This is a genomic window from Acinetobacter gyllenbergii, assembly GCF_001682515.1.
GTDB classification, from domain to species: Bacteria; Pseudomonadota; Gammaproteobacteria; order Pseudomonadales; family Moraxellaceae; genus Acinetobacter; species Acinetobacter gyllenbergii.
In genome coordinates this window covers 115,344-173,014 of the sequence record NZ_KV575261.1, presented here as the reverse complement: position 1 = coordinate 173,014, position 57,671 = coordinate 115,344, and the positions used below count along the sequence as shown (strand labels likewise).

General features: G+C 38.7%; 57 protein-coding genes and 2 pseudogenes (1 of these 59 only partly in view). 47 read left to right on the top strand and 12 right to left on the bottom strand.

Translation table 11 applies throughout. The annotated features are described in order from the left end of the window. The 21 genes and pseudogenes from NG55_RS00860 to NG55_RS00765 form a co-directional block, all read left to right on the top strand. Positions 1–1,156: the 3' portion of a pyocin knob domain-containing protein gene (locus NG55_RS00860; RefSeq protein ID WP_065342030.1), read on the top strand. It extends 146 nt beyond the left edge of the window; only the last 1,156 of its 1,302 coding nucleotides appear in the window; its start codon lies off the left edge, out of view; the stop codon is at positions 1,154–1,156. 64 nt (positions 1,157–1,220) lie between these two features. Then, positions 1,221–2,138: a phage tail tube protein gene (locus NG55_RS00855; protein ID WP_065342029.1), complete on the top strand. Its 918-nt coding sequence runs from the start codon at positions 1,221–1,223 to the stop codon at positions 2,136–2,138. A 72-nt stretch (positions 2,139–2,210) separates the two neighbouring features. Continuing rightward, on the top strand, positions 2,211–2,726 hold the full coding sequence (locus NG55_RS00850; RefSeq protein WP_065342028.1) for a hypothetical protein: 516 nt from the start codon (positions 2,211–2,213) through the stop codon (positions 2,724–2,726). A gap of 345 nt (positions 2,727–3,071) precedes the next feature. Continuing rightward, positions 3,072–3,185: a hypothetical protein gene (locus tag NG55_RS21165; RefSeq protein WP_228129660.1), complete on the top strand. Its 114-nt coding sequence runs from the start codon at positions 3,072–3,074 to the stop codon at positions 3,183–3,185. A gap of 384 nt (positions 3,186–3,569) precedes the next feature. Further along, the gene (locus NG55_RS00845; RefSeq protein ID WP_065342027.1) at positions 3,570–4,271 is read left to right on the top strand and encodes a cell envelope integrity protein TolA; all 702 of its coding nucleotides are present in this window, start codon (positions 3,570–3,572) and stop codon (positions 4,269–4,271) included. A gap of 385 nt (positions 4,272–4,656) precedes the next feature. Next, entirely contained in the window at positions 4,657–5,082 is a 426-nt protein-coding gene (locus NG55_RS00840; protein WP_065342026.1) for an energy transducer TonB, read from the top strand. A 98-nt stretch (positions 5,083–5,180) separates the two neighbouring features. After that, positions 5,181–5,855 (top strand): hypothetical protein, encoded by a 675-nt coding sequence (locus tag NG55_RS00835; RefSeq protein ID WP_065342025.1) that lies wholly within the window; start codon positions 5,181–5,183, stop codon positions 5,853–5,855. Between the two features lies 1 nt (position 5,856). Further along, positions 5,857–6,129: a hypothetical protein gene (locus NG55_RS00830; protein WP_065342024.1), complete on the top strand. Its 273-nt coding sequence runs from the start codon at positions 5,857–5,859 to the stop codon at positions 6,127–6,129. 76 nt (positions 6,130–6,205) lie between these two features. Beyond that, complete coding sequence (locus tag NG55_RS00825) at positions 6,206–10,513, top strand: tape measure protein (protein WP_065342023.1); 4,308 nt, start codon at positions 6,206–6,208, stop codon at positions 10,511–10,513. Between the two features lie 102 nt (positions 10,514–10,615). Then, complete coding sequence (locus NG55_RS00820; protein WP_065342022.1) at positions 10,616–11,302, top strand: hypothetical protein; 687 nt, start codon at positions 10,616–10,618, stop codon at positions 11,300–11,302. 110 nt (positions 11,303–11,412) lie between these two features. Then, positions 11,413–11,811, top strand: coding sequence for a hypothetical protein (locus tag NG55_RS00815; protein ID WP_065342021.1), 399 nt, complete (start codon positions 11,413–11,415; stop codon positions 11,809–11,811). Further along, positions 11,811–12,317, top strand: coding sequence for a DUF1833 family protein (locus NG55_RS00810; protein ID WP_065342020.1), 507 nt, complete (start codon positions 11,811–11,813; stop codon positions 12,315–12,317). Before NG55_RS00815 ends, NG55_RS00810 begins: the two co-directional genes overlap by 1 nt. Next, positions 12,314–12,676, top strand: a complete 363-nt coding sequence (locus NG55_RS00805) for a hypothetical protein (RefSeq protein WP_023269684.1) — start codon at positions 12,314–12,316, stop codon at positions 12,674–12,676. The genes NG55_RS00810 and NG55_RS00805 overlap by 4 nt, the downstream gene beginning before the upstream one ends. Next, positions 12,669–15,768 (top strand): annotated as a pseudogene (locus tag NG55_RS00800) (host specificity factor TipJ family phage tail protein); the annotation flags it as partial. The gene NG55_RS00805 and the pseudogene NG55_RS00800, both read left to right, overlap by 8 nt. A 390-nt stretch (positions 15,769–16,158) precedes the next feature. Continuing rightward, positions 16,159–16,440, top strand: a complete 282-nt coding sequence (locus tag NG55_RS00795) for a phage holin family protein (RefSeq protein ID WP_065342018.1) — start codon at positions 16,159–16,161, stop codon at positions 16,438–16,440. Beyond that, positions 16,430–16,636, top strand: coding sequence for a hypothetical protein (locus NG55_RS00790; protein ID WP_065342017.1), 207 nt, complete (start codon positions 16,430–16,432; stop codon positions 16,634–16,636). Before NG55_RS00795 ends, NG55_RS00790 begins: the two co-directional genes overlap by 11 nt. A 221-nt stretch (positions 16,637–16,857) precedes the next feature. Beyond that, on the top strand, positions 16,858–17,553 hold the full coding sequence (locus NG55_RS00785; RefSeq protein WP_065342016.1) for a hypothetical protein: 696 nt from the start codon (positions 16,858–16,860) through the stop codon (positions 17,551–17,553). Between the two features lie 163 nt (positions 17,554–17,716). Next, complete coding sequence (locus NG55_RS00780) at positions 17,717–18,469, top strand: DUF4882 family protein (protein WP_065342015.1); 753 nt, start codon at positions 17,717–17,719, stop codon at positions 18,467–18,469. A gap of 88 nt (positions 18,470–18,557) precedes the next feature. Next, positions 18,558–19,115, top strand: a complete 558-nt coding sequence (locus NG55_RS00775; protein WP_065342014.1) for a lysozyme — start codon at positions 18,558–18,560, stop codon at positions 19,113–19,115. 248 nt (positions 19,116–19,363) lie between these two features. After that, positions 19,364–19,642, top strand: a complete 279-nt coding sequence (locus NG55_RS00770) for a hypothetical protein (protein WP_065342013.1) — start codon at positions 19,364–19,366, stop codon at positions 19,640–19,642. Further along, positions 19,614–21,059, top strand: a complete 1,446-nt coding sequence (locus NG55_RS00765; protein ID WP_065342012.1) for a hypothetical protein — start codon at positions 19,614–19,616, stop codon at positions 21,057–21,059. The genes NG55_RS00770 and NG55_RS00765 overlap by 29 nt, the downstream gene beginning before the upstream one ends. Positions 21,060–21,162: 103 nt before the next feature. Here NG55_RS00765 and NG55_RS00760 read toward each other — a convergent pair whose 3' ends face one another. After that, positions 21,163–21,318 carry a CPCC family cysteine-rich protein gene (locus NG55_RS00760; RefSeq protein ID WP_081408942.1) on the bottom strand — a complete coding sequence of 52 codons (156 nt, stop codon included), beginning with the start codon at positions 21,316–21,318 and terminating at the stop codon, positions 21,163–21,165. Positions 21,319–21,468: 150 nt separating this feature from the next. On the opposite strand from NG55_RS00760, the gene NG55_RS20935 reads away from it, so the two are divergent. Next, positions 21,469–21,642, top strand: a complete 174-nt coding sequence (locus NG55_RS20935; protein ID WP_157823727.1) for a hypothetical protein — start codon at positions 21,469–21,471, stop codon at positions 21,640–21,642. Positions 21,643–21,768: 126 nt separating this feature from the next. On the opposite strand, the gene NG55_RS00755 is transcribed toward NG55_RS20935, so the two are convergent. From NG55_RS00755 to NG55_RS00745, 4 genes and pseudogenes are all read right to left on the bottom strand, one after another. After that, on the bottom strand, positions 21,769–22,560 hold the full coding sequence (locus NG55_RS00755; protein ID WP_065342011.1) for a hypothetical protein: 792 nt from the start codon (positions 22,558–22,560) through the stop codon (positions 21,769–21,771). A 160-nt stretch (positions 22,561–22,720) separates the two neighbouring features. Continuing rightward, a pseudogene (locus NG55_RS20425) lies at positions 22,721–23,010 on the bottom strand (CPCC family cysteine-rich protein). Then, complete coding sequence (locus NG55_RS00750) at positions 22,994–23,653, bottom strand: hypothetical protein (protein WP_065342010.1); 660 nt, start codon at positions 23,651–23,653, stop codon at positions 22,994–22,996. Before NG55_RS00750 ends, NG55_RS20425 begins: the two are co-directional and overlap by 17 nt. A 12-nt stretch (positions 23,654–23,665) precedes the next feature. Beyond that, on the bottom strand, positions 23,666–23,884 hold the full coding sequence (locus NG55_RS00745; protein WP_065342009.1) for an excalibur calcium-binding domain-containing protein: 219 nt from the start codon (positions 23,882–23,884) through the stop codon (positions 23,666–23,668). A gap of 216 nt (positions 23,885–24,100) precedes the next feature. On the opposite strand from NG55_RS00745, the gene NG55_RS00740 reads away from it, so the two are divergent. Together NG55_RS00740 and NG55_RS00735 are read left to right on the top strand one after the other, a co-directional pair. After that, positions 24,101–24,724 (top strand): hypothetical protein, encoded by a 624-nt coding sequence (locus NG55_RS00740; protein WP_065342008.1) that lies wholly within the window; start codon positions 24,101–24,103, stop codon positions 24,722–24,724. Between the two features lie 20 nt (positions 24,725–24,744). Further along, the gene (locus NG55_RS00735) at positions 24,745–25,830 is read left to right on the top strand and encodes an XRE family transcriptional regulator (RefSeq protein WP_065342007.1); all 1,086 of its coding nucleotides are present in this window, start codon (positions 24,745–24,747) and stop codon (positions 25,828–25,830) included. Positions 25,831–25,841: 11 nt separating this feature from the next. Here the strand turns inward: NG55_RS00735 and NG55_RS00730 are convergent, their stop codons facing one another. The 5 genes from NG55_RS00730 to NG55_RS00710 form a co-directional block, all read right to left on the bottom strand. Next, a complete protein-coding gene (locus NG55_RS00730) occupies positions 25,842–26,075 on the bottom strand; it encodes a hypothetical protein (protein WP_065342006.1) in 234 nt (77 codons plus the stop codon). Between the two features lie 62 nt (positions 26,076–26,137). Further along, complete coding sequence (locus tag NG55_RS00725) at positions 26,138–26,590, bottom strand: hypothetical protein (protein ID WP_141669870.1); 453 nt, start codon at positions 26,588–26,590, stop codon at positions 26,138–26,140. Between the two features lie 192 nt (positions 26,591–26,782). Beyond that, complete coding sequence (locus tag NG55_RS00720; RefSeq protein ID WP_065342004.1) at positions 26,783–27,475, bottom strand: hypothetical protein; 693 nt, start codon at positions 27,473–27,475, stop codon at positions 26,783–26,785. A 161-nt stretch (positions 27,476–27,636) separates the two neighbouring features. Next, the gene (locus tag NG55_RS00715) at positions 27,637–28,515 is read right to left on the bottom strand and encodes a hypothetical protein (RefSeq protein ID WP_065342003.1); all 879 of its coding nucleotides are present in this window, start codon (positions 28,513–28,515) and stop codon (positions 27,637–27,639) included. A 98-nt stretch (positions 28,516–28,613) separates the two neighbouring features. Next, positions 28,614–28,988, bottom strand: coding sequence for a hypothetical protein (locus tag NG55_RS00710; protein ID WP_065342002.1), 375 nt, complete (start codon positions 28,986–28,988; stop codon positions 28,614–28,616). A 144-nt stretch (positions 28,989–29,132) separates the two neighbouring features. Between NG55_RS00710 and NG55_RS00705 the strand changes: the two genes are divergently transcribed. The 4 genes from NG55_RS00705 to NG55_RS00690 all read left to right on the top strand — a co-directional run bounded on the left by NG55_RS00705 (position 29,133) and on the right by NG55_RS00690 (position 31,775). After that, a complete protein-coding gene (locus tag NG55_RS00705) occupies positions 29,133–29,999 on the top strand; it encodes a BRO-N domain-containing protein (RefSeq protein WP_065342001.1) in 867 nt (288 codons plus the stop codon). Between the two features lie 12 nt (positions 30,000–30,011). After that, positions 30,012–30,293, top strand: a complete 282-nt coding sequence (locus tag NG55_RS00700; RefSeq protein WP_065342000.1) for a hypothetical protein — start codon at positions 30,012–30,014, stop codon at positions 30,291–30,293. A 247-nt stretch (positions 30,294–30,540) separates the two neighbouring features. Next, positions 30,541–31,131, top strand: coding sequence for a uracil-DNA glycosylase family protein (locus NG55_RS00695; protein WP_065341999.1), 591 nt, complete (start codon positions 30,541–30,543; stop codon positions 31,129–31,131). A gap of 20 nt (positions 31,132–31,151) precedes the next feature. Next, positions 31,152–31,775, top strand: a complete 624-nt coding sequence (locus NG55_RS00690; RefSeq protein ID WP_065341998.1) for a class I SAM-dependent methyltransferase — start codon at positions 31,152–31,154, stop codon at positions 31,773–31,775. A 36-nt stretch (positions 31,776–31,811) separates the two neighbouring features. On the opposite strand, the gene NG55_RS00685 is transcribed toward NG55_RS00690, so the two are convergent. Beyond that, entirely contained in the window at positions 31,812–33,320 is a 1,509-nt protein-coding gene (locus NG55_RS00685) for a phospholipase D family protein (protein WP_065341997.1), read from the bottom strand. A 297-nt stretch (positions 33,321–33,617) separates the two neighbouring features. Here NG55_RS00685 and NG55_RS00680 point away from each other — a divergent pair, with 297 nt between their 5' ends. From NG55_RS00680 to NG55_RS00620, 13 genes are all read left to right on the top strand, one after another. Further along, on the top strand, positions 33,618–33,893 hold the full coding sequence (locus NG55_RS00680) for a metal/formaldehyde-sensitive transcriptional repressor (protein ID WP_004653592.1): 276 nt from the start codon (positions 33,618–33,620) through the stop codon (positions 33,891–33,893). Between the two features lie 20 nt (positions 33,894–33,913). Further along, positions 33,914–35,023, top strand: coding sequence for an S-(hydroxymethyl)glutathione dehydrogenase/class III alcohol dehydrogenase (locus tag NG55_RS00675; protein ID WP_065342684.1), 1,110 nt, complete (start codon positions 33,914–33,916; stop codon positions 35,021–35,023). A gap of 59 nt (positions 35,024–35,082) precedes the next feature. Then, complete coding sequence (locus NG55_RS00670; protein WP_065341996.1) at positions 35,083–35,439, top strand: winged helix-turn-helix domain-containing protein; 357 nt, start codon at positions 35,083–35,085, stop codon at positions 35,437–35,439. Between the two features lie 250 nt (positions 35,440–35,689). Then, positions 35,690–37,513, top strand: a complete 1,824-nt coding sequence (atzF, locus tag NG55_RS00665) for an allophanate hydrolase (RefSeq protein WP_065341995.1) — start codon at positions 35,690–35,692, stop codon at positions 37,511–37,513. 19 nt (positions 37,514–37,532) lie between these two features. Further along, the gene (uca, locus tag NG55_RS00660) at positions 37,533–41,138 is read left to right on the top strand and encodes an urea carboxylase (RefSeq protein ID WP_065341994.1); all 3,606 of its coding nucleotides are present in this window, start codon (positions 37,533–37,535) and stop codon (positions 41,136–41,138) included. 6 nt (positions 41,139–41,144) lie between these two features. Beyond that, positions 41,145–41,849, top strand: coding sequence for a GntR family transcriptional regulator (locus tag NG55_RS00655; protein WP_065341993.1), 705 nt, complete (start codon positions 41,145–41,147; stop codon positions 41,847–41,849). Between the two features lie 275 nt (positions 41,850–42,124). After that, complete coding sequence (locus NG55_RS00650; protein WP_016660265.1) at positions 42,125–42,394, top strand: hypothetical protein; 270 nt, start codon at positions 42,125–42,127, stop codon at positions 42,392–42,394. 254 nt (positions 42,395–42,648) lie between these two features. Beyond that, positions 42,649–43,035: a DUF7668 domain-containing protein gene (locus NG55_RS00645; protein WP_016660264.1), complete on the top strand. Its 387-nt coding sequence runs from the start codon at positions 42,649–42,651 to the stop codon at positions 43,033–43,035. Positions 43,036–43,295: 260 nt separating this feature from the next. Continuing rightward, on the top strand, positions 43,296–44,174 hold the full coding sequence (locus tag NG55_RS00640) for an AraC family transcriptional regulator (protein ID WP_023269713.1): 879 nt from the start codon (positions 43,296–43,298) through the stop codon (positions 44,172–44,174). 4 nt (positions 44,175–44,178) lie between these two features. Further along, positions 44,179–45,192 carry an NAD(P)H-quinone oxidoreductase gene (locus tag NG55_RS00635; RefSeq protein ID WP_065341992.1) on the top strand — a complete coding sequence of 338 codons (1,014 nt, stop codon included), beginning with the start codon at positions 44,179–44,181 and terminating at the stop codon, positions 45,190–45,192. A gap of 100 nt (positions 45,193–45,292) precedes the next feature. Next, entirely contained in the window at positions 45,293–46,168 is an 876-nt protein-coding gene (hchA, locus tag NG55_RS00630) for a glyoxalase III HchA (RefSeq protein WP_065341991.1), read from the top strand. 241 nt (positions 46,169–46,409) lie between these two features. Next, positions 46,410–47,114, top strand: a complete 705-nt coding sequence (locus NG55_RS00625; protein WP_016540050.1) for a winged helix-turn-helix domain-containing protein — start codon at positions 46,410–46,412, stop codon at positions 47,112–47,114. Between the two features lie 120 nt (positions 47,115–47,234). After that, the gene (locus NG55_RS00620) at positions 47,235–48,251 is read left to right on the top strand and encodes a 2-dehydropantoate 2-reductase (RefSeq protein ID WP_065341990.1); all 1,017 of its coding nucleotides are present in this window, start codon (positions 47,235–47,237) and stop codon (positions 48,249–48,251) included. A gap of 61 nt (positions 48,252–48,312) precedes the next feature. Here the strand turns inward: NG55_RS00620 and NG55_RS00615 are convergent, their stop codons facing one another. After that, positions 48,313–49,185, bottom strand: a complete 873-nt coding sequence (locus NG55_RS00615; protein ID WP_004806888.1) for a bile acid:sodium symporter family protein — start codon at positions 49,183–49,185, stop codon at positions 48,313–48,315. 742 nt (positions 49,186–49,927) lie between these two features. Between NG55_RS00615 and NG55_RS00610 the strand changes: the two genes are divergently transcribed. The 6 genes from NG55_RS00610 to NG55_RS00585 all read left to right on the top strand — a co-directional run bounded on the left by NG55_RS00610 (position 49,928) and on the right by NG55_RS00585 (position 57,620). Further along, on the top strand, positions 49,928–50,989 hold the full coding sequence (locus tag NG55_RS00610) for an HlyD family secretion protein (protein WP_065341989.1): 1,062 nt from the start codon (positions 49,928–49,930) through the stop codon (positions 50,987–50,989). Positions 50,990–51,014: 25 nt separating this feature from the next. Continuing rightward, positions 51,015–52,562, top strand: coding sequence for a DHA2 family efflux MFS transporter permease subunit (locus NG55_RS00605; RefSeq protein WP_065341988.1), 1,548 nt, complete (start codon positions 51,015–51,017; stop codon positions 52,560–52,562). 156 nt (positions 52,563–52,718) lie between these two features. Next, complete coding sequence (locus NG55_RS00600; RefSeq protein ID WP_016540055.1) at positions 52,719–53,540, top strand: hypothetical protein; 822 nt, start codon at positions 52,719–52,721, stop codon at positions 53,538–53,540. After that, positions 53,537–55,123 carry a GH3 family acyl-acid amido synthetase gene (locus NG55_RS00595; RefSeq protein ID WP_065341987.1) on the top strand — a complete coding sequence of 529 codons (1,587 nt, stop codon included), beginning with the start codon at positions 53,537–53,539 and terminating at the stop codon, positions 55,121–55,123. The genes NG55_RS00600 and NG55_RS00595 overlap by 4 nt, the downstream gene beginning before the upstream one ends. Continuing rightward, on the top strand, positions 55,120–56,454 hold the full coding sequence (locus tag NG55_RS00590) for a TolC family protein (RefSeq protein ID WP_016540057.1): 1,335 nt from the start codon (positions 55,120–55,122) through the stop codon (positions 56,452–56,454). The genes NG55_RS00595 and NG55_RS00590 overlap by 4 nt, the downstream gene beginning before the upstream one ends. Next, positions 56,454–57,620: a hypothetical protein gene (locus tag NG55_RS00585; RefSeq protein WP_065341986.1), complete on the top strand. Its 1,167-nt coding sequence runs from the start codon at positions 56,454–56,456 to the stop codon at positions 57,618–57,620. Before NG55_RS00590 ends, NG55_RS00585 begins: the two co-directional genes overlap by 1 nt. Positions 57,621–57,671: the final 51 nt, after the last annotated feature.

Below are 57,671 nucleotides of genomic sequence, written 5' to 3'. Positions count from 1 at the left end.
TGCCGCGGGTGGAACGCTAACAACATCTGTATCTGATGACACTGTTGGTCGCGTATTGCGTGTTGGAGATTTTGGATTTGGAAAGCCGTTACGCAATACGGATGTAGGTGGTGCAGATTTAAACAACATAACCGCCGTGGGTTTCTATGGTAACGATACTTTTGCAAGTGCTACGGTAGCTTTAAATTTTCCTGAAACTGGTGTTGTAGGCTCTTTACTCGTTACAAGTATTTCAGGTTCAAACAGTTATCGAAGCCAAGTGTATATTTCAGCAACGAGTGGACGAATTTGGTATCGATCTACTTCGGATTTAGCAACTTGGTCCGCGTGGCGCCGTTTAGTTGACGCAAGTTCAATAGAATATCAGCGCTTAGTGAATAACGGTTTTGCCACGAACTTCATGCTAACCTCCGCACCGTTAGCAAGTTTTGATAATAGAGGTAGTTTTTTAGGCTTGCAAAGTACATCGGCTAATGCCGGTGCAGCTGGAGATTATCCTGGTACTTTTGCTCAATATGTCATTGGTTTAAACGTTGCAAGCACAGTAGAGCATGCAGCTCACATTTGTATCGGCACATCTTCCAACTATTTTGGGTTTAGACGCCGAGGCTACAATGGCAGTTATTCGCCTTGGTATGCTTTAAGAGGTGAACATAACACGACTGTTGATGGTTCAGGTTTCCTTAAAGCAGCTTCTCCAGTTGCTAAGCTATTTAGTGATTATATTGATCTCAATATGGATGCTAAAAAGCAGCCGATTAAGTTTGAGAAACTTGGGGTTGGCGATTATCTGATTAAAGGCTCATTAGGTTTTGCTCAAGAAGGCTGGTATATCGAAGTCCCTAAAGATGCGAATGGGAATACGATTGTCGCAGTTGTATATGAAACATTAGAAAACGGCGATATCTCAGTTAAAACCTACAAGCGTAAGTTTGATTTTGATCTTGCTGCAGTTGTAGCGGATTTAGAAAATCCACTAGATATTCCCTTGGGTCGTTGGATTGATATTCGTCTACATGAGGAACCAGAGCCTGAACTAGAGGAAATTCAACTTTCAGATACGCCTTATGATTTCCAGCTTACAAACTTAACTGAGGCAGTAGCTGCAGCAATGGCAGGTGTTGAACCACCAGAAGTCACAGACGAGCCACTTTAATGAACTTTTTAATAACCCGCTTAATCAGCGGGTTTTTTAATGCCTAAATTTGGGAGAACTATAAATGAGTTCAGGCGCAAAAATCCGTTTATATGCTTGTGAAGAAGCTGTGTTGGGAACAACTCCAGCAAATCCAATTTGGTATACCGTCCGCCGTGTTTCAGATGGGTTATCTGAAAACGTTTCAACAGAACAAAGTAATGAAGTGGTGGATTCACGCTTTCGTCAGGGTGCAGCAGTAACTGAGGCAGAAGTTACTGGCCAGTTAGAGTTTGAATTGTCGATCGGTACTTTTGATTTATTCTTGAGTGTCTTGGCATTCAATAATTGGGCTGCAAATGCAATCAGTTTTGGTGGTGGTGTGCGTAAATCGCTGACCTTGGTAAAAGTCTTTGAAGATATTGGCCAAGTCTTTATCTATCGTGGTGTGCAAGTTAATACAGGTGAAATTACGATTCAAACTACAGGAAAGATCACAGGTAACTTTGGTCTGGTGGGTAGTTCATTTACCCGTCAACAAGTTAATCCTGTAGTGAATTCTGTAGCAGCGTCAAGCCGTCCCGTGGTCAGTATGCCAAATGTTGATAAGCTGCTGATTAATGGCCAATCGATTCAAGGCAAAGCTTGTCTTCAGTCACTCACATTGTCATTCAACAACAATTTAGAAGCCATTCGTTGTATTGGTTCAGGCAAATATACACCTGAGTTTTATTTAGAGAAGATGATGGATATTGAAGCGAATGCTTCATTCATGTTCTCGACTACATCTGCGGCTTGGATCGATGCGATCAAATCCCGTGATGTGTTTACGCTGACGTTTGATATTACTGATAGCAAAGGCAGCAAATACTCGTTGAATTTCCCACAGCTTGAAGTAATGGAAGCCAATCACCCAGACGGCGGTGGTGATGACATCATCACGATTGATATCAACTTTGCCCAGGTACGTACCAGTCCGACCATTGTGCGTGCATTGGTGTAATAAACATATTGATTAACAAAGCCTATGGGATGCCATGGGCTTTTTTTTGTTTCATAAATTTTAGAGGTCGTTATGGCGTTAAAAGTCGGTATTGTGAAAAGTTCTGTCGTGTCTAAATGGTGCGAGTTTAAAGATGCTTCAGGTAACGTGGTAGCCGAATTCAAGATTCGTGGGATTGCCTATAAACCGTTTCAGGTCGCGATCGAGCGAGCAGGTAATCAGATTTCATCGAAAGGCTATGATGTGATGGACATTAATCCAGATGACAAGCTTTACCATGAATTATTGATGGATGCCTGTGCAGCGCATCTGATTGAAGATTGGAAAGGTGTAGTGTTTGCAGAAGTAGTCGAAGGAAAAACAGTTGAGACTGATCAACCGTACACTGCCGAGAATGCATCTAAATTGTTTAATCTTGGTGATATTGGCATTTCGATCTGGTTGTTCATCAAAACTGAGGCTCAGAAGATCCAAGAAGATGCTGATAAGGACAAGGCTGATATCCTGGGAAAGTCATTGAACTCTACAAGTACCAAAAAACCTACGCGTCGAAAACGCCGCACGAAATTGAGCAAATCAAATTCTTAGGTGGTCATATCCCTGAGCCACCCGAATCATCCTATGCCGCTGAGTCTATCTTACTGGCATTTGGCACGATTTGCAGATCCAGACGATATGAACAGGGTACGCCGTTATCTATAGATCAGCAGGCTATAAATGTTTATGCCGAGCATAATGATTTGCCTGTTGGTTCATATATCTTTAACGATTGTATTTTTGCTTTGGATGATTTGTTTTTAGATGAGGTTCATAAAAAGTCTAAATCCAAAAGTAAAAGTGGGTGAGTTAAGTGATAATAACTTGGCCTCCTTTGTTAATTAAGTTATTGAAGTAACTGCTATAATTTTATGGTGTGTTGAAAGTGCGTGAGTTATGGAAATATATAAGTTTTTAAAGAGCTTTAATACAGTAGGGTTTTATCTAACTGTGGCCAGCATCTTGCTAGCATCGCTTATTTTTTATTTTTACTTTCTAAATCCAAAATAAGTGTTAGATAAGCAAAAGCCACCTTCGGGTGGTTTTTTAATATCCTAAGATTTATGGTATAAAAACTATAAAAAAGGGTGTAAAGGCCAATTATGGGAAAAAATGAGAAAACAGCAATTGCAATAGTACTTTTTATAGTTGTTTACCTGTTAGTTATTAGGGATATTTCTCTTCAAGATGTTACGAAAAGAGTAGCCGATCAACTTGTAAACTCATTGCCTAATAACTAACTTATAGGTGATTGGAAAAAAGCCCCGAGGGGCTTCCTGTTATCAGAGGAAAAGTATGAAATAAGAATTATATTTGGTGGTGAAAGACTTTCTAGAAAGTCTTTTTTTCATTTAAAATTAACAGATAAAAATTTATGTAAGTGGTTTACGATAAGTGAAGACAAAACTAAAAATTAATGTTATTGGGCTGGTTGGTATGCTCCTAGTTGGGAATGTTTATTGTGCTGAAATTATTAGTACAAGTATGATACCTCCTAAAAATTCAAAATTTTTAAATAGCAACATAGAGGCTGAGCGATACAAAGAAAAATATATACAAAAAATAATTGCCGCTTGGGTAGAGCCAGAAAATGATGGAAAAACTGGAGCTATAGCTAAAATTACGTTAAATGATAAGGGAGAGATTGAAAACTACGAAATCTCAAGTATTAAGAATAAAGATTTTGAGTTAAGCATAGTAAATGCAATTAAAAAAGCAGCTCCTTTTTCTTTACCAGAAGATAAAGAAGTACGAAATAAAGTTAAACATCTCATTGTGACTTTTTACGGGGTTGATGGAATCTTCCAAGATTCTAAGTTAAGAGACATTGAAGCAGCAGATATTATTTGGATAAAACAGCCTAATATTAATATTAGCTCATCCGATTTAGAGGGGCAGGAACGGTATTTACTAGTATCGATTGAGGCTAGTGAACGTGGGGTAATTAATAAGGTTTCGATCATACGAAGTACTGGTTCTATGCAGCTTGATCAAAAAGTTGTAAGGGAAATTAAATTGGCTAGATTATCACCTTATAAAGAAAATGGGGTTGGCTATCCTTTTTCAGTAACTCTGCCATTGAGGTTTTTGCCTTAAAATTTGTAAGTAACGGAAAGCCCCGAAGGGCTTTTACTTATCGTGTGTTACGATATCTAAAGAAATCGGCTGAGACAAGCTCCTCTGTTAACCCGTCCTCATCGTACAGATGATTTAGAAATTGGTTTCACCTAGCTTGATGTTGGTGTCTGTGTTATTCATTGTATAGATGATTTAGAAATCTGGCTGCACTCATAATAATGTGCCTTTAAAGTTATTCATCGTATAGATGACTTAGAAATGACACATCACTGCTAAAAGGCTATGATCGTAGTAGTTCATCGCAAAGATGACTTATTCAAACTCAAACCCGCCGTGTGCGGGTTTTTTAATGACTTAATTTCGTCCATTTGTTAAATTACCTTCTTTAAAAAACGGGGGTATTATGAAAAAGGTTTTTTTAATTAGTCTAATTATGGGGTTAATTGGGTGTACCAATAACTCTGGAAATATAATTAGTAATAGTCCAGATACTCATTTGCGAAGTCAGTCATATGTCGATGTGCCAACTTCTACTCATATGATACCTGCAAACGCAGTAATTTATTGGCTAAAAGCTCCATCAGTATCTATTCTTACTGAAGAACTTGCTGGTAAAGATAGACTTATAATTGTTGATGTAGAAGCTGATAATAGGGGATATATTACTAATGCAAGTATAAAAAGAAGTTCAGGCCTCGAAGATCTAGATCAAAAAGTTTTAGCTTCCGTTAAATTAGCTAGGCTGAAGCCACATAAAGTAAACGGACAATATCTGCGATTTAAAGCTGATCTTCCTTTTGTATTTACACTTGTGAACTCTTCTCATTAGCATAAATTCATAGAATTTTTAAAACTAATTCTCCACTTGTTTTTAATGACTTCAACTCAACCCTTTGCTAAATTACCCTTGATAATAGAGAGGGTTTTATGAAAAAGATTTTATTGATTAGTTTGGTGGTAGGGTTAACTGGGTGCGCGAGCCCACAATATAATTATCAAGCAACACCTCAAAATATTAGTAAGCCACCAATAGGGGAAGTTAGCCAGGTATTTGTTGGTGATAAAATGCTTGAGCAAGGAATTTTTATAGAAAGAGAAGCATTGCATATTCCTAGAACTGTGAAACATAGCGGCTACACTTTCAACTCAGGATATTATTTAAAGACAGGTGATGATAAAAAAGGTCAATATTTTCAGGCAATAAATATGATGCCAGATGGAGGAAATATTCAAAAAAACTTTATTGTTGACCCGTTTAAGGCTGTCATGCTGGATTCAAAGAATGAAATTTGTGTTATCTCCGTTTTTAATGCAAAAGTTTGCACTGAAAAACACGAAGCTAAATTATCAAAAATTGGCATAGCGGCTGACAATTCATTTCAACAGACCTTAATTTATAGTGGAAAGGTCGGTAATAAAATTAATGTTGGATATAGAGAATTTTCTAGCAATCTGGCACGACCAGCCTTTAACAATGATGTGGAATATGATTTAAACGAATCAAAACAGATTGGCTACAAAGGAGCGTTATTGGAAATTATTGAGGCAACAAACCAAAATATTAAATATAAAGTGATCAAAAATTTTAACAAGGTAGATTGATATGAACGCAGAAAATCAAGGTATGAAAGAAAGTGAAGTTTGCAACTTTATAGGTTGGATATTATTCGCAATAGGGTTAATTTCTGGGGTCATATTTATTTTAGTATTTGGTCGCGTTGAAGTACCAAGAACCTATTATGGCACTGAAACCGTATGGTCAGGGATCATGGTTATTACAGGAATTGGCATTATTTTCAATGGGTTTTTAATTGGATACTTATTCCAAAAGATAGCAAGTCTACTTCGATACCACGAAAATAAGACTTCAACTTAACAAATCAATCTATTAATTAATTTCCAAACTCTCTAGCCCGCGAAAGCGGGTTTTTTATTGCCTAAAGGAAAGTGATATGGCTCAAGAATCTCGCCTAGTCATTGTTATTGATTCTAGTAATGCAGAACGCAATAGCAGAGCTTTATCCCAAGAACTTGCAAACATTGAGCGAAGAGGTGACTTTGCGACTCAATCCACAGATCGACTTGGAGCAGCAACGCGTCAATTGGCGGGTTATATGGCTGGATTGCTAACTGTTGGGGCAGCAGTATCTAAAATGGATGCATATACCAACTTAAACAACAGACTTCGTTTAGTTACCGATAGCCAAGTAGCGTTAAATAAAGCAATGCAGGATACATTTGATATTGCTCAAAGATCTGGCGCGGAGTGGGGTGGAACGGCGGCAATTTATCAAAAGGTTTTGTATAACAGCGAGAAACTAGGATTAAGCCAAGAGAAAGTCGGAAAAATTACAGAATCAATTTCTAAGTCAATTAGTAACTCTGGATCAAGTGCACAAGCAGCTAGTGCGGCGCTTTACCAGTTGGGCCAAAGTTTTGATAAATCCAGTCTAAATGGGGATGAATTTGTCAGCATGAGCGAAAATGCAGGTTACTTGATGGAGGTATTCGCAAAAGGATTGGGTGTAACTCGTGCCGAATTAAAGGAAATGTCATCCCAGGGATTACTCACAACTGACAAAATGATTCAAGCCATCGAAAAAATGTCAGGTTCAATTGAGGCTGATTTTGGGAAAACCAATTTCACAATCGGCCAATCATTTATGCAGTTATCAAATGCTGTGACTAAATTTACAGGTGAGGCAGGGCAATCTAGTGGAGCTGCACTATTTTTATCAAATACATTACAAGGCTTAGCTAAGAATCTTGAACCAATTGCAAACGTTGCAATATTGGGCGGGGTCGCTTTACTAACAAAAATGATTCTGACTCAAACCGTGGCTATTAAAACAGCAGTTGGGGCAAGCATAGCCAGACGGGCAGCACAAGTGGCGGAAGCGGAAAGTGCAGTCAGATTAACATCGCTTGAGGTTCAAAGACAACGACAGGTTACTACATTGGCAGCTCAAGAAGTTGGTCTAGCTCGGGCTGAATATAACAGTGCCACAACACGTAGTGCTCGTGCTGCAGCAACAATCCGTTTAACACAGGCTGAAATTGCCCATAGAATTGCTTTGAACCAAACAACCGCGGCAATTGGAGCAAACACTGCAGCACAGAATGCACTAAATGCAAGTCGTGCAATTGGCTCAAGGTTGCTTGCATTAGTAGGTGGGCCCATTGGTGCCATTACTTTAGGTGTTACTGCTTTAGCTGCGGGATATATGTATCTTCAAGGTCGTACTGAAGCGGCTACTAAGAAATTAGAAGAGCAGGCTAAAGTAGCCGAGAAAACGAGCGAGGAACTTAAAAAACTACAAGGCACTGACCGTAAAACAGCAATTAATGATTTAACCAGCGCATTTGAAGCCCAGAACAAGGAGTTGAAGAAAACAGAGCAAAGTGTTGGCGCTGCACTGATTGAGATCCAGAATTACGGGCAAGGAAACGTTGAAATTACGCGAATTTCAAATGCTGCACGGTTAGGTACCATCAGTTATAAAGAGGCGGTCGAGCAATTAGCAGCACTGAAATTACCGCCAAGTCTAAGAGATGCGCTTAAGGATCAAATAGACAAGTACAATGAGGCTTATGACAAAGCAGACAAAACCAAAACCGCAATTAAGCTGTTTGGAATTGAGCTCGTCATAACTGGCAATAAAGCTCAAAATGCAGCGATTGAACAACAGAAACACACCAATGCAATCAATGAAACCAAGAAGGCTGCAGATGATGCATCTAAATCATTGGAGCAAATGTATGCTGATCGACGTAATTATGCAGAGTTCAAGCGCATTCTGATTGAAACTTATGGTCTTAGTAAGGATGCTGCTGAAGAGCTAGCTAAGGCTCAAGAGAAAATGGGTGGTTTTAGCACACGCTTAAGCCCGAAAGTAGTCCAAGGTGTACTAAAAACAATTGAAGCAGAGCAGAGATACAAGAATATTGTAGATGAGGCCAATAACAAGCAAAAAGAACGCACTAAGGAACTTGAAAAGCAAGAGAAACTAACTAAACGTTTAGTTGGTATTTCTGGTAATTCAGGTATTGGCACTGGTGCACATCTTGATGTCCGTTACAGCGGTTCGATGTCAGGGCAAAGAGTCAGCAATGAACACTTAGCTCGATTAAAAGCTGCAGATAAGCCCTTATCAGCATATAGAGTCAGTTCAGATTATGGACCACGAAAAGCCCCTACCAAAGGGGCTTCTTCTTTTCATAAGGGAATTGATTTTGCAATGCCAGTGGGAACCCCAATCACAACCAATGTGGCCGTGAAAGATGTTCAAACTGCGTATGATCCTAAAGGTGGTGGGTATTACAGTACTGTGACATTTGAGGATGGTGTGGTTCTAAAACTTCTACATCAATCACCAAGCATGCAAGGCAAAGTGAAAGGAGGTGCAAGTAAGGGAAGCGATAAAGCTGGTGTGGATATTCAATCGCAGATTGAGCGCCAACTTGATGCACAGCGGGCTCTTGAAAATGAAGTTGCTGGCGAAGTACAGCGAATCAAGAATAACCTAACTGTTCGATTAGAAGATGTTGATAAGGCTGGTTTCACTCCAGAACGCTCTGCGGAAATTAAAGCTGAACTCCAACGCCGTGCTGATAATGATATTGCGATTGCGCAACAGGCTTTACGCACTAAGCTTGATGATTATAAGGAGTTCCAAAAAACTGAAGTTGAGCTGTTAAAAGAAAACTTCGATCGTAGAAAGTTTAATGCTACACATGACATTGAACTCACTAAAGTTGAACAGAAACAGGCGGTGGAATTACTGGAGCAGCAATATCAGCAAGAGATTGGTCTCATGCAACTGGCACAAGAGCAACGCTTGTTTCAGGTTAAATTAGTCTTGATGTCAGAAACTGAAGCGATGCAAGAACGTTATCGACTTAAACGTGAAGAGATCCAGAAGAACACCAAGCTCAGTGTTGATGAGCGCCAAAAAATGATTACGTTCTCTAAAGCCGCACAGGAAAATGAGATGCGTAATAAGATTGTTGGTGCTGTTCAGAACTGGGGTGGCATTCAGGCGGATATGAATGGTTATGGAGATTTCTATAGACAGGATCAAGATCGTTTTAGCCGTCTTGGTACTGCCCAGGATCTCTTTGATAGCAAGTCTGCAGCGGTTGACTATAACGAGCAAGGAGGTTTGGATGCGATCAAAGCACAAATGGAACAGCAATTAATTAGTCAGCAAGAGTTTGAAGATCAGAAAACGGCGATCTTACAGGTCGCACAAGATCAGCGAAAAATTATTGCTGCAGAGTATGCTCAAAATGCTAAGGATATTGAGGACAAGTACCAGCAGGATCGTTTGAACACTCAAATCGCATTTGGTGGACAAATGATGGGTTCACTTACTTCAATGTTTGGTTCCATGTTCGGTGAGCAATCTAAAGCATACAAGATCATGTTTGCTGCAGATAAAGCTTATGCGATTGCAGCAGCGGGTATTGCGATTCAGCAGAATATTGCTGCAGCTTCAAAAGCAGGGTTTCCTTACAACCTGCCTTTAATTGCAGGTGCAATAGCGCAAGGTGCCAGCATTATTGCAAACATCAGGGCAATCAAGGACCAGGGCTTTGCTGATGGTGGTTATACAGGTAAAGGTGGTAAATACGAGCTTGCTGGATCTGTTCATAAAGGTGAAGTAGTTTGGTCGCAGGCAGATATTAAACGTTGGGGCGGTGTCAATTTAGTTGAGAGTATGCGTAAGAGTGCAAACCCTGAAGCATTTCTCAAGAACAATGCATCATCTGATGTTATGCGCCGTGCGATGATGAGTTCACAGGCATTTATGGATGCCCAAAGGAATAAAGATAATCAGATTATCTATAAGCCTAACAAGACTGCAGATACTTCAAGGATTTCTACAGGCTCGGAATTGGTCCACGATGGCAAAGTGTATTTCTCGCCTAATGGACTTGTTCAGGATCGTTCAAATCTTGAGGATGTATATGACTTTACTTTGGGAAGATCTGCACGTCCTCAGGTTGAGACGATTGCATCAGTACAACCAAGTGCACCTTCGATCAACTTTAAGATTGAGGTGGTGAACCAAGTGAAAGGCGTAGCGGTCGAAGCAGAGCAAGTGGATGAAAATACTGTCCGGCTTATTGTTAAGGATGAGCTGGAGAACACTCTTCCACGCGCGGTACCAAGGATTGTCAGTGAACAGATGGATGATCCGAGTTCAGCAATCAGCCGGTCACTTTCAAAGAACACAACTGCACGGCGTAATCGTTAATGATATTAAGCCACCTTTCGGGGTGGCATTTATCGTCTTTTGATTGACTTACTTTGTAGACGGTTGTTTATTAAAAGAACAATAATACAGAGACCACAAATAATGAAAAAAATAATTTTAGTTTTTCTAATGGGAAATTTAACAACAGCCTGTACTTTACTTAATCCAGCTAGAATGCAAGCACCTGCTGGCCCTCCAAATATTATAGTTCAAGGGACGCATGACTTTGTGACGGGCGATATTATTGAAATGCAAAAATTAGTTTATTTTAATGCTTATGCTAATGCTCTTTCAGCGGAAGGGGTAATAGTTAATCAAGGGAAAATTTCGAATAAAACTCCAACTGCGCTTTCTAGTGATCCTTATAGATACTTTTATGACACAGGCGCTAGTTATTGGTCGGCTATTTGTACTGATTATTTCAGAAGATCTGAATCTACAAGTAATCAAAGATTAAATGCTAGAAGACAGACAAATTTGGTGGGGGGATTAACTTCTGCTTTATTAGGGCTGTCTAATGTTCCTTCTGCTACTGTAGGGGGAATTGGGGCAGCTTTTAGCGCGGTAGATAGCGGTTTTGATGCTTATGACAATAGTTTTTTGATAAATATGAACTTAGGACTATTAAGCGGAGCAGTTTTTAAGCGGATGGACGAAATATACAAAGCGAATGAAACTAAGAAATTTGCTAATTCTGGTCAAGTATTCTTGGCATTAAGAGAATATTCAGAACCTTGTACGCATACTGGTATGAAAAGAATTCTAGATGAATCGTTAAAGAAGCCTTAAGAAAGCTCCGATGATATTCCTAAATAATTGTAGATATTACTGATTGTAATTGAATGTAAATTTTATTTTTTAGCGCCATTAGGCGCTTTTTTGTTGCCTAAAGGAAAGCCATGTACAAATTAAAACTCAATCCACAAACGAATGGCTACGGCGTGACACCAGGTGATGATGTGAAGCGTCAGCAGTTTGATGGTGGTAAAGGCCGTTATTACATCGATGTAAAACGCAATAGCCATATTGTCGATGTGAACTGGAGTCTCAGCAAAGTTGATTTCAATAAGATGATGGCGTTCTGGCGGGTCTATCAAAGCCAGCCAGCATCATTCTATGTGGATCTGGTGATCGATCAGGGTACACGTCAACAATACCTATGCAACTTTATCCCCAATTCACTCAAGACCAATGAGGTCAACGGCAATCTGTATCGTGTTAATGCTCAGCTGGAAGTTGTTCAAAACCAGAAAGACTTGGCAGCAGATCAAACGCTTATTAGGGATTGGGTGGTGTAATGGATCAGGAATATGCAAAGTTCTTTCTCAATCGTACGGTCGATATCTATCAGCTGGAGTGTATAGAGCTGACACATCCTTCATTCATTAATACTTATCGTGTTGTGCGTAATGATGATCAAGGTGTCTATGTGCGTCATCAATCTGATGGCAGTCAGTTATTCTATGAATATCTACCAGCCAAGATTCAGAGATCGGGCATGCTCGGCGATCTGGACCAATCTTTAACGGTTTCAATTTCAGGCCTTGGTGACGTACTTCCTGATGAGTTTGAACGGGTGATGGAGGGACAATATCCTGATATTAAGCCAACAGTAAATTATCGTCTGTATAGCTCGGATAATCTCAATTCACCAATGTATTACCTACTTGGGCTGCAACTCTCAGGCGTGGCCATGGACCATAAAGCAGTGACATTCAAAGCTGAATCACCACGACTAAATACCGCCAAGACAGGGGATATCTTCTCACTGGATCGTTTCACTGGTCTTAAGGGGGCTTTATGAAAAGTCATGATCATTTACTCGATCGGCAATATGAAATTGATGATTATAACTGTGTTCATTTCGTTCATGAGGCTGGTCTTGACCTATATGGCAAGGATCGAGGTGAAGCACTAGAGTTATTCATGAAGCCAGTCGAAGAAAAATTATTCCTTCCTTCGCGGTTGAGGCTTTTAAATCCGTTGCCCATGCCCAAAGAAGGCTGCATTGTCGCCTTCCATCCAAGACAAAGAAATAAGCCCCCGCATGTGGGGCTTTTTCGTGGGGGTAAGGTTTTGCACCTGATTGAAAGCGGTGTTTCATTTTTGCCTATTGAAGTTATTCAAGCTATGGGGTTTAGTCGAGTCAGTTACTATGATTAAGATTATTTATAAACAAGATCCTTTATCTGAAAAGAATATGATTGAGCACGCGGCCACAATTGGCCAATGGCTCACCACCAAATATGATCATATGCCCGAGCACGTCCGTATCTTTCACAATCCGAGTGATATGGAACATGCAGAAATTTCGGTGGCCAACGAAGTCACACCGAAAAATGAACATGACTTGAAGCAGCTAGATTTTCTTTCTGGCACATTCATTGTGATTGAGAATCCCAAAGGTTGGGAAATTTTGGTTGCTACAGTAGTTTCTTTGGTGATTGGCGTTGCTGTGGCTTTATTGATGCCTACGCCGTCGATTGCGCAAACTAACCAAAACAACAATCAATCCGCATCTGCAAATAACGAGCTTTCTAGCCGCGAGAACAAGATGCGGGTAAATGGCCGTATTGTGGATCTCTTTGGTGCTGCAAACGATACGCCTGATTTGGTTGCTGTACCTTATAAGGTGTACGAGAACAATGTTGAAGTTGAGCACATTGTGGGGTGTATTGGCCGTGGTCACTATCACATCAACGGTGCATATGACGGTGAAACTAACATTGTTGATATTGCTGGTGCATCAATTGAAGTATATCGCCCAGATGTCGACATCGTAGCGGGGGAACCTTATTTTTCTCTTGGAAGTGAAATCACCACACTACCTTTATCCGTGCAGCAACAAAACTCGGTTAATGGTCAGATCCTACGCTCTGCAGATACTCAAACTTTAGAAGGCAGCAATTATCTACATTTTGCATATCCAAATGAGTTATTGAGAGCGACTTCTAATTTTACAGATCTAACGTCTAAATTTGTCGGCAATGATCGTGTACAGATCAGTAATGCTTCTTTTTCTATTAATGGCCAAAGCTATGACTTGAATGGTACCTATAGCGTTTTGTCGGTTGCGGATGATCGCATGGCGTTATCGAATCCAGCTGCAGTTAATCAAAACTGGTTAAAGCTAAGAGAACTGAGCAATCAGAAAACTGATGCACTCTCACCAAAGCTCAGTTCAATCGGAGAAAAGTGGATTGGCCCGTTTATCCTGGACAATGTTGAACGTAACCGTGTGCTTTGTAACTTTGTTGCATCGAATGGCTTGTATGCAATTTATGAAGGAAACAATCAGGGTGTTGTAAACATTATCCTTGAGGTCGAAGTTACCCCAGTCAATGTAAATGGTGAGCCGTTGGGCAATCCAATGCTAGAGCGTATCACCATGAAAGGATCTGCAAAGTCTCGTCAGACAGTGGGTGTTACGCTAGATATGACCACTTTTCAGGGGCGTTGCAGTGTTCGTGCTCGCCGTGTAACTGGAGCTATTACAGCTCCGAATGTTGTAGATGAAGTGAAATGGCAAGCGCTCTATGGGGCATTCCCATTACAAAGCACAAAGTACCACAGTGAAACGATTTTTCGTGCCAGAACATATGCAACCACAGGCGCTCTATCTGTTAAGACGCGAAAGATCAATTTTGATCTGCAGCGTATGTTGCCAACATATAAAAATGGCTCGATGACCACTGAGCTGTTTCCGACATCAAGCTTTGCTGATGCTTTAGTTGCGATGGCACTGGATGACAAGATTGGTCGGCGCACAGTTGATGAGATCGACCTTGAAAATATCTATCGCACTTACTATGAGGTAGTGGATTATTTCGGTACACCGCTGGCAGCTGAGTTCTGTACAACCATTGATGATACAAACTTATCATTTGAAGAATTGGTAACCAATCTTTGTGATGCAGTATGTTGTACGGCGTATCGTCAAAACAATAAACTCAAGTTGTATTTTGAGAAGCCAACAGATAACTCGGTCCTGTTATTTAACTTTAGGAATATTTATCCCGACACGTATCAGAAAGACCTAAGCTTTGGAGTGATGGACGACTATGATGGCTTGATCTATGAATACACAGATCCAGCTGATGACAGCCGTATCAATATCTATTTACCAGACAATGGCATAAAAAAGCCGAAAGAAGTGAAATCAGTAGGTGTGCGTAACAAGTGGCAAGCTCATTTCAATGCGTACCGGCTTTGGAACAAGATGCGCTTCCAGCGTAAATCCATCACCTTTGACGCTGCTTCTGAATCTGAGTTGTTGGTTTTACGTGACCGTATTGCTGTAGCCGATTATCGCAATGGCATTCACCAGAGTGGTGATGTGGTACAGCAAGAGGGTTTAATTCTAACCTTGAGTCATGAAGTCGATTTTATTGCAGGTAAAAGCTACGTGATCTATCTGCAGATGAGTGATGGAAGCGTTGATCTAATTCCTGTGACTGCGACTAACTTAAAATACAAAGTGATTTTAGGGCGATTGCCAAGCAATCCATTAAAGCTCAGTCCTGATGATTTTGTGAATACCACCTATATCGTAGTCAACGATGATACCAAAGGATCTTTGCCTTATTTGGTGGCCAAGAAGGAACCGGTTGATCAAATGACCAATACGCTTACAGCGATTAATTATGATGAGCGCTATTACCTCAATGACAAGGACTACACTGATACACCAGTTGACGATACACCAATTTATATTCGTTATGACCAGCTAGATCTCAATTTAGCTCGTTTATATCAAATGCAAAGAGGAGATTTACCAACGACTGGAGTCATTAACTTTGTAGTCGAATCTGGCGTACTGGTGTGTAGTTCAAGTGCGTATCGGCCATTAACAGAGCTAATTTACAGGCATTGGATGGATCGACCTTCAACTAAATATGTTGTGAACGGGTTGCCTGAAATCCCAGCTATTGATACGGGGGAGTTTCCTTCTGATTTGATTGTGAATCTAACGATTAAAGGTGCGGTCGTGGGGCGTGGAGGTGAAGGAGGTATTGCCCATGCGGCTTATTTTGGTGAGAGTGATTACGAGAATGCTTTTACTAAAACGCGCCGTGATGGTGGTCAAGGTGCACCAGGATTATTGAATCGCCATGGCAAGCTAAATCTTATCATTGATAATGGAGCGCTGGCTCGTGGCGGTTCAGGTGGTGGTGCTACACCAAGCGGTGTTAGTACAAGGTATAACTATGCGATTCAAGGTGTGCCTGGAGGTGGTGGAGCACCATTTGGGATGGCACTGACTAAAGTTCCAATTTCAAGTGAAGTTCCACAGTTCAGAGGTTATTTCAATAATAACTATCAGACCGATAAAGTCTCGGATGCACAGGCTGAAATTCCTGGTCAAGGTTATCGCAAGCAAACGAAAGATGAGGGTTCCCCATTGTCAGGCAATGGCGGAGGTTGGGGACAACGTGGTACCAAATCATCCAATAGTGGTGAATGGAACTGGAGATATCACGGAACACTTGAAGGTCAATCAGGACCTGGAGGTCCTGCAATAATTGGTATAGAACCACAAACAATTCAATTGATAAATGGAGGGCGGATTTTACAAACGCTTTAACAGTCTAATTTACTCAGAGCACCCATATGGGTGCTTTTTTATTGTCTATCGGAGACATGAAATGCAAGAACAAGCAGCAAGCGCGGTTGAAGCTGCTACAAACACAATCGCAGCAACAGCACCAAAAATATCTTATATGTCAGCGGGGGCATCTGTGGCAGCGTATGCAGCAAGTGTAGATTGGGCAGTATGGTTTTCTGTCTTTATTGGTGTGATCTCTTTTTTCATGACGTTGTATTTCAAACGCCGTGAAGATAAGCGGGCTCAAGAGATCCACGAATTGCGTAAGAAGCAATATGAGCAAACCAAAGAACGGCTAAAAGGAGATTTTGATGACAAGTGAAAAGACTCGAGCATACTTGGCTTTTGCACTAGTTGGGTTGATGTTTGTCCTGGTAATTGCATTATTCTTTGTCGATATGCCACGAGAAAACAGCAACTTAATAAACACGGCTTTGGGTTTTATTGCAGGGGCAATGACTACTGCATGTGGTTTCTACTTCGGTAGTTCAGAGCAAGAAAAGAAAAAAGATATTTAGATCTCGTAATTAATAAATGGCCGCTTTTGGGCGGCTTTGCTCTAATCAAGTTTCTTATCATATGTAAACTAATTATTTGACTTCAACTCTCTGTATTTCACAAAAATCTAATGTAAAAATAAAGGAGTTGTTCAAGTACTACAGAATAGCTCTTAAGGGCAATTATTTGAATAACCTAAACTTTTAAAGCAACTAAAACATAATTTCAAAGGAGTTTGCTCATGGTAAACAACGCAGTAGAAATGCTATTTGAACAATTAACAGATACTAGTATTCCAGAAGGCCATGTCGCACTAGTACGTATTCAAAATGACGTATCTTATGATCAGGTTATGACTAATCTTGAACAGGTTGATGTGTTGCCTGGATTTAGTGTAATTGGGGTTACCAGTATTCCTAATCCTGATACATCACATTGGGAACTGACCAACTGTACGTATGAGAATGGGGTATTGAGTTGGACAGAGGGGCAGCTTGATTTGGGAACCGAAAATTCCCCAGACGTAGTATATGGTTATCATGCTGGTATTCAGGCAAATATTGGTGGCAAGCTTGAAATGATTGTTCCTAATGTGACAACTTTAGCTAGAGTATTGAGTGGTGCAAGATTAGCAGATGTGAATGGTGTCGCAGCAGGCCAATCCAATATTGGATTTAATTCAGGCAATTCTGAGCAGGGATTAACTCTGGAAGGCAGTTCATACCAAACCACGGACTTGCCTGTAAAATACACAATGACTTATGTATCAGCAACTGCTGTGGAGCATGTTATAACTTCAACTGATGGAACGATTGAGCTGTTCCGTGAAACACAAAGTATCCCAGCATTTGTGGGAACCGCGTATTTTAATGTGATTGCTACTGTCACGGACGAAAACGCAATGTTTACCACAACTGTTTCGGTGAGCTCAAGCTGAATTACTACAAGAAATGACCTTAATTAAGGCCAATATGTAAACAAGGGTGAGTAGAAATTAAAGCACCTTAGGGTGCTTTTGTTTATTTCCACTCATCTGATTTAGCAATAATTTATAAATGTCTATTTATACTAAACGTTCAATTATAAAAAAGGTGAAATAAGTGAAAAGATTAATAATTGGTACATTAATTAGTGTGAGCACCATAGGAAGTGCTTTTGCTGCCTGTACTTATAACTTTGATGCAACTCAAGCAGAAATTTCCACTGTATATCCAGGCTTTGAAAAGTTTCCTATCGTTTCTGGACAGAGTACTGGATTGAGTTTATCAGCTACTTCTAAAATGTATGTAGCCGCTAATAGTCAAGCTTTACAAGGTAAAGTAAATGTGATTATCCCACCACAATCAGGGATTTTTGCTTATGAATATAAGTTTAAGGTTCCATCCGTACTTTTACCCAATAGTGAACAAATAATGACATATCCAAATTTTGCAGAGGGAGCTTATGCTGGTGGTAAATATCAGTTAATTGCTATGTACACAAATCATTTACAAGGTTCTGCAAATCCTAATAGCGTAGCTTTTATCGTAGGAAGTACGAAAGATGGTTCAACTGGATTATTAGAAATCCCAGTATCTAATACTGCAGATGGATATCAGTACATTGGCTTTTATGTAAATCAAGACACAAAACAAGTTGGTGTGATTTTTAATGGCATAAACAAAGGGTACATTTCAAATCATGTTGACAAAATTCAAGGATTAACGTTTACAAATGGATATAGTTATTTTGGATTAGATGCTACTTCACCAAATATTGGCCTTAGTCAATCCATAGAATTAATTACTGATAAGACAAAATTCAAATTTCTTTACCCATCGGGAGCTAAAGATATCTGTGGAAATACAATTTAACGTTAAAACCCGTCAAGTACACGTTTTTTAATATAAAAATTTTTCATTGCGCCTTAGGGCGCTTTTTTATTGCCAAGAGGAAAGCAAAATGGATAGAAAACCTTTTTTTGATGCTGCACGTGTCCTAGCGGGTGGTAAGCTTACACAGACCCAAGTCGATAACTTGAACAAAGTTGCAGATCAACTAAATCCCAATCAAGCAATGAAAACCAGTCAAGTAGGTATCAACTTAATCACCAGTTTTGAAGATCTGCGTTTAGCTGCCTATGACGATGGTGTTGGTGTCTGGACGATCGGCTACGGTACCACGGTTTACCCAAATGGCATAAGAGTGAAAAGAGGCGATAGCTGTACCAAAGTGCAAGCAATGTCCTTTTTTCAACATGATTTGAGGCGCTTCGAGGCTGCAGTAAATCAGGTCGTAAAAGTTGTGGTTAATCAAAATAAGTTTGATGCATTGGTTAGTCTAACTTACAACATCGGTGAAGCAGCGTTTAAAGGCTCTACATTGGTTAAAAAGTTAAATGCCAAAGACTATACCGGAGCTGCTGATCAGTTTCCCAAATGGAATAGAGGCGGTGGGAAAGTAATGAAAGGGCTTGTTCGTCGCCGTGCTGCAGAACGAGAGCTGTTTTTAAAAAAGTAATTTATCACTGCAGACGTTCAATGATTAGATTCATCTTTAGTACTCCATATTTATTTGATAGTCCTATATTTATAATTTTAATTAATTTTTAAATATCTAGAAGTAAGAGTGCTAATAGTTATATTGAAAAATAATTGCTATTAATTTGATTATTGAAGATGCTTTCTGATAATTTGAGGTTTTAGTACATTTCACAGTTTTATTATTTTATATTTATTATTCGCAATAACTTAAGAGTGAATAATAAGATGGTTTCTGATATAGAAGTTACAACTTGGTCTGGCCGAACACAAGAAAGTAAAAACAAAGATCAAATCACTACCCATGATTATGGTGCGATTTGTGATGGTACCTATCATCCTTTATCTGAGAAATATTCAAATTTATCTGATGCCCAAGCTATTTATCCATTTGTGACATCATTATCACAATCTATTGATGATGTAGCATTGCAGAAAGCATTGAATGATACAACCTACCATCAAACACTATATATCAATGGCATACCATGTAGCTCATTCTGTTAATCCAAGTTCAGCAGATCCTATAATTGTAAGTAACACTCCAGAAATGAAAATTGTATTCAATGGAGTCGTAATCCCTAACAACGAAGTTAAAAAGTTTATTTTAATAAATGCAGAAGAGACTTCTTTGTCTATAAATGCAGATGGTAAGAAAATGAGCTTATGTAATTTGGTTCATGTTAATGCACCTAATTGTCTTATACACAACAGTAAAGTAATAAACCTCTATGCTAAAGAGTATAGTGCAGTAGCATTTACTATTTTACAGAATGGACATGGTTTTAAAATTAGAGATAACACAGTAAAAGATATAGATGCTCTTGGTGATGGTACATTAGGAAATGGTAGAGGTATGTGCAGGGCTATAGCTGTAGATATTGTAAATCCAACATATACAAGTGTTATAGGAAACAATAGCTTTGATAGAATTTTAGGTGAAGAAGGAGATGCTATTACTATTGTTTCAAAAGATAATTTAGGTAATTACTCTGATTGTAAAACAATAATTTGTGGTAATAGGATTAATAATGTAAATAGACGGCATGTAAAAATACAAGGTAACAATCCATTAGTTCAAGATAATGTTTTTCAGCAGTCTGATCAAAATATTTTATTAACTAATGTTTCTAATGTTGTTGATTTCGTTGAAGGTGATGGTGGTAAAATTATTGGAAATTTTTTTGATGGAACAATTAACTTTTCGCAAATTAGCATTAATCATTCGAGTTTTAGTAATTATAGTGAAAATATTTTAATTTCTAAAAATAATTTTATTAATTTAAAGAGTGTTAACAACACTAAAGGTATTATATTTTGTAGTTCGACTGGTTCCATGAAGTTTGTCATTACGGATAACAATATTCAATGTGGACAAGGTCGAGCTATATCATTAGGTCGAGCAGAAAAAAGCCTTGTAAAAGGAAATATTATTGACGGGTTAGATAACCCCAATGAATCATTTTTAATTGTTAGCTCTACAGTTAAAACCTCTATTGTTAACAATATGTTTTTAGGAGGGAATAGAAGATCATGCATACTAGATTCGGCTAGTGGAACTATTCATAAAGATAATCTTAATATGACAGAGTCACCATTGATCAATGATGCTAATGGCTCTAGAGAATCCGTAATAATTAATAATCTTTGTTATGCTTCATCCGTTATTAGTGGAGCAAATGGCTATAAGGGAAATTACTTTTATCAGAATTTCAGAATTGATCAGTCAGATAATCCATATCAAGGGCCTATGTTTTTTAGTGGGAGAGAACCAGCCTCTTTCCTATTAAATATCAATATTAAAAAGGGACAATTATTGTTTACAAATGACGCTATTACTAACCAAAATATTGGTTGGGTCGCAATGTCAAATGGCCCTGCAAATGCTATTACATGGAATAAGATTGCTACAGCGACAACCTAAAACTCATTTTTTGACCTCCTTCGGGAGGTTTTTTACGAGTAGATATCAAATTTAAAAGAATTTTTGTTCAACTTTTCTCAAGACATAGACCAATTTCTTCACTCTAATCCTCCGAAATCTCCTCATCCTTCAGCTTTCTCACATTCTTAATAAACCGTTCCTCCATTGCCCCATACTTTTTAAAGTTTTTACAGGCTTGGTTTAGTGATGGTACGTTAGTACCGCCGCTGTTTATAGTCTTTTGCTTGCCTACTACCATGCAGCAGAGGGTGAGTTTTTCTTAAAAAAGTGATATTAATAAACATGCAGATGCTAATAAATATTGTGAAAGAATAAGAACCAACTATCTAAATTCTTTTAATAGCATAATTTTTATAAATTTATTATTTAAAATATAATGGAGTTCAATATGACTAAGAACAATCAACAAGGTGATAAAGAAATAAAAGGGCGGGAAGCAAGTACTGAGGAAGCCGCTCAAAGTCCAGAACCGGGCGGCGCAAGTGGTCCAAAGGAAACACCGTCTGAACCATCTACTAATCCATCTGATACAGCTGGTGGAACCACGACCACAAAACCTTAAACGTACTTATTTCGAAGCTATAGAATACAACCAAACCTTTTTATAAAGTAATTCAAACTAATACTGCTCATTATCCAAAAGGATGATGAGCAGTATCGTTCAGAATATTTAAAGAAGTTTCAGTTGCTAAGAAGTGCTTTCAATATCATTTTTATCAATAACTGTTGATGTGCCATCAGGATAGTTGATTATTATACTGTCTACGCCATCAGGTAGTGGCTTAGGACAAGAATAATGTAAAGTGATTATGGTTTCACCAGAAGGTCTAGGAATGAATAAGTACTTTGGTACAACTGTTAGAACTAGATTTGGTGGTATTTTCTTTTCTAAATATGAAAACTCAAGCGTTGCATCATCCGACTCATTTCCTACGTCAACTTCGGCTTTGATGTGTAAGCTTGGTGAAAAATTAGGACCAGGTTGATTGTTATACCAAGCAGACCAATCAACATCTCCAGCAGTTAATTTTTTACCAACATTCTGATTTTCTTTCCGAGACCAAGGAAATCCATCTATGGGGCCGAATGTTTTAATACTCCATGGAAATGAATCTGCTCCACCAGATAAAACTGATTTATTCTTATCAAACAGCTTAACTAGAGAATTGGTAGAGGCATGGATTCTCACCCCCTTGACCCAACTAGGAAGATCAATTACTAGGGGCGTAGAAAAAATTTCTACTCCATCGTGATGTGCAAAGACCAAGGCATCCTTTGATGGTTCAGTAGCATAAAAATCTATATCAAGGATGCCGTCCTCAGGTTCTTTAATATAATACCAAGGGCCTAACTCAGCATTAGACCAACCACTAGATGGTACTTTACCCTTTGCACTAATTACGGCTGAGGGTGGTGTATCCCCACTGCTTTGCGTAAAATCTACATACACTTTATTTACAGATATAACTTTTCTAACCATTTTTATTACCTATTATTTTGTAATTATTAGAGAACTATATCTAGCATTATTGCATTACATAATCAATTGCATACGTCTTAATGCTGAGGCTATGAGTGAAGATAGCGATGGATGGTTGCTGTCGCATAAACTCACTATCTTAAAAACAATTTGAGACGCCTTAATTATTTGGAATTTCTTCACCCATCGGCTTTCTCACATCCTTAACAAAGCATTCTTCAATCGCACCATACTTTTTTTAAAGTTTTCACGAGCTTGGTTTAGCGAAGGTACGTTTGCACCGCCAGCGGAATCATAGTCTTCTGCTTGTACAGGATCATCCTCCCAGAAGCATACAGAGCAGATAAGATAATCACCGTTAGATGGTTCGTCTCTGGTTAAGTAGCCACAGCATAAACATGGGTAGAGCTTTCTATTTCTCCAATAGTTCCTATCAGCTTTTTTTCTCAGGCTTTTCAGCAAAATTAGAACTCAAATACACAACATTCTTCGGCTCAACTAAAGAGACATTTTTTTGTTCATCTATCACAGCACAAAGGGTAGAGCCGCACTTAAGCAAATATTTGTTTGTTAGATCATTTTGATCTTTAACAGTAATTTTAGGCAAAACATCAATATTTTTCATTACTTTTTGGGCAATATCTTTACTGCTATTTTCTATATAAACAAATGCTTGAATAGTTCCCCATAATAGAGCTAAAACTAGTAGAGAGTTTAGGACAACCACTGAGAAATTCTGGTCTAATTGATCATAATGCTGGGAATTATGAATTCTCAAAACTTTCTCAGGACTACGTTCATTTTTAGGTATATAGCTTAGTAACTTTGCATCAAGTTTTTTTGCTAAATCGAAATAAACAAAAATGTATCTTAAGAAAAACATTATTAAACAAGCAGTACAGAGGTACAGTAGCTGATTAATTCCTCTAAGGAATCCAAGATAAATTTTATCTTGTACTGAGAAGTTGAGGGCTATTGGATCTACTAAAAAATACCCTAAATAGCCATTCAAATAAATTTGGCCAGAAGTGAAAAGAAAGACTGTAATTAAAGTGAGGGCAATAGCCACATCTAGAGAAAAGTTAAATTTCATGTACTTTCCCTATTATTTGTTCTTTGGGCAATTCTTGCCATTTCCACCTGGTAAGCAATCACATGCTTTACCATCTCCATCGCGGTCTAAACTTTTCCAACCAGTTTGCCCAGATTTCTTTCTTTGCTCATACCAAGCTTGTGCCTCTTTTTGAGTTCCAAAGTCAGCACATTTTTTTGCATAGCTTTGCAAAGAAAGCAGCCCCATTAGAATAAAAACTATATATTTCATAAATTTGTTTTGAGTATAAGTTTAAATAGATTGTAACAGCGACTTATAAAGTACTGCAAACTATGAGGAATAGGAAAAATTCTTAGGATGAATATTCTTCATAATGTATTTAGTTGACAAAATTAAAAAATAGTCTCAAATTTTGGTTGACAAACTTTGTATTTAGTCCTAATTTATTTTTAACCCACATCTCAATTTTTTTGGACTTATAATTTTATGAATGACGGTAATAAATTACATCCTCCCTCTGCCTTTGAGCCTCAGTTAACGGACGAGGTGCTGAGATACTTTGCGACACCAATGCTCGAAATTTATCATGATGTTCACGAAATCTTAAATAGTGAAAATGATGATAACTATACACGTGGTACAACAATTTTTGGTCGCACATATGAACAGTTTAAAAAATTAATTGCTTCAGATGATTGTCCAGTAAAAGTTCATCTTAAAGATGGAACATTTAGATTTGTTTTTCAAGTTGGTTACGCTCAGATTGGTTTTTGTAAAGGAAGTTCTACTGATCCGAAGTCATTGAAGTTAAGAAAATATACACCTTCAAATTATGACCTGTTCCAGTCAGATGATAACCAACCAGTAGTATGGAAATTTATCTTGAATGAACCTAAAACGGATGAAGACGAAGCATTTGTTGAATTTGTTGGTTTTAATTTAGCCACTGTACCTGTAGCTTATTGGAGATCTAATGACAATTTAGATGGTAATAAGTTACATTTGGTAGACCCAATTACTCCTGAATCTGTTGAGCTTGATGCTCCATTTATTGAAGATCCTGACGAAGATGATCTTTTAGATGAAGATTTAGACACTAAATTCAAATAGTCGTAATAAGCAATGTCATTATGAACACGCCATTTAATGGATTAGAACTAAAACTTCTTAGACAGTTTAATCAACTGTCTTTAGAAGAATTAGGTCAGCACCTTGAGTGCACACGGCAGTATGTTCACAAAGTTGAGACTGGGCAGACCATACCTAGTATTCAATTTATTCAGCAAGCTGCCAATTTTTTCAATGTTCCTGAAGAACTTTTTACTCATGTAAAGTCAGTATTACAAGAGGAGCAAATCCATTTTAGAAGCCTGAGATCAACGAAGATAGCAACCAAGCAAGTTGTTATTGCGCGTGGTGAGTACATTAAGCGCTTAACTGAATATTTAGACTCTAAACTTCGGTTGCCTAAATATGATATTCACGATTCGACTCGTTCAGGTTCTATAGAAGCGATTGCTGAACAGTGCCGTGTTGATTGGGGGCTAGGTTTAGGACCAATCAGTAACATTATTCGCTTATGTGAATCGCACGGTGTAGTCGTTACTACTTTTCAGTCATTATCGACCGAAGTTGATGCGCTTTCTTTAGCAACAGCACGTCCAATCTTTGTTCGTAATGAAGCGAAGGAGAGTGAGTGTCGACAGCGTTTTGATCTAGCTCATGAGCTTGGTCATTTAGTACTTCACGATGGTATGGTAACTGGGGATCGAATTACCGAGTCGGAAGCAAATCAGTTCGCCTCAGCTTTTTTAATTCCTCAAACTATGATGCGTACTCATTTTCCAACATGGTTTAGAGCAGGGCGTTATAACTGGTCTAAATTGAGTGAGTTTAAGCAAACTTGGAAGGTGAGTAAGGCTGCGATTCTGTATAGAGCTAAGTCATTAGGTTTATTAACACAGGAACAGTATGCTAGTGGTGTAATTGCTTTGAGAAAGAATAGTGAAGCAATTACCGAGAAAGAAGATCACTTAATTCCAAAAGAAAGACCTGAACTGCTTCAAGCATGTTTTGCAATGCTTGCTAAGAAGAAAATTTATGCTGAAGATATAGCTAAAGCTTTAGATATGAATGTTAGTTTTCTTGAAAGTTTAGTTGGGATAGAAATTCCTAAAAAACCAAGGACTCCTAAGCTAGTAGAAGAAAGCGCCTAAGGGCGCTTTTTTTATAAAAAACAATTTTTATCTTGAATGACTTCAATTAAAGTTATTCTAGAGTTCTGTATCATTCTATCTAGATTGTTTAGTTTTTCAATATGCTGATCTTTATCTTTATACAAGTGCATGTTTCTTTGGTCAACAGCAAGGTCAGTTGCTTGTTGCAAATAGCTTAATGTATTTAAAACTTTTGGATTATCTGGCTTAGTAACCATCGAAAATTTAAATAAACTCTCCAGCATATTTTCAATCTCTTTATTAATGGATGAATGAGTGTTTAAATATTCTGAATTATTTTTAGAAGCTAATGATATGTGAGGGCTTGAATAGTTGACGAAATTTTGCCAATCTTTTGGGTGTAATTGGTCAGTATACTTTGTGAGTATAAAAAATATTTTTTCCCCGATTGAATAAATGTAGTTGATATATCTATCAAGATATTTCTGATTTCTTGGTCTTTCTGAAAGTTAAATTGATTATTTTGAGTTAATATTTGATGATCTATTAATATTTGATTAGATTTTAAAGTTGCAGCAGTATTTTGAGAAGATATAGAGATGCTAGCTTTAATTTGTTCAATACTTTGTTCAAAAGCTTGCTGGGTTATTTTAAAACTTTGCTTACCATACCACCATGCGAGGAGAGTTGCTAATATAGCTATCCATAGAGTCATTGATGTTGCATCATCAAATGACTTCATAGCTGTAGTATCTGTTGAATGCTCTAGAAAATACGTATTCTCTTGATTTTTTTTCAAGAATGCAATTGTTTGCTAGATACTGAGCTTTAAGAACTAAGTAGTTACAATTATGTGGTAACTTGTTTTCAGTAAATCCATTAGGCATAATTATACCTTATTGTAAATATTTCTAAATTTGCGCGATGCTTAATGAAGCATGTTTAGAAAATAGTGGGATAAATTATTTATTATACATTATTAAAATTAAAATTAAACATTTGAAGGCTTCCTTTCTAGCTCTCTCTTAAGTTCATCAATACATATTTGTTGAATTTTATTATGGATTTCGATTGTTTTTTTCACTAAAGTTCTAAAATTTTCATATTCAGTAATGTCTTTAGCCTCACCAGTTGTTTCATCAAAAATATCAAAAGAGCATCGCATATTAATATAGATTTGAATTCGATCTATATAACTTTCGAGTTCCATTAGTTCTCTTGGAAAATATGCTCTGCTGAACTGATAGTTCAAGTTTTCTTCCCCATTGTTGATATCAAATGCCTTTTTGTAGTAAGAACTATAATGATTGATCACATTATGGTGGTAGCTAGATTGTATAGCTGTGCAATGTCTTTCGAGTTGTGTGTAAAGGTCACCTAAGTTAATTAAGTCAAATAGCTCTTTAACAATAGTTATGTTTGGATGCAGTTGAACCACAAAATGATTTAACTCTAAATTTTGCTTTTTATAAGTCTTTGTATAAAGTACAAGATTTTCTTTAGTACTTTTAACTCTTGCTTCGACCTCCCTAACTTCTACTAATTCTATAAAAATAGGTTTTAAGTCTATTAATATTTGAACCAAATATTCCTTTTTTAAGTCATATTTTTTTTGTATTTTCCAACTATCAATTAACAAGTAAGCACCTATAGGTGCAAACAATGCAGCAGAAAAGCCTAGCATTGTGGCTAAAGACGTAGCTTTATCACCATCTTTCGCTCTAAACTTACTTCATTAACAGATTTTAGTTTTTTGAATTTTACTATCCAATTTTTTACTGAACTTATTGGAAAATCTAACTTATTTGGTTTCATACGAATCCTATGATTCTCTTTTTAGATGAATTAATTGTTAGAAGAAGTATTTTGTGCTTCTTTTTTAAATGCCTGAGCCATTGTCGTCATTGTCTCTAAAGCATCCTTAGCAAAACTTATATCTGCATTTTTTAGTAGATAAGTCTCTGGCCATTTTATTTCAGAACTTAATTGTTCTAATAAAATTGAAAAATCTTTATCATTTTTCTCAACTGAGACAAGATATATGAGCATGTATTTGTCAAAAATAGACTTAATTTTGGTAAGGTAAGTAGAGGTGTCTGAAAAGCTTTTATATTGACGAAGATACCATGCACTTATAAATTCAATGAAGATAAAAACCAAAGATGTGGACACTATTCCATAGATGTGATTTGTCTTAAATTCACCTATATAGCTTATATATATTTGCCAAAGTATTATTGCAATAATAAAGTAAGTGATTCCAGTAATAAAGTATAGTTTTCCATTATCAAGTAAGATCGACGCTTTTTTGTCAGCATCTATACTTTTTTCTTCTAAAGTGTTTATTATTTTTAAAAAGTATAATTTAAAACTTTCAAGATTATTAGGGGATGTTAGCCTTTCTTCACTATGTTGTTCAAGCCGAAAATTGGGTTGACTATGACTTGTTTCTCTAGATTGATCAATATCACTTAAATTTTTTGTGCTTTTAAAAGCAAAGAATAACTCTCTTGAAAGTAAATATAATGTTGGTATTCCTATATAGATAAAAATATTTTTCTTAAAAAAATAAGTATAAGTTTTTTGAGAATCAAATAGAGGTAAGTAAAGTGAATACCCAATGAATGAAAATAAAGTTAAGAAAATTAAATAAGCTAAAATAAATTTTTTATTTCTAAGTATTATATCTTTGATATTTAACGATGAACCAAAAAAACTAGACATGTGGTTTCCTTCATAAATCTTGAATATTATTAATGATATTACATATATTTCAAAGCTAACCTAGCTTTCCCCAAAAAACTAACCAAACTTAGTCTTCATCACTTTTTTTTATTTGCTAAAGCTGTCGTGAGATCAGCTAGAAGCTTTCGATCTTGCACGTCAAGATTCTCAAACTTTTTACCAATAAATTCTAGATATAATTCACTATTAAGATTTTCAAATTCATCAACGATTTCTTGCTGTATGTATTCCCCAACGATGTATTTAGCTTTTATTAAGTTATTTTTGAAATCTGTAAGCGTACTGTCAAGTAAATTACCTTCGCCTTGAAGTCCTAGCTCTAAGGAAAAATCTAAAAGTTGTACCATCGCAGAATTCAAAGATAGACCTTGCTGCTCAGCATACTTTGTTAAATTTTCATGTGTAGTTTGTGGCAAACGCGCTTGAAGTCGTATCAATTCTTTTGAAGACATTTCTTACCCCTTATCTATTGACACCAATAGTAGTGTCATAATAAAGTAATGTCAAACGGCACTAAAAGTGGTGTCATAAAAACGCCCCGAACATTCTTGGCGGAACACGGGGCGAGTTACCAATCTTTAGCGAGAAAAATTGATATGAAGAGTTTAACATTTAAAGCAATACAATTTAACCCAATCCAACGTAATGATGAGCAAATTTGGATTACTTCATCTGAGCTTGCTCATGCTTTAGGATATGCGCGTGAAGATTCAGTTTCACGAATTTATGATCGTAATTCGGACGAGTTTAATAGCCAAATGACATTGACCGTCAAATTGACGGTCAATGGAATTAATGAAAGTATGCGTGAAAAGGAAACCCGTATTTTTTCCTTACGTGGTTGTCATCTCATTACTTTCTTTGCCCGTACTCCAGTCGCAAAAGAATTCCGAAAATGGGTTTTAGACATATTGGATAGGGAAGTACAGCAACCAAAACAACATCAACTCGAAACACGTGTAAAAATCAATAATCGACAAATTGCCGAACTTAAAGCAATTGTTGATCGTCGCTGTGAGGGCAGCGTCAAAAAACGCACAGAGATGTGGCATAGACACCATCAACACTTCAAAGTATCGAGTTATAAAGATTTACTGGCTATCCATTTCAATGACTCAGTAACGTTCCTTGAAACAATGAAACTACGCAGCCTCGAAGAAGAGGCGAATATCCGTAATCTTGCTTTACACATGGTTTGGCTAAACCAATGGTGGAGTGAGTTCGGTAATGCAATGCAGCAACTGAACCCAAAGATGAGCTATGGCATCCATGATCATTTTAAAAGTGGTGCGTATGAAGCACGCTTATTGTTGGGTGAACGAAACTATGCATCTCTATTCCAAATTGCTCAAACACATGACTGGCAAAATGAGAATCTGGATCTGCAAGGCTTAATGAATAGATTGATGAACATGGATAGAAACTATTCGAATTTTCTTTCTTTAAATAACATAGATAAATAAAGGGGAATAAAAATGAAAACCCTGATTGAATCTTATGACGCAAGTGATGTTGCCGAAGGCTTTGCACTGGCATATGAACAAGTTGCCGATATCGCGGCAATGTTGGATGCAATCCAGCACAAGCAAGAGAGAACCATTGAATATCTGGCCAAGGTCTATAACGTACCTGAGTCAGTTTTCAAAGAACTGACTCGGCTTTTCCAAATTACTGAAAGCATGATTCAGGATTCCATGACTTTCAGCAAAGAGCAGGAAGATTCTTATAAACGCTTAAATGAAGGGAAGGTTATTTAACTATTGTCCTCGATAAAAAACCGCTTTTTTAAGCGGTTTTTTATATCTTGAAAGCAAATTTTCATTCAAACTACTTCTGTCAGATCAGCAAACTCAAATCTCATTCCAACAAAAGATATTGTTAAAATTTTGCTAAAATTTTGTTAAGGCGAAATTTCCACCAACAAAAGAACCAAGCAAAAAACTGGGAAATTCGATAAAATGATTAAAAATATTCATTCGATTTAAAATTTGGCTCTTTATATAAATGACTGATATAGAAATAGAAACACACCCATTACAACCGTTTCTACCTGCGACTGCAAAATTGCTGATGCTCGGTAGTTTTCCGCCGCCACAAAGCCGTTGGAAGATGGATTTTTACTATCCTAATTATCAAAACGACATGTGGCGGATCTTTGGTCTGATCTTTTTTAAAGATAAAGATCACTTTTTAGATTTACCCAATAAAAACTTTAAAGAGCAATTGATCCGTGAATTCTTAACTCAAATTGGTGTGGGAATCTTTGACACAGCCTATCAAGTGAAACGTTTGCAAGGTAATGCTTCTGATAAATTTTTAGAAATCGTCACGCCTACAGATTTATCCAAATTGCTAGAACAAATTCCATTGTGCCATACAATCATGACCACAGGCGATAAAGCGACAGATACGCTGATGCTGCACTTTTCAGAGCAAACCAGTAAGCCTATGATTGGACAGTCGGTACAGGTAAATTATGCTGATCGAGAGCTGAATTTATACAGACTACCGTCATCATCGAGAGCCTATCCTTTAGCGTTGGAAAAGAAAGCTGAAGCATACCAACAATTTTTTGAACAAATTAGCTTAGTCTAATCAAAACAAGAGGGAAATAAATGCAGGATGTCGTAAGCCCCATTGATTTAAGAAGTTTCACTGATGCTTTGGAGTGGCAAGAAACGGCGAATATAAAAAGACCATGGCGAAAGGATTTCTTTGAATATTATGCCAATCTCATTAGACAGCAGGTTTCTAAACAATATCAGGTATTAGAGCTTGGTTCTGGGCCAGGTTTTTTAGCCCAACATTTGCTCTCACAACTTACTAACATTGAGTATACCGCTTTTGATTTTTCAGAAGCGATGCATCAGCTGGCACAAGAAAAACTCAATGCCGCTGAAAGAGCACGTGCAACCTATATTGTTGGAAACTTTAAAGTAGCTGATTGGCAGAATATATTCTCTCAGAAGTATGATTTGATTATTATCCATCAAGCATTACATGAGCTTCGACATAAATGCTATGCAACCGATTTCCATAAAACTGTAAAAACCTTATTAAAACCCCAAGGCTATTATTTAGTGTGTGATCATTTGTGTGCAGCACATGCAATGCAAAATGATCAGCTTTATATGACCAAACAAGAACATTTGGATACACTTGTACAGGCATCTTTTACGCAGATTAAGATGCCGTTAGAGATAGAAGGCCTATGTTTGTTTGAAATGAATCTGAATTAAGTAATCATAGCGAGTCTAGATAAACTCGCTATGCGTTTACATCATCCATTCAACGGGAGAATAAGACACAAAGTGCATGGTAAAACGCTGGAATCTGGTACTTTCAGGATCATGATGATGCTCAACCACTTCACCATTTTCCTTATGTTCATACCATACAATATTACCGTCTTGATCTAATTTAAGCTGATAAGCCACTTGTAATAAATGTTGATCAAGCATGGCAGTAATTTGGTCTTGTAAATGATCAGATTCAACCACTAAGCCAACTTCTGTATTTAAATGTGCGGAGCGGGGGTCGAAGTTAAATGAACCAATAAAAACTTTTCCATCCACATCAAAAAATTTAGCATGCAGACTTGAACGATTTTTACCTTTAACAGGAATTACACTACCAGTCGCAATTTCATACCAAGTCCGTTTTTTACGTTCGATATTCGGTTTAAACTCATACAGTTGCACACCACTTTGCAAAAGTGGTTTACGGTATCGGCTATAAAAAGAATGCACTACGGCGACATCATTGGCCACCAAACTATTGGTCAGAACACGCACTTTAATGCCATCTTTAGACAACTGGTTTAAATACGCTGTGCCTCGCTTGGTGGGAACAAAATAGGCGGATACCAACTCCATATGTTGTTCAGGTTTACCCATAATTTCCAGAACTTGAGCATATAAAAGTTCCTGATCTTTGGCTTGTCCTAAGGCTTTATTGGGATGATCAGCGACAAAATGCGCCTTTGCCCATTGGATGGGGTAGTTTTGTAGGCGTAATTTTAAATAATCTTGTGCAGCTTCAAGTTTATCTTCGGTGGGTGTATCAACTTGCTCTAAGGCTTTATAGCTATTTCTTAAATCCTCAAGTTGCTGGGGTGTACCAGAACCCATTAACTGCTCAGTTGAATAGCTGAGTTTATCGGTCCAAAACTCATCGAAAACCTGCTCCGCTCGATCGACGGCTTTTCCGTAGAATAAAATGTCCATGTCGCTAAACTGAAACTGGTCACTGGCTTCAAAATATTCACTGCTGATATTGCGTCCACCTGTTACTGCAATCGAATGATCGGCAATAGTCAGTTTGTTATGCATACGATGATTAATTTGTTTGAGTCTAAATACATAATCAATAACGCGTAAATGTCTAAACTTATATGGATTGAAAATACGGATTTCAAAATTTGGATGCTGGGCGAGGGCTTTTAGGGTTTTATCCAGTTTTATGCCATTCTGATCATCAATTAATAAACGGACTTTTACTCCACGGTCAGCTGCTTTGAGCAACTCGTGCAACATCATGTTGCCAATGGCATCGTCATTCCAAATATAATATTGTAAATCAAGTTGATACTTGGCATTTCGAATTAAATGAATACGAGAGGCAATACTTAAGAAAGCATCATCCAAAGCTAAAAAAGCAGTTAAACCTTTTTCAATATTAAGATCGGCTTGTGGATCATTCATCCACTTTGTTTTCGTATGCAAGGCGTTACTCCGATCGTGGTTCTGATTGGGCGGCAAAGAACAACCACCAATTCCTAACATGATAACAAGTGTCGTTATCTTAAAACGGTATGAATTTTTTATCATTTTATTGATCAAGCGTGTGAATCCAGCAGCAATGTGTAGGTGATTGATTTTCTTATATATCTAAATTCGACTTCGTTCCAAGGTTGAAATGTAATTATAAATATAATCAATAAGTTATCATTATTAATAATTTAATTTTCTATGTAAACAAGTTCCAATGAGTACAGCTTAATAGAATCTAGATCAATAAATATTGAGTAAAATTACTATACTGGTGTATAGTATATTTTTAGATTTAATGTGGTCGACATTATGCCTAAACAATTAGAGGATAAAAAAAAGATTCTCACACGTGTAAGGCGAATTCAAGGTCAAGTTCAAAGTGTTGAACGTGCTTTGGAAAATGACACAGAATGCGCTGATATTTTGCAGCAAATCTGTGCAGTTCGTGGTGCATTAAACGGTTTGATGACTGAACTACTCGAAATTCATTTAAAAGATACGCTCGTTGTCGGTGAATCTTCGGAGTTGCAACGCAGTCAAGAGCTTATTCAAGTCAGTAAAATTCTTAAATCTTATTTAAAGTAAAATTCAGGAGTGTCATTGTGATTAAATCTCGTGCAGCCGTTGCTTTTGCCGCAGGCGAACCCTTACAAATCGTAGAGCTTGATGTTGAACCACCTAAAGCGGGTGAAGTCCTGATTAAAATTACCCATACAGGTGTGTGCCATACCGATGCCTTCACTTTGTCAGGTGATGATCCTGAAGGTGTTTTTCCGGCAGTGTTGGGTCATGAAGGTGCAGGGGTTGTGGTGCAAGTCGGTGAGGGGGTGACCAGTGTTGCTGTTGGTGACCATGTTATTCCGTTGTATACCGCTGAATGTAAGGAATGTTTATTCTGTAAATCAGGCAAAACCAATTTATGTGTGGCAGTTCGTGCCACTCAAGGCAAAGGCGTGATGCCAGATGGTACAACGCGTTTCTCTTATAATGGTCAACCGATTTATCACTATATGGGGTGTTCAACTTTTAGTGAATATACCGTGGTTGCAGAAGTCTCTTTGGCGAAAATTAATCCTGAAGCCAATCATGAACAAGTCTGTTTATTGGGTTGTGGTGTGACCACGGGTATTGGCGCAGTACACAATACGGCGAAGGTACAAGCAGGCGATAGCGTTGCTGTCTTTGGTCTTGGTGGTATTGGTCTAGCTGTGGTGCAAGGTGCTCGTCAAGCCAAAGCAGGGCGTATTATCGTTGTTGATACCAATCCTGATAAATTTGAGTTGGCAAAACAGTTCGGTGCGACTGACTTCCTTAACCCAAAAGATTATGAGCAGCCGATTCAACAAGTGATTGTTGAAATGACAGGTTGGGGCGTTGACCATTCTTTTGAATGTATCGGCAATACCAATGTCATGCGTTCAGCATTGGAGTGTGCTCATCGTGGTTGGGGACAATCCGTGATTATTGGGGTTGCAGGTGCAGGTCAAGAAATCTCAACACGTCCGTTCCAGTTGGTGACAGGACGCAAATGGATGGGAACTGCCTTTGGTGGGGTAAAAGGACGTACACAACTGCCTAAAATGGTAGAAGATGCCATGAAAGGTGAAATCCAACTTGAACCATTCGTAACACATACCATGCCATTGGATGATATTAATCATGCCTTTGACCTAATGCATGAAGGTAAGTCGATACGTACCGTGATTCATTTCTAATTTAAAAATGATAGGATTTGATGATGTGAAAAGCATCATCAAATCTTAGGTGGATATTGATGTCAAAACCACGTTTAAAACTACATGTTCGCATCCTATCTGATGAACAGATCGCCTTTGGTCCAGGTAAAGCTGAGCTACTTGAAGCGATCCATCGCACAGGATCAATTTCCCAAGCAGCAAAGTCTATGGAGATGAGTTACCGCCGTGCATGGCAACTGGTGGATACCATGAACCAATGCTTTCATTCCAATTTGGTCGATACCCAAACAGGCGGAACGCATGGTGGTGGTGCAGTGCTAACCGAATTGGGGCAAGTGGTACTCAAAAAATTTAGAGCCATGGAGCAGCAAGCAATTCAGGCAGTAACAACTGAGTTTGAAGATCTAGCCAACTATCTAAAAGTAAATAAATAATTTTATAAATATAAATAACTTAAACAGTATTTCATTACATTTGCTTTGATCCTTTCTCTCTCAATAAAAATTTGCCGAGTTATCGCGCATACGTATTTTTGTTGAATCTATTTAGCACTATAAATAAACCATTCAAACGACCTTGTATTTTCTTATTTTTATTAAATAATTGATTTATATATTAAATATATTTTTGGCACGCTTTCTGCTTCTATCTATTCAAACTTGTATACAAGATAGGATTCATAAAGTGAGCGAACTAAAAACTTTAGGCTGGACAATTTCTGAGTGGCAAACAGCGTATTCAAAACAAGAGATTCAGCTGGATATTTTAAAAGAACTGGTTGCAGCGATTGATCCAAACGATGTTGCATGGATTTCGCTGGCCAGTACAGATTTGCTTGAACAACAGATCCAATCTTTAAAGCAACTGACTCAAAATAGCGACAACCTACAAAAACAATTTCCGTTATATGGTGTGCCGTTTGCAGTCAAAGACAATATTGATGTGGCTGGTTTTGTCACCACAGCGGCATGTAAGGCACTGAATACTGTTGCGACACAAGATGCAGAAACGGTTCGTTTACTTAAACAAGCTGGTGCGATTGTACTTGGCAAAACCAATCTTGATCAATTTGCGACGGGTTTAGTTGGCACACGTTCACCATTTGGGGCAGTACCGAATAGTTTTAAACCCGAATATGTCAGTGGTGGTTCAAGTTCAGGTTCAGCCAGTGTGGTGGCACGTGGCTTAGTCCCATTTTCTCTCGGAACTGATACCGCAGGATCGGGGCGTGTTCCAGCCGCTTTCAATAACATTGTCGGATTAAAACCAACCAAAGGGCGTTTTTCCAATCGTGGGCTATTACCCGCAGTAAAAAGTATCGATTGTATTTCTATCTTCGCGCTCACCGTGACTGATGCTGAATTGGTGGCTGCTCAAGTCGAAGCTTATGATGCTTTAGATAGCTATTCACGTCAGCATCCTAAAAACGTACCTGCACGCTTTTCCAGCAAATTGAAATTTGCGATTCCGAATAAATTGAACTTCTTTGGTGATGAATTGGCTGAAAAAGCGTTTCAACACACCATTCAATTACTGGAAAGCTTAAATGCTGAAATTACACCGATTGATTTTTCTGCTTTCGAGCAACTTGCAGCACAACTTTATCAAGGCTCTTGGGTTGCGGAGCGTACCGCTGCGGCGGCTGATTTACTCAAAAGCAATGCCGATGATTTTGATTCGACTGTACTAGAAATTATTAAACAAGGTGAAAAATATTCTGCTGTCGATGCCTACAATGCTGAATATTTAAAACAGGATTTAACCCGAAAAATTCAAGACAGCTTAGCTGCATTTGATGCCTTGATCGTGCCAACTTCACCGACGATTTATACCATTGAGCAAATGCAACAGCACCCGATTGAGTATAACGCACACTTCGGAACGTATACCAATTTCACTAATCTCGCAGATTTAAGTGCCTTGGCATTACCCGCAGGTTTTAGGGCAGATAACTTACCATTTGGTATCACGTTGATTGCACCTGCTTGGCACGATGCAGCTTTGGTGCATTTCGGCAAAGCATGGCAGAACTATTTAGCACTAAAACTCGGAGCTTTAGATAAAACATCATCGATAAGCGCACCAACTTTGGTATCTCCTCATCATATTCGTGTCGCGGTTGTCGGGGCGCACTTAACAGGTATGCCATTGAATTTCCAGCTCACCACGCGTGGCGCAGTGCATGTCGAAACCACCAAAACCTCTCAGGATTATGCGCTTTATGCCTTGAATGGCACAGTTCCCCCAAAACCAGGCTTGGCACGTCAGCAAGAAGGGCAAAGCATCATTGTCGAGCTTTGGGATGTGCCTACAGCACGCTTTGGTGAGTTTGTGGCAGAAATCCCAACGCCGTTGGGTATGGGCAATGTCGAATTGGAAGATGGTCGCTGGGTTAAAGGCTTTATTTGTGAACCCTATGGCTTAGGCGATGCAGAGAATATTAGCCATTTTGGCGGCTGGAGAGCGTATATCCAGCATCGTAATCAAACAGCCAAAGCAGCCAATTAATTTTTAGGGGGAAATCATCATGTTTAAGACCGTACTTATTGCAAACCGTGGTGAAATTGCTGTCCGGGCAATTCGAACACTGAAAAAATTAGGCATTACCAGTGTCGCGGTTTATTCAGACAGTGACCGTTATGCTCAACATGTGCAGGATGCAGATATTGCAATAGCACTGGAAGGTTTAAAGCCAGCTGATACGTATTTGAGTATCGAAAAACTGATTCAAGCAGCCAAACAAACAGGAGCTGAAGCGATTTTTCCGGGCTATGGCTTTCTGTCTGAGAGTGCCGATTTCTCCCGTGCGTGTGAAGAAAATAATATTGCCTTTATGGGTCCAACAGCAGAGCAGATTCTGGAATTTGGTCTAAAGCACCGTGCACGTGAACTCGCCGCAGCAGCTCATGTTCCAATGACACCCGGCACAGGCTTGCTGGACAGTCTAGAAGAAGCATTGACTGCAGCTGAGCGTATTGGTTATCCAATCATGCTAAAAAGCACCGCAGGTGGTGGTGGTATTGGCCTTACCCGTTGTGACACCGCACAAGCACTGGCAGATGCCTATGAAAGTGTGAAACGCCTCGGTGAGCAGTTCTTTAAAGATGCAGGGGTCTTTATTGAATGCTTTATTGATAAAGCACGTCATGTCGAAGTACAGATTTTTGGTGATGGTCAAGGTCAAGTGGTCGCGTTTGGTGAGCGTGATTGTTCATTGCAACGCCGAAACCAAAAAGTGGTTGAAGAAACGCCAGCGGCGAACTTACCTGAAGCAACCCGTAAAAAGCTACATCAAGCGGCAGTTGAACTAGGGCGCTCTGTCAATTATCGCAGTGCAGGAACGGTTGAGTTTATTTATGATGCGCAAAGAGATGAGTTTTATTTCCTTGAGGTGAATACGCGTTTACAGGTAGAGCATCCTGTGACGGAAATGGTGACAGGTCTCGACTTAATCGAGTGTATGCTCAAAGTCGCGGCAGGGGATGCCTTGGATTGGGACTATCTCAGTAATATCCAACCGCAAGGTGCTGCGATTGAGGTCCGAGTTTATGCAGAAGACCCAGTTAAAAATTTTCAACCAAGCCCAGGTGTGCTCACCGAAGTTTCATTTCCCGAAGGTATTCGCGTCGATACTTGGGTGAAAACAGGTACCGAAATTTCTCAGTATTTTGATCCAATGATTGCCAAGATTATTGTGCATGCTGACGATCGAGCGACTGCGATTGAAAAATTAAAAGTGGTTTTAGCGGAAACGCGTTTAAATGGTATCAGCACCAACTTGGATTATGCCCGAGCCATTGTCTCAGACCAACGTTTTGAGTCTATGCAAATTTGGACTCGGATGCTTGACGATTTCAGCTATTCACCAAAAGTGATTGAGGTAGTACAAGCAGGCACCTTGAGTTCAATTCAAGACTATCCAGGACGTACTGGCTATTGGGATATCGGTGTACCGCCTTCGGGTCCAATGGATGATTATGCCTTCCAATTGGCCAATCGAATTGTTGGAAATGATGCTAAAGCAGCGGTTTTTGAGTTTACTTTAGTGGGGCCAAGCTTAAAGTTCCATGCTGATACCACCATTGCACTCACAGGTGCAAGTTGTACCGCTTTGTTAGATGATCAACGCATTGCTTTTTGGCAACCGATTAAGGTCAAAGCAGGCCAAACCCTGAAAATTGGTCAAGTAGCTTCAGGCTGCCGTACTTACTTAGCCGTACGTGATGGACTGGATGTTCCATTATATTTGGGTAGCCGTTCAACCTTTGCATTGGGCAATTTTGGTGGTCATGCAGGACGTACTTTACGTGTTGGCGACATGATCAAAATGGTTGATGCAGAACTTGCCAGTCCAGAATTGCCGCTGGCAACCGATACACCACAAGCGCTATCGAAAGATTTAATCCCTGAATATAGCAATGAGTGGGAAATCGCCGTGTTGTATGGACCACACGGTGCGCCTGATTTCTTTAAACCTGAATATGTCGAAGAATTCTTTGCCTCTGAGTGGACGGTTCACTTTAACTCAAACCGTTTAGGCGTCAGACTTTCAGGTCCGACACCAAGCTGGGCCAGAGAGAATGGTGGTGAAGCAGGTCTGCATCCATCCAATGTGCATGACTGTGAATATGCAATTGGTGCGATCAACTTTACCGGTGATTTCCCAGTGATTTTGGCAAAAGATGGCCCAAGTTTAGGCGGCTTCGTTTGTCCAGTAACCATAGCCAAAGCAGAACTGTGGAAAGTCGGGCAACTGAAAGCCGATGACAAAATCCGTTTTTATCCAATTACGGCGGAACAAGCCAATGCATTAGAACGTAAGCAAATCGACAATATTCAGAACTTTGCGGATGCATCTAAAGTCATTGAAACCATTGAACCTGCTCAAGACGTGTTTAGCACTATTTTGGCTCAACGTGAACCAACTGATTTATCGCCAAAAACCGTGTATCGCCAAGCGGGTGATAGCTATATCTTGCTCGAATATGGTGAAAACGTTTTAGATTTGGCGCTACGTTTGCGTGTGCATCAACTGATTCAAATGATTCGCGATGCCAATCTTGCTGGTGTTTTGGAGTTGTCGCCGGGTGTACGTTCATTACAAATTAAATATGACGGTCTGGTAATTCCTCAAACTGAGCTCATTCATCAATTACTGAAACTTGAAGAGCAAATGGGGGATTTAAGCCAACTGAAAATTCCATCACGTATTGTGCATTTACCAATGGCTTTTGAGGATAGTGCCACTTTAGGTGCCGTAGAGCGTTATCAGGAAAGTGTCTGTGCCAAAGCGCCGTGGTTACCGAATAATGTTGATTTTATCCAAAGGATTAATGGACTGGCACATCGTGATGAAGTCAAAGATATTATTTTTGATGCCAACTATTTAGTGCTAGGTTTGGGCGATGTCTATTTGACAGCACCATGTGCGGTACCGATTGACCCACGTCACCGCTTACTCAGTTCTAAGTACAATCCTGCACGTACTTTTACCGCAGAAGGGACTGTCGGTATTGGAGGGATGTACATGTGTATTTATGGCATGGATTCACCGGGTGGTTATCAGTTGATTGGGCGAACGCTGCCGATCTGGAACAAGTTTAAAAAGAACAAGCAATTTGGTGATAAGCAATGGTTCTTGCAATTCTTTGACCAGATTAAATACTTCCCTGTGACTGAAGCTGAATTGAATGAATGGCGTGCAGATTTTGAAAATGGCTGTGCTCAAATTCAGATTGAAGAAACCGAGTTTGACTATGCCGACTATGTGCAGTTCTTGGACAATGAAGCGGAAAGTATTGCCGCATTTAAAGACAAGCAACAACAGGCTTTTAGCACTGAGGTGAGTCGCTGGAAAGAGGAATTTGCTACACAACCTGAACAACATGTTGAGCAAGCCAATCATGTTGATTACAGCCATCTTTCTTCTTTAAATGCTTCAATGACTGGAAATATCTGGAAGATCTTTGTAGAACATGGCCAAGAGATCAAAAAAGGTGAAACTGTTGCTATTATTGAAGCCATGAAAATGGAGTTGCCTGTCTATGCAGAGGAAGATGGCATCGTCAAAGCCATTATTTGCCGAGCAGGGCAAACCGTACATAGTGGTGAACCATTGGTCTATATGGAATAAGCTTGAATGAAAGAAGCGAACATCAACATAAAGAACACAAGCAAAGGCTCAGACAATTTGTCTGAGCTGGTTTACCAACGCATCAAGAATGACATCTTTGATTTTAAATTGATGCCAGGCGAACGCTTTACTGAGTCTGAAGTTGCTAAAGCCTATGATGTGAGTCGTACCCCCATCCGACAAGCCTTATATCGTTTGCAACAAGAGGGCTATGTTGATGTGAGCTTTCGGAGCGGTTGGCAGATTCGGCCGCTCAATTTTCGTTACTATGAAGAGCTTTATGATGTGCGTATTGTTCTAGAAAAAGATTCGATTCGAAAGCTTTGCCAAATCGATCATCATAACTCGGTTGAGTTGTCGGTGTTAAAAGACCTGTGGTTAGTGCAACCTTCTGAGTATTTAAAAGACATTAAACAACTTTCTCAGCAGGATGAAGATTTTCATTGTGCTTTGGTCCGAGCTTCGGGCAATAATGAAATGGCGAGGATTCATCGGGATTTGAGTGAGCGAATCCGAATCATCCGTCGTTTGGATTTTTCCAAAGATTATCGAGTTGAAGCGACTTATCAGGAACATCAAAAAATATTAGGTTTTATTTTTGATCGGCAAACAGAACAAGCGATCAATGCGATTGAAGCGCATATTATGCAAAGTCGTGATGAAGTGAAAAAGATTACCTTACAGATGTTGGATTCAAGTCAGTTTTATTAGATTTATATTGTTTTTTATATGTGCTGGGGTATCCGTATTTATATGATGAAGATAAACTAAATTATCGAATAACATAGATAAGAAGTTCGTAATTCCTGAATCGATTTGGTCTGAGCAGGGCGATTAAGACGTATTAGCTATAGAGTTTATTGTATCAGAAACATACTTTAATATATTGAGTTAGATGAAGTATTTAGCTATTAAGTTAAACATATCAACTTTTTTCAATATAATGGCAATAAAGATAAGAAGGCATATGCACTTAGAGAGCTGACATGGAAGAATTATCAAAAGAAAATTTAGAACACATATTAGAACTTTGTTCAAAAACTTCTCAAGGACCATGGGTCTCCTATGTGGAAGGTAGAAATCATCAGAGTGGGTCTAATTTTATTATGACAGGCAATGAGGATATTGAGTTAATCGGTGCAACTATTACTGATCAGGATTTTATAGCAAACGCCAAACAAGATATCCCAAAATTAATTTCAGAAATTTTTAGACTTAGAGCACTTTTAGAAATGGATAGAAATAATAATTTGTGATGGTGATAATTGGTAGTTTTTTAAGCTAATAACGCATAAAATTAAGTAATTAATCAATTGTTTAAAAAGGTTTTTTGTCAATTAGGATGATAGGAAGAAAATGTGCTGGTTGTAGCACACCGATTACCCCCCAAAAAAATTCATCAGTACATTCGCTATGCTGATGGCGGAGCCACAGTTCAAGAAAATTTAGTACAATTATGTAGTTGAAGAAATATTTGCTACAAATCAATCTATAAATAAAGGAAAATTGAATGAATGATAATCTGAAATCTTTATATGATGAAGGCCCACAAGCCATTCCTAGTATTTGGCGGAATACTATTTTTGAAATAGTTGAGGCATGTAAAAATTATGATATAGGATCTTATAATCAAATAAAGGGGATTGTAAGTATTGACACCGATAATTTTGAAGAAATTATTTCAGATATAAACACTTATGGTGAATTTTTGATTAGTTTGCCAGATCAAACATGGGAGTCTTCACAATGCATATGGAAAGGGGATTCTTGTTGGCATGTTTTTATTGATTTATTTACAATTAGTGAAGGGAAAAGTGATCTGATACTATTTCTGACTGTTGAAATTGATAAAAATAATAGTTTCTCATTTAATGTTAATAATTTTTATGTACCTTGAATTTCAAATGGTTAACTTATCTCCTTCTATTTAGCTTTCTAGGTAGCAGAAACTTAAGCAAATTATTCATATATGAGTAATTGGTTTTTTATACATTTAAAAGAATAGATCTATGGTTGCTAAGAATATACATTCAACATCTTATCAAAGCGGAACTTCACAAAACTCTCTTTTCCATGCCTAATTCTGCGTAAAACTAACAGTTTTTATCTGTTTGCTATTTAATAATAAAAATCACATTTCCAATCATCAGATGACACATGATGAATGACCAGACTCTGATCAATTTATTTCTAAAACTCATACCGAAAGAAGGCTTTTTTGCTACGGCCATTGATGGCATCACCTTAATGCGTGTTGATCACAACACACCACCGATTGCTGTACTACAAGAACCAACCTTAGTGTTTGTTTTACAAGGTCAGAAGCGTGGTTATATTGGGACAGAAACATATTCGTTCAAGCAAAATGAATGCCTGATCGTCTCAGTTTCTATGCCATTTGACTGTGACACCATTGCCAGTCCTGAAGCACCTATGATTGCGATCAGCATGAAGTTGGAAGCAGATACGGTCAATGAACTACTGGCTAAAACCTATTTTGAAAACTACCAGTTTAAGCCACTCACCACAGGAATGAGTGTGATTCAGTATGATCAAACGCTATCGAATGTCCTCATCCGTTTGTTAAATACCCTGACTTCCGAGCAAGATGTATTGATCTTGGGAGATCAGGTTAAACGAGAATTGCTGTATAGGGTGATTCAACATTCAGGTGCTGCTGCATTAAAAGGGCTGGTCGCTCAGGGCAATCTCAGACCGATTTATAAAATTTGTGAATATATTCAACATCATTTTACTGAAAAACTCACTGTGGAAATGCTGGCAGAACAGGCCAATATGAGTACTTCTGCCTTCCATAAAGCCTTTAAACAAGTCACACAACATTCGCCTTTGCAATATTTAAAAGTGGTTCGGTTGCATAAGGCAAAACAATTGTTGCAAAACGCAGACCAAAGTGTGGCGCAGGCAGCTTATGCTGTTGGATATCAGAGCTCTTCTCAATTTAGCCGAGAATTTAAAAAGCAGTTTGGTTTTCCACCCAAACATGCTGAATTTAATACTGAAACGGAGTCATGATTAAATGAATCAAAATAGCTTAGAACAAATGAAATATATCGAAATTACACAAGCGGGTGGTCCAGAAGTATTACAAGTGACGCAAGGGCCTCGACCAGAGATTAAAGCAGATGAAGTGCTCATTGAAGTCTACGCAACAGGAATCAATCGACCTGATATTTTACAACGCCAAGGTCTCTATCCGATGCCTAAAGGGGTCACACCTATCCCTGGGTTGGAAGTTTCAGGCGTGGTTCGTCAAGTGGGTGAACACGTCACACAGTTTAAAATCGGTGATAAAGTCTGTGCACTGACTAATGGTGGTGGGTATGCAGAATACTGTGCCGTACCTGCCAATCAAACCTTAAAAATCCCAAAGAATCTGAGTTTTGTCGAAGCGGCTGCTATTCCTGAAACCTATTTTACCGTTTGGGCCAATCTGTTTCAGATTGGACAGTTGAAAAAGAATGAAACCGTACTGATTCATGGTGGCGCAAGTGGTATTGGGTCCACAGCAATTAGCTTGTGCCATGCAATGGGCATTAAAAACTTTTCTACGGTTGGTAGTGATGACAAAGTAGAGAAATTAGCTTCGGTGTCGCAAGTGATCAACTACAAAACACAGGATTTTGAAAAAGAAGTTTTGGCCCAAACTGATGGTCAGGGTGTTGATGTGATTCTCGATATTATTGGTGCCGCTTACTTTAACCAAAACTTGAGATTATTAAAGCGTGATGGTCGATTGGTCATTATCGGTTTTATGGGGGGGCGAAAAGTCGATGGCTTTGATATACAAGAATTGATGTTAAAACGTGCGGTAGTGACTGGTTCGACCATGCGTGCCAGAACCAATGCTGAAAAAGCTCAAATTACCCAAGAACTTGAGCAGTTTGTCTGGCCGTTAATTGAAGCGGATCAATGTAAGCCAATAATCTATAAAACCTTTGCATTTGATGACGTGGCTCAGGCGCATCAATGCCTAGAGAGCAGTCAACATACGGGCAAAGTGGTACTCGAAATTAAATCTGAATTTGCCTAATTGTGTTCAATCCATGCCTGTTCATACTCAAAACTTGAGTGTGGCAGGTGACTCAAGCAGTATGAATATAAACATAACGACATGATGAGGAACCTTGAAAATGACTACAAATCCTGATGATCGCAACCCAAGTCCAGACCGTGCAGAAGATAATGCTTTTTTCCCGTCACCCTATTCACTGAGTCAATATACATCGGCAAAAACTGACTATGATGGCACGACTTATCCAAACCCATACCAAGGCGATAAAAAGATTTTAATGATTGCAACAGATGAACGTTATATCTTGATGCAAAACGAAAAATTCTTTTCAACAGGAAATCATCCTGTTGAAATGTTATTACCTATGTTTCATTTGGATAATGCTGGCTTTGCCTTTGATGTGGCGACACTTTCTGGTAATCCAGTTAAGTTAGAAATGTGGGCGATGCCGAATGAAGAGCAGGTGGTTTTAGAAACTTATAAAAAATATGAAAAACAACTCAAAGCACCGCTGAAGTTGACAGATATTTTGGAACAAGCTTTAAGTGCAGATTCACCTTATGCGGGTATCTTTATTCCAGGTGGGCATGGTGTGCTTGCCAAAATTCCAGAGAGCCAAGAAGTCAAAGCGTTGTTAAAGTGGGCAGTTGCAAATGATAAATACGTGATTACATTATGCCATGGTCCCGCATCTCTGCTTGCAGCTTCAGTTGATGAGAATCCACAGGATTATATTTTTAAAGATTATCAGATTTGTGTATTTCCTGACGCGTTAGATAAAGGCCCGAATATTGAGATTGGTTATATGCCGGGACAATTACCTTGGTTAGTCGGTGAAAATCTTGAAAAGCTCGGTGTGGAAATCTTGAATAAAGGTATCACAGGGCAGGTTCATCAAGATCGAAAATTATTAACAGGTGATAGCCCACTGGCTTCAAATAATCTTGGAAAACTCGCTGCGACAACTTTATTGGCAGATCCTGATCTTCAATAAACCTTGCTGTTGCAATACTCAAAAGCCTAGCTAAATTGCTAGGCTTTTATTATTGGAAATTTGGTGAAACATCCTGAAGCATATTTTTGTGGATTTTTTTGCTTCAAAAGTCAGATTTTCATACTTATTTTTTATAGAAATGAACATTGAACTGACACCAAAATTACATTTATGTCATTCAAAACTATTTAAAGTTCTAGAACGTTATTATCATCTTAAGTAGGGCGTTAACAGGTTTAAGATGAAAATATTACTAGTCGAAGATGAGCAAAAAATTGGGAGTTATCTTAACCAAGCCTTATCAGAAGCAGGTTATATAATCGACTGGGTCACAGATGAAATAACGGGTAAGCATCTTGCGCTCTTGTTTAGTGAATATGATTTAGTGGTATTGGATGTCATGTTTGCTGGTTTAAATGGCTGGAACATTCTGCATGATGTTGGAAAGAATGGAAAAAGTATGCCTATTTTGTTTTTGATTGCGCGCGATCAAATTGAAGAGCGTGTAAAAGCACTTGGCCTTTCTTTTACTTTAGTCGAGCTTCTCACACGAATCAAAGGTCTATTAAACAGAGAGCAGTGGAATCATGAAATCAACCGAATCTGTGTTGCCGATCTTGAGCTTGATCTCTGGAAACGTTGTGTTAGCCGGGCAGGTCAACGCATTAATCTGACCAGTCAAGAATATGCACTGATGGAGCTATTCATGAGTAGGCGTGGAGAGGTTTTACCTAAATCGCTCATTGCATCACAGATTTGGGATATGGATCGCGAAACTGATACTAAGATGGTTGAAGTGGCTATTAGTCGTTTAAGAAATAAAATTGACCGTAATTTTCGACCTAAGCTAATTCATAATATCTATGGCATGGGTTATGTACTTGCAGAGTGGCGCGGCTCAAGGGAAGCGCATAAAGCAAGATCGAGCTTTGAAATCAATCAATAATGGTTTAAATGTCGATTTTAATGCAGGGTGTGTATCCATTTGTCAGTTAAGTGACAACTCAGACCATTCATTGTGGTTAAAGTAAAACAGAGAAGGAATCGAATAAATTTAGGCAAATAAATGAAAATTTGTATTTATGGTGCAGGCAGTATTGGATGTTATCTTGGTGGTCGTTTAGTGGCAGCAGGAGTCAATGTTGATTTTATTGTGCGCCCGAAAATACAACATCAGTTACAGCAATATGGGCTCACGGTATCCGATTATCTCGGACAAACATACGCTATTCCAGCATCACAGCTTCAACTCAGCAGTGAGTCAAGTCTAGCAACACAAGCCGATATCATTTTAGTCTGTGTCAAATCCACTGCAACGGAGCAAGTGGCGCATGAGTTAAAAGAGACTTTAAAGAAAAATACCATCGTTATCAGTTTTCAGAACGGTGTAAGTAATGCTGGAATTCTAAAGCAGGTTTTATCTGAACATACAATTCTTGAGGGTATGGTACCTTTTAATGTCGCTGCTTTGGGCAATGGGATTTTCCATCAAGGTACAGAAGGGGCTTTGTGTGTGAAAAAACATGCTGGCTTGAATGAGCTTGTTGCCGCATTTAATGGCGCTCAGCTTGAACTGAAACTTGAAGATGATATGCAGGCGATTCAATGGGCAAAGTTATTGCTAAACCTGAATAACTCAGTGAATGCTTTATCTCAGCTTCCACTTAAACAACAACTTTCAATTCGAGCCTATCGTCAATGTTTGGCAATGGCACAGAAGGAAGCCTTAGGTCTTCTTAAAATTGCTAAAATTCAACCTGCTCAACTGACAGCGATACCAGCACAATTTGTCCCATATGTATTAAAACTGCCAAATTCTATTTTCAATTTGCTGAGCAAGAAAATGTTGGCGATTGATCCACTGGCTCGATCTTCAATGGCAGATGACCTTATGGCGGGGCGAGCAACGGAAATTGACTGGATTAATGGAGAGGTTGTTCGTTTAGCAACGCAACTGAATTTAAAAGCGTCAATCAATCAAAAGTTGATTGAGTTAATTAAACAAGCTGAAATCACACCGAAAGCATGGTCGGCAAAAGCGCTTAAAGATCAGTTAGAAATAGTGAATAGGACAGCATCTTAAATAAGAGTCATAGCGTATCCCTTTTGGGCCATACGCTATGATCTTGCTCATCGCTGAACGATTAAGCTTTTATCGTTTCCTGAGCGCCAAATCGTGTTATCAACGTTCCAAAAATAGTCGCGAAAATATACATAAAAATTGAGTACACTGCAGCAGGCATGGCAATGGTGGTACTTGCCATAATGGTGAGTGCAATGGTCATGGCAAGCGTACTATTATGAATACCAATCTCAAACGCACATGCGCGAGCTTGATAAGAGCTGATCCCAAATAGTCGTGGTACAAAATAGCCAACACATAGACTAATTGCACAAAATAAGGCAGTTGCAAAGCCAATTTGTCCGATATATTCGATCAGGTTATTTCGTTCTTTGATAATTGCACCCAAAATAATAATCAGAAGGAACACTACAGCGAAAATGCGTACAGGGCGATTCAGTTTTTCTGCGGTATGCGGTGCATAATGGCGGATCAACATCCCAATACAAACAGGAACCAGAATGATGGCAAAGACTTGCAGTACTTTTGCAAATTGTAGTCCGACTTGTTGGCCTTCATTCATAAAATGCAGAATCGAAAAGTTGACAATAAAGGGTAAAAAAATGGCTGCAATAATGGCATTAATTGCGGTTAAAGTGATGTTCAGTGCGATATCACCTTTATATAAATAGCTAAATAGATTTGCGGTTGATCCACCTGGTGAAGCTGCAAGTAACATCAAGCCGACCGCCAGAAGCGGCGGTAAGGCCAGTATTTTGCAAATTAAAAATGCAATACCGACCAATAAAATAAGCTGACAAAACAAAGCAATGATCACTGCTTTGGGGTGTTTACTCACTCGGGCAAAGTCTTTGAGTGTGAGCTCTAAACCGAGCCCAGCCATGACAATCGCCAAAGCGATGGGTAGAAAAAGTGTGATGAGTCCAGAATCCATAAGCAGTCCTTCTTTTTTAAATCAATATTATTTTTCCAATTTTCTGGTGGTTTTGTCCGATCAAATGACAACTTAGCGGTATCTAAATTGATATAGTTCACATTTGAGCAGAACCGATCAACAACAGTGTTTAGCAATACTTTAAATTTTTACTGTCTAAAGAATGAATTAGCATATTTAGGTTATTAATTCTAATGATTTCTTTAGCTTAAATACTTTATTCACTATTACAGAAACAGTTTGTGCAATAACATACAATTTGATTGAATTAAAATATGAACATTAATAGGAGAAAAATCACTTTTTTACAGAAATTACATTTCTATAACGCTTTGAGTTTTTAACATGACCACATCTTTATGTTTAGGAAGTGATGAAAATGACCAAAGAATTAAACTCAATGGTAAAAATAATAGTGAAACCTAATTTAATAATTTATTTAATTTAAACAATGATATAAGTTTATTTTTTTACAAATGAAAACACGAATCATTTATGCTTATGCTAGAATTTCACAAATCTTTCATAAAAGCTTTATACCATTCGAGCAATTGGCAGAAATAGAAAAATGATATGCACAAATGGTCAATGACATATTATTCCATTAAGAATGATAATTTGCGCCAATTATTACATTGTAACTATTTATTTATACACAATTAAGTGAAAAGTTACGTGAAAAGATGGTCATTTAACCGTGGCTCAAAATAAAAACTGTATATTACAAAATAGCGGAATAAATATGGATAACGTAGCTCAGCTCGAAACTGATACTAATTTCCAAAGTCGAAAAAAAATAACTTGGGTTGTATTTAGTGTACTCATCTTATTTCTGATCTTAGGCATCGCGTATTATTTTTTGGTTTATCGATTCTATCAATCGACCGATAATGCCTATGTTCAGGCGGATGTCACTTGGGTGATGCCAAAAATTTCAGGTGAAGTTGTCGAATTGATTATTAACGACAATCAGTTTGTGAAAAAAGGTGAGGCTTTGGCTATTTTAGATCATCGTGATTATCAGGCACGTTATGATCAGGCGAAATCAGTTGTCACCTTAAAACAAGCTGCGCTTGCTGTGCAGCAACAGAATGAAAAGTCCGCAAAATCATCGATTAGTGAAGCCAATAGTGGTGTAGTTGCTGCCCAAGCCGATTTATCTCGCTTGAAAAAAGATTTCAATCGTTATCAAGATTTACTCAAAGACGGGGTGATTACCCGACAAAATTTTGAAGGCGTACAATCCCAATATTTAACGGCTCAGGCACAACTCAGTAAAGCCCAAGCTGCAGTTAATGCTGCAGAGGCACAGCTTGGGAGTTTACAAGCCAGTCGTGCACAACTACTGGCAGATATTCAGAATGCCAATGCGACTTTGGATCTTTACCAGATTGATCTTTCATCCTCAAAAGTGATTAGCCCTGTTACAGGAAAGGTCGGCAGTCTTTCGATTCAGAAGGGTTCTCGTGTTTCACCACAAACACGTTTAATGGCAATTATTCCTGAGAAAAGTTTGTATGTACAAGCAAACTTTAAAGAAACCCAAATCGAGAAAATGCATATTGGGCAGGAAGTTAAATTAAAAATTGATGCCTATCCAAGTCTGACCTATACAGGGAAAATCGAAAGCTTTTCTCCAGCATCTGGCGCGACCTTTTCACTCATGCCACCAGACAACGCCACAGGAAATTTCAATAAAGTAGTGCAACGTATTCCTGTGCGGATTGCAATTGATTCGAGTCCACATATTGACCTTATAAAACCTGGAATGTCCGTCAGCGCGACTGTTGATTTAAGAACTTAATCAGAAAAGTTTTGGATATAAGAAAATGAATAAACCGAACCAAGATGAGTGGAAGTTTGCGCCAAAAACAGCTTGGCTGATTTTTGCTGCCATGATTTTTGGTAATTTCATGGCAATTCTGGATATTCAAATTGTTGCAAGTTCTTTGAATGAAGTACAGGCAGGCATGAGTGCTAGCCGTTACGAAGTGACATGGGTGCAAACGGTTTATTTGATTGCTGAAATTATTGCAATTCCAATGTCCAGTATCGTCTCTCGGGTGCTCTCGACTCGAATTTATTACACCATTTGTGCGATTGGATTCACGATTAGTTCTTTGCTGTGTGCTTTGGCATGGAATCTGGAAAGCCTATTGGTATTTCGCGCCATTCAGGGTTTTATGGGCGGCGGCATGATTCCTACCTCAATGACAGCGTTATACCTGCTTTTTCCTGAAGCAAAACGTGCATTGCCGTTGGTGATGTTTGGCATGATCAGTACTTTAGGTCCAGCCATTGGCCCAACTATTGGTGGTTGGTTGACCAATAATTTCTCATGGCACTGGATGTTCCTGATTAACATCATCCCCGGTATTTTGATTGCGACAATTATTTACTCTGGACCAAATATAGACCGCGCTAATTATTCACTGATCAAAAGTATGGATTGGTTCAGTTTGATTGGTATGGCCATGTTTTTAGGTGGTTTAGAGTATTTCTTGGATGAAGGGGCACGACATGATTGGCTCGCCGATACAGGGGTGCGCGTTGCATTTATCATTTGCCTGATTGGTGGCATGATCTTCTTCTCACGCAGTTTTACCCAGCCTAAACCTTTACTAGATCTGAGTGTATTTAAGAACAAAAACTTCACTTTAAGCTGCATCATTACTTTTGTGATTGGTATGGCCTTATATGGCTTGGGCTATATGATTCCTGTATTTCTTGGGCAAGTCCGAGAAATGAATAGCAGTCAAATCGGACATATCATGATGGTGACAGGGATTGTGATGTTCTGTTTTGCGCCTTTCCTTGCATGGCTAATTCCAAACTTTGATACCCGAAAAACCGTATTTGTTGGCATGATTTTGGCGGGTTTTGGGGTCTGGCTCAATTCGCATCTCAGTATTCACAGCGATTATGACTTCATGTTCTGGCCACAAATTTATCGTGGTATTGGTCTGATGATTTGTTTGATCGTGGTCTCACATTTGGCAATGAGTACTCTGCCATTAAACAAAGTTGCTGATGCCAGTGGTATTTATAACCTGATGCGCAATATTGGTGGTGCTGTTGGATTGGCATTGATCAACTCGTCGCTCGATTGGCTGACAGCAATACACGTGACGCAATTGAATCAATATATGAATCCACAGAACTGGATCTTCATTGAGAGATTAGATCAATTGACAGCGCAATACCAAGAGGTTGGGAGTAATGCTCAACAAATCGCGCTCAGTGTGATCTACCGAGATATTCATTACCAAGCACTGACATCAAGTTTCAATGATTTATTACGTATGCTGGCCATCATCATGTTTGTGGCGGCTTTCTTAACCATCTTTATGGATAGGGGGAAGAAAATGGACATGTAGATATTCAATGCTAGAGGGTTGTTTCATATAACGAAAAAATAATCGGGGCATCGTATACAACAACATACCCCGTCATAAAAAGAACAGCGATATGAGTTTTTATATTTCTTTATGAGATAGGGGAACGTGCATATCCAAATTTAGAGGTTGAAGCAGATGATTAATACAACATATAAACTGATTTCAAGATTCAATAATAAAGAATCTACCTATGGTCAATATGTCGAGAAAGAACAAATCGATATCGATCGGCTAAAAGTCATGTATTCGATTTACGAGCAATATTATGAAAATACCAAGTTTTCGATCTTTGCAGATGATTTTAAAAAGAAGAGTGGTGCCATCTTAATTTTCAACTCGGAAACTGATGAGATCGTTGGTTTTTCTACTGTTGTTGTTCAGCATTTTTATTTGAATGGAAAGGATTATACGGTACTGTTTAGTGGTGACACTGTTATCCTTCGAGCATTTTGGGGCACTCGCACGCTGCAAAGCACCATGCTTAAACTGATGATCAAATTACGTGTCAAATATCCATTTAATGAACTGTATTGGTTATTGATTTCTAAGGGCTACAAAACCTATCTACTGCTCGCCAATAACTATTATGTGTATTACCCCAATATTAACGATGAGAACCAGCATCTTTCCAGTGTGATTGAACATTATTGCGAAAACTTCTTTGGCGAATATTATGACAAAGAAGCCGGATTATTGAATTTCGGTGATGATTATCAACCACTTAAAGGTGAGGTGGCGCCGATTACAGAAGAAATGAGAACAAAGAATCCCAATATTCATTTCTTTGAGCAAAAGAACCCAACATGGACTGTCGGTACCGAATTACCTTGTATTGGTCGTTTAGGTTGGAAAGATATTGCACGCTTCCCTGTTAAGTTGATGACTAAACCTGCCAGTAAGGGGCGTTGTGAAGCGGTATTAAAAAAATCAGTGAATCGTCGTGAGGTCTTCCAATGAAACATACTGAATGGTTGACCTCGGGATCACACCTGATTTTAAAACAATGGTGTGATGTTTCAGATCGAGATTTTAAAAAGCAATCTAATCGTTTAGAACTAACACAGCGTCAAATCCTGAATTCAATTTTGCAAAGCTCACATTTTGCAAAAGAGCAAAAGGTGCAGGATTATGAGCAGTTTGTGCAAGCTTTTCCCGCTTCGCGTTATGCGATGTGGCGGGAGAACATCCAGCGTTATAGAGATCAGAAACTTCAACTATCAAGCAGTAAGTTGGTGCGTTTCCAGCCCACCAGTGGTTCGAGTGAACAAATTAAATTTATTCCGTATACCAAGCTGTTTTTAGATGAATTAGATCACGCGATTGCGCCATGGATGGCCAGTCTTTATCGTAAGTGCCCACAGCTCCGCTCAGGCACTCATTATTGGTCGGTGTCATGGTTGCCTGAAAGTCAGCGTGAAGTGCTTAAAGATAAAAATCTCAATGATGATAGTGCCTTATTGGGCATTGGCAAACGGATTTTATCTAAATTTACCCAAGCTGTGCCGAGCAATGTGGCTTTTGCTGCCAATGCAGATGATGCTTTGTTTGCCACAATCTGTTATCTGGTTGCTAACCGTAATCTGGCGATGATCTCGGTGTGGAGTCCGACTTTTGCATTGCAACTTTTAGATCGTTTAGAGTCTATGCAGCAAGAAGTCATTGAAGTTTTAGAAACGGGGCGATGGGGAGCGCGTCAAGCTTCATTAAAAGAAGTCAAAGCACCTTTAAGTCCAGAAAGTGCCAAATGCCTGATCGACAGTTCAAATGGTGAATACATTGATTTTAGCACCTTATGGCCTAAATTAAGTTTAGTGTCGAGTTGGGATACAGCGGGCTCTAAAGCTTGGGCGGAAAAATTAAAACAACGTCTGCCATCTGTTCAGTTTGAAGGCAAAGGTTTATGGGCAACCGAAGGTGTGGTCACCATTCCTTATAATGACCATTATCCATTGGCCTATCAAAGTCACTTCTATGAATTTGAATATTTAGAAGGTGAAAAACAGGGACAAATTATTCCATCGTGGGAACTCAACGTTGGCGATGTAGTCAGCCCAATAATTACATCGGGCAATGGCTTACTCCGTTATTGTTTAGATGATTGCCTGATTGTGACCAGTTTCCTTGATCAAATTCCTTGTTTCGAATTTCAGGGTCGCCGTTTTGGTGTGGATTTGGTGGGAGAAAAACTTGCGCCAGAGACGGCGCAGCAACTTCTTTCACAGTTGAATGAAACCGACTCTAAAGCAATTTCGTTGTTGGCGATTGATACTGAGCAGCAGGTTAAACCGTTCTATTGTGTTTTGTTTGAAGGAGAGATTCATCACAGCATTAATGATGAATATATTGATCAGATACTACGTCAAAACTTCCATTATGAATTGGCACGTAATCTTGGTCAGTTAGATCAACCACAGATTCGTCAAGCCAATAACGGTTGGAATGCCTATAAAAAGCTGGTCATGTTTGATGGCATTATTGAAGGCAATATCAAGCCTGAGCCCCTCAAGAAAGTTACCCTCAATAGTTTGGAACAACTATGAAGAAAGGGATGATGCAATTTAACCACCGAGTTTCTAAGCTCTCGCATATTGCACTATGTACGGGATTGTTATTGGTTTCAAATACAATTGCTGCCATGACTTTAGACGATGCTTTGTCAGCAAGTTTAAGACATGAAAGCCAATTGGAGGTGAGCCGTTTAAGTGTGAATCAATCAACAGCGATGCTTCAACAGGCAAAACAACGTGACGGACTCAAAGTGAACTTGGTTGGACAACTTGATTATGAAAGAGTTGAAACACCGAATAATGTCATGTTTCCGACTGAAGGAAACCGAAAAGGTCGTAGTTTGCAATTACAAATGGATTACCCTATCTACACATCAGGGCGACATCGTCTAGGAATCGATGTCGCCAAGAACCAGCTTTCTGCACAGTCGCAAGGCTTGTCGGATCAACGCTCGGAAACAATTTTAAATACGGTGATGGTCTATACCGATGTGTTAAAGAAGAAAGCGATTTTAGAACTTAGAAAGAAGACCATGTCCAATCTTCAACGTTCCCTGTACGAGTCGCAGCGACGTTTTGATGTGGGGATGATCACTCGTGCAGACTTGGCACAAGTGCTGGCTCAGGTTGCTCAGGGCCAGGCTGATATCACGCAAGCACAATCTAATTTAACTGTGAGTGAAGCTCAGTTTTCACAAATCACAGGTTTAACCGCAGATAATCTAACAGCTGTTAACCGTCTGCCAGAGATTTCCAATAATCTCGATGAAATTTTAGCTAAAACCAAGAATCATCCAGCATTATTACGTGCCAAATACGAAAAACAAGCTTCTGAAAAGCAATATGCCTTAACTAAGCGAGAACTTTGGCCCACCGTGATGCTGACCAGTCGTGCAGGTGCTCAGCATGAGGCCAGTTATATTGGTTCAGAAAGTAACAACTATATGGTGGGGGTTCAACTGAATGTGCCGCTCTATGACGATGGTTTAAACCGTGCCAATATTCGAAAAGCACAGGCAGATGTTGATTTGGCTAATCAAAAGATTCGTACCCTTGAGTTGGATCTGAATCAGCGTGCACGGACGACTTATGCTCAATTGCAAACCATTCGCCAAAATAAAGAGGCACTGCAAAACGCGATTGATGCAGCATCGATTGCCTTTGTGTATACCCGTAAAGAATTTGAATTGGGGACCAAAACAACTTTTGACTTGCTCAATACAGAACAAAAGTTATTAGATGTGCAAACTCAGAAAACGGTGAATGAGCAGGATGAAATCGTGTTTGTTTATCAGCTTTTAGATCAAATGGGGCACCTCAATGATTTGGTGTCCACACAAAATACGCAACAGGTGAATAATTAATGAAAACAAATCCACCAAATACCCAAAGCAATCCATTGCTTACCCGTGAAGCAACCTCTGCAGATGATCAGGCCTTACGTGAATTGATTGCGGTGCCAATGACCACCAAAGGGGTGAAAATCAGCTTTCAGCGTGAACCGAGTTATTTTAGAGCTTCGGATATTTTGTATCGGCATAAGCTGCATGTGGTGATTGAAGATACTGAAAGTCAAAAAAATGTGGCTTGTTATAGCAATGGCCATCGCCCGTGTTATGTCGATAAAACAATACAGAATGTGCGTTATGCCAGTGATTTACGTGTCGATCCAAACTATCGCGGCAAATCTTTGGTCAAGGCTTTAGGGGTCCATGTCAAACAAACCATGCATGATCCTAATTTTAGCCAAATGATCATCTTTGATGATAATCATGCTGCACGAGCAGCAATACAAACGGGTAAAACAGGCATTCCTGATTATTATGATGAGGGATTAATTGAAACCTTGACCCTGACACATTTGGGGGCTAAAAGAAAAATTAAGGCTTTTTTAACTCAAAGAACTCAAGCTAAAACAGAGATTAGCGAGATTAAGTCCTGTGTGGCGCGCGCTGAACATGTTAAGGTAATGACTCGATTTATTGCTGAAATGTCGCAGTATTATAATTTTATCCCTGCCTATAATTTTGAAGAATTGCTGGCAGGACATCATTATTTTACAGGTCTACAACTCTCGGACTTTCAGCTTTATTTTCAAGATGGAAAATTGGTTGGTATGTTTGGATTATGGGATCAGCATGCGCTTAAACAAACTAAAATTTTGCATTATAGTTCAGCGATTGGTGTACTGCGCCCAATCTATAATTTTTTGACCAAAGTCACGAAAGGTATGCCACTACCTAAACTCGGTGACTCATTAAGATACCATGTATTACACACTTTATTATGCCATCCACAGCAGTTAGCGCTGCATCATTTAATGCTCGAAGATGCACAGAAACTGTCTAAGCAGCGTGGTATTGGAGTGGTCAGTTTTACCTTATCGCATCAAGACCCACGCTATCAGCTCAATCAGTTTTATAAAGGCGAGCGCTTAACCGGTATGCACGGTTTTATTAGCTTTGAAGCTGATCCACGTCCAAAATTTGATAAAAACCTAATTCCATATCTGGAAGTTGGGCGGATATGATTTGAGTCATAAAAAATTCCTCAAACAATTTAAGCTTTGAGGAATTTTTTA

What these genes read in the sequence shown, in the direction of transcription:
- NG55_RS00855 (WP_065342029.1), top strand. Translation starts at nt 1,221, where the DNA reads ATGAGTTCAGGCGCAAAAATCCGTTTATATGCTTGTGAAGAAGCTGTG.
- NG55_RS00850 (WP_065342028.1), top strand. Translation starts at nt 2,211, where the DNA reads ATGGCGTTAAAAGTCGGTATTGTGAAAAGTTCTGTCGTGTCTAAATGG.
- NG55_RS21165 (WP_228129660.1), top strand. Translation starts at nt 3,072, where the DNA reads ATGGAAATATATAAGTTTTTAAAGAGCTTTAATACAGTAGGGTTTTAT.
- NG55_RS00840 (WP_065342026.1), top strand. Translation starts at nt 4,657, where the DNA reads ATGAAAAAGGTTTTTTTAATTAGTCTAATTATGGGGTTAATTGGGTGT.
- NG55_RS00835 (WP_065342025.1), top strand. Translation starts at nt 5,181, where the DNA reads ATGAAAAAGATTTTATTGATTAGTTTGGTGGTAGGGTTAACTGGGTGC.
- NG55_RS00830 (WP_065342024.1), top strand. Translation starts at nt 5,857, where the DNA reads ATGAACGCAGAAAATCAAGGTATGAAAGAAAGTGAAGTTTGCAACTTT.
- NG55_RS00825 (WP_065342023.1), top strand. Translation starts at nt 6,206, where the DNA reads ATGGCTCAAGAATCTCGCCTAGTCATTGTTATTGATTCTAGTAATGCA.
- NG55_RS00820 (WP_065342022.1), top strand. Translation starts at nt 10,616, where the DNA reads ATGAAAAAAATAATTTTAGTTTTTCTAATGGGAAATTTAACAACAGCC.
- NG55_RS00815 (WP_065342021.1), top strand. Translation starts at nt 11,413, where the DNA reads ATGTACAAATTAAAACTCAATCCACAAACGAATGGCTACGGCGTGACA.
- NG55_RS00810 (WP_065342020.1), top strand. Translation starts at nt 11,811, where the DNA reads ATGGATCAGGAATATGCAAAGTTCTTTCTCAATCGTACGGTCGATATC.
- NG55_RS00805 (WP_023269684.1), top strand. Translation starts at nt 12,314, where the DNA reads ATGAAAAGTCATGATCATTTACTCGATCGGCAATATGAAATTGATGAT.
- NG55_RS00795 (WP_065342018.1), top strand. Translation starts at nt 16,159, where the DNA reads ATGCAAGAACAAGCAGCAAGCGCGGTTGAAGCTGCTACAAACACAATC.
- NG55_RS00790 (WP_065342017.1), top strand. Translation starts at nt 16,430, where the DNA reads ATGACAAGTGAAAAGACTCGAGCATACTTGGCTTTTGCACTAGTTGGG.
- NG55_RS00785 (WP_065342016.1), top strand. Translation starts at nt 16,858, where the DNA reads ATGGTAAACAACGCAGTAGAAATGCTATTTGAACAATTAACAGATACT.
- NG55_RS00775 (WP_065342014.1), top strand. Translation starts at nt 18,558, where the DNA reads ATGGATAGAAAACCTTTTTTTGATGCTGCACGTGTCCTAGCGGGTGGT.
- NG55_RS00770 (WP_065342013.1), top strand. Translation starts at nt 19,364, where the DNA reads ATGGTTTCTGATATAGAAGTTACAACTTGGTCTGGCCGAACACAAGAA.
- NG55_RS00765 (WP_065342012.1), top strand. Translation starts at nt 19,614, where the DNA reads ATGGCATACCATGTAGCTCATTCTGTTAATCCAAGTTCAGCAGATCCT.
- NG55_RS00760 (WP_081408942.1), bottom strand. Translation starts at nt 21,318, where the DNA reads ATGGTAGTAGGCAAGCAAAAGACTATAAACAGCGGCGGTACTAACGTA.
- NG55_RS20935 (WP_157823727.1), top strand. Translation starts at nt 21,469, where the DNA reads ATGACTAAGAACAATCAACAAGGTGATAAAGAAATAAAAGGGCGGGAA.
- NG55_RS00755 (WP_065342011.1), bottom strand. Translation starts at nt 22,560, where the DNA reads ATGGTTAGAAAAGTTATATCTGTAAATAAAGTGTATGTAGATTTTACG.
- NG55_RS00750 (WP_065342010.1), bottom strand. Translation starts at nt 23,653, where the DNA reads ATGAAATTTAACTTTTCTCTAGATGTGGCTATTGCCCTCACTTTAATT.
- NG55_RS00745 (WP_065342009.1), bottom strand. Translation starts at nt 23,884, where the DNA reads ATGAAATATATAGTTTTTATTCTAATGGGGCTGCTTTCTTTGCAAAGC.
- NG55_RS00740 (WP_065342008.1), top strand. Translation starts at nt 24,101, where the DNA reads ATGAATGACGGTAATAAATTACATCCTCCCTCTGCCTTTGAGCCTCAG.
- NG55_RS00735 (WP_065342007.1), top strand. Translation starts at nt 24,745, where the DNA reads ATGAACACGCCATTTAATGGATTAGAACTAAAACTTCTTAGACAGTTT.
- NG55_RS00730 (WP_065342006.1), bottom strand. Translation starts at nt 26,075, where the DNA reads ATGCTGGAGAGTTTATTTAAATTTTCGATGGTTACTAAGCCAGATAAT.
- NG55_RS00720 (WP_065342004.1), bottom strand. Translation starts at nt 27,475, where the DNA reads ATGCTAGGCTTTTCTGCTGCATTGTTTGCACCTATAGGTGCTTACTTG.
- NG55_RS00715 (WP_065342003.1), bottom strand. Translation starts at nt 28,515, where the DNA reads ATGTCTAGTTTTTTTGGTTCATCGTTAAATATCAAAGATATAATACTT.
- NG55_RS00710 (WP_065342002.1), bottom strand. Translation starts at nt 28,988, where the DNA reads ATGTCTTCAAAAGAATTGATACGACTTCAAGCGCGTTTGCCACAAACT.
- NG55_RS00705 (WP_065342001.1), top strand. Translation starts at nt 29,133, where the DNA reads ATGAAGAGTTTAACATTTAAAGCAATACAATTTAACCCAATCCAACGT.
- NG55_RS00700 (WP_065342000.1), top strand. Translation starts at nt 30,012, where the DNA reads ATGAAAACCCTGATTGAATCTTATGACGCAAGTGATGTTGCCGAAGGC.
- NG55_RS00695 (WP_065341999.1), top strand. Translation starts at nt 30,541, where the DNA reads ATGACTGATATAGAAATAGAAACACACCCATTACAACCGTTTCTACCT.
- NG55_RS00690 (WP_065341998.1), top strand. Translation starts at nt 31,152, where the DNA reads ATGCAGGATGTCGTAAGCCCCATTGATTTAAGAAGTTTCACTGATGCT.
- NG55_RS00685 (WP_065341997.1), bottom strand. Translation starts at nt 33,320, where the DNA reads ATGTTAGGAATTGGTGGTTGTTCTTTGCCGCCCAATCAGAACCACGAT.
- NG55_RS00680 (WP_004653592.1), top strand. Translation starts at nt 33,618, where the DNA reads ATGCCTAAACAATTAGAGGATAAAAAAAAGATTCTCACACGTGTAAGG.
- NG55_RS00670 (WP_065341996.1), top strand. Translation starts at nt 35,083, where the DNA reads ATGTCAAAACCACGTTTAAAACTACATGTTCGCATCCTATCTGATGAA.
- uca (WP_065341994.1), top strand. Translation starts at nt 37,533, where the DNA reads ATGTTTAAGACCGTACTTATTGCAAACCGTGGTGAAATTGCTGTCCGG.
- NG55_RS00655 (WP_065341993.1), top strand. Translation starts at nt 41,145, where the DNA reads ATGAAAGAAGCGAACATCAACATAAAGAACACAAGCAAAGGCTCAGAC.
- NG55_RS00650 (WP_016660265.1), top strand. Translation starts at nt 42,125, where the DNA reads ATGGAAGAATTATCAAAAGAAAATTTAGAACACATATTAGAACTTTGT.
- NG55_RS00645 (WP_016660264.1), top strand. Translation starts at nt 42,649, where the DNA reads ATGAATGATAATCTGAAATCTTTATATGATGAAGGCCCACAAGCCATT.
- NG55_RS00640 (WP_023269713.1), top strand. Translation starts at nt 43,296, where the DNA reads ATGATGAATGACCAGACTCTGATCAATTTATTTCTAAAACTCATACCG.
- NG55_RS00635 (WP_065341992.1), top strand. Translation starts at nt 44,179, where the DNA reads ATGAATCAAAATAGCTTAGAACAAATGAAATATATCGAAATTACACAA.
- hchA (WP_065341991.1), top strand. Translation starts at nt 45,293, where the DNA reads ATGACTACAAATCCTGATGATCGCAACCCAAGTCCAGACCGTGCAGAA.
- NG55_RS00625 (WP_016540050.1), top strand. Translation starts at nt 46,410, where the DNA reads ATGAAAATATTACTAGTCGAAGATGAGCAAAAAATTGGGAGTTATCTT.
- NG55_RS00620 (WP_065341990.1), top strand. Translation starts at nt 47,235, where the DNA reads ATGAAAATTTGTATTTATGGTGCAGGCAGTATTGGATGTTATCTTGGT.
- NG55_RS00615 (WP_004806888.1), bottom strand. Translation starts at nt 49,185, where the DNA reads ATGGATTCTGGACTCATCACACTTTTTCTACCCATCGCTTTGGCGATT.
- NG55_RS00610 (WP_065341989.1), top strand. Translation starts at nt 49,928, where the DNA reads ATGGATAACGTAGCTCAGCTCGAAACTGATACTAATTTCCAAAGTCGA.
- NG55_RS00605 (WP_065341988.1), top strand. Translation starts at nt 51,015, where the DNA reads ATGAATAAACCGAACCAAGATGAGTGGAAGTTTGCGCCAAAAACAGCT.
- NG55_RS00600 (WP_016540055.1), top strand. Translation starts at nt 52,719, where the DNA reads ATGATTAATACAACATATAAACTGATTTCAAGATTCAATAATAAAGAA.
- NG55_RS00595 (WP_065341987.1), top strand. Translation starts at nt 53,537, where the DNA reads ATGAAACATACTGAATGGTTGACCTCGGGATCACACCTGATTTTAAAA.
- NG55_RS00590 (WP_016540057.1), top strand. Translation starts at nt 55,120, where the DNA reads ATGAAGAAAGGGATGATGCAATTTAACCACCGAGTTTCTAAGCTCTCG.
- NG55_RS00585 (WP_065341986.1), top strand. Translation starts at nt 56,454, where the DNA reads ATGAAAACAAATCCACCAAATACCCAAAGCAATCCATTGCTTACCCGT.